Here is a 56,731-nt window from a genome sequence, read left to right on the forward strand (position 1 = left end):
CGCGCCGCCGACCTGTCGAAGCAGACTGCCGACCTGTCCAAGCAGCTGGAGGAGAAGCAGCGCTCCCTCACGGCTCAGACCATTCTGTCGCAGTCGAACCTCGAAGAGATGCGCAAGTCAGACGCCATTGCCGCGGAAGCGTCGAAATGCCGCGAAGCCGCGCGTGCGGTGACCGAGGCTGGGTTGAACGGCGACCAGAACAAGATCTCGGCCGCCCTGCTCAACATGATGTCCAAGTGCTGATCTGACACACGGAAAAGGCCGTGGCTCGGGAGCCGCGGCCTCTGGGCACACCCTTGCAGGCTGGTTACTCGTTCAGGACACAGTCCGGTCGCTGAACAGCGCCCACTGGCTCCAGCCCGCCTTCTCCTTGTAGAACCGGCGGATCAGCTTGCCGTCGTCGGTGCGGGCGAACACCTCGATGTGATGCACGCGAACATGCCGTGCACGTTGGTCGCGACGGGCGCGCTGACGAACGTGGCGCTGTACCTGCAGCGCTACGGAACCTCCGCGGTGCGCGAGATCGTGCTGATGGGCGGGTCGACCGAGCGCGGCAAGACCACGCCGTACGCGGAGTTCGACATCTACGTCGGCCCGGAGGCCGCCGCGATCGTCTTCGCCAGCGGCGCGACAGTGGTGGATCTGCACGGACGGCTGGGCCGGACGCCGAACGCGCGGGTGGCGGTGGATCTGGACGTGGACCGGTTCTTCGACCTGGTCGTGGACGCGGTGGGCCGCCTCACGTAACGGCTTCGACGCTGCGGCGATGACAGATCCAAGGGGCACTTTCTTGGGGGGAACCATGACCAACCCTGTTTTCGACCCGCAGCAGCCCGCGAACACCTCGGCGCAGCCGGAGATCCCGCCGGCCGGGCCGGAGTTCGAGGTCTACACGCCTCCGGTCTTCACGCCTCCGGAGCAGCCCGCAATGGTCGCGCCGGTTCCACCGAAGCCGAAGCGGACCGGCATCATCGTGCTCTCGATCTTCATGGTGCTGCTGTTCGGCACAGCGGCCACGTTCGGTGCGCTCTTCTTCGTGGAGAAGAAGCACACCGCCGACCTGTCCACGCAGATCGAGGGCAAGGACCGGGAGATCACCGATCTCACCCGGAAGGCCAAGGAGAGCAAGGAAGACGCCGTCCGGGCCGCTGACCTGCAGAAGCAGGCCGAGACCGCGCAGAAGAAGGCCGAGGCGGACGCGGCGACGTCGCAGCAGTGCCGTGACGCGGCACGGGCGTTGAGGGCGGCCGCCATCGCGAACGACCAGGGCAAGGGCGAAACCGCGGCGAGGGACGTCTTCACCCACTGCTGATCCCGCGAAACGAAAAGGGGCCGCGGCGTTTGCCACGGCCCCTTTCTCACGATCAGATCAGCTGATCGCCCGGTCGCTGAGCAGCGCCCACTGGCTCCAGCCCGCCTTCTCCTTGTAGAACCGGCGGATCAGCTTGCCGTCGTCCGTGCGGACGAAGACCTCGATCGTCTTGGTCTGCGCGTGGTACATCGCGCTCGGCGCCTCGGCGACCTTGGTGGTGCCGAGCTTGGCCCACGCGGTCCAGCCGCCGTCGGTCGCGCGCGAGTGCTCGACGATGCCGCCCTCACCGAGCTGCAGCACGTCGATCGAGCCGGTCGTCGAGTTGTACACCGCCGACGGTGCGCCGGTGCCCTTGCCGCCCAACGACTTCCACACGCCCGCCGCGTACTGCTCGACGCTGCCGGTCGCGGTGCGGACGAAGACCTGGTCGACGGCGACGCTCGGGTCGCTGACGATCTTGGTGTCGCCCTGGTCCTGCCACTTCTCGCCGTCCCACTTGACGAGCTTGTCGTCGGCGGAACGGGCGTAGAGGTCCTTGTCCGCGACGGCCGGGCTGCCCTGGATCTTGACCTCGCCCAGCGGCGCCCACTTGTCCGTGAAGCGCAGCAGCACGCCGTCCGCGCCCCTGGCCAGCACCTCGACGGCCTTGGACTTGTCGTTCCACTGCAGCACCGGGTCGCCCGCGACGGCCGTGTCGCCGAGCGAGAGCCACTTGCCGTCGACGCGGCGGTAGACCTTGCCGTCCGTGCCGCGCGCGAACACCTCGACGATCTTCGTCTCGGGGTTCATCAGCGCGACCGGGTCGCCGGCGAAGAGCTCGGCGCCGAGCTGCTGCCAGCCGTTCCAACGGCTCGTCTTGTGGAAGTTCGTGATGATCGTGCCGTCCGCGGCGCGCGCGTAGATCTCGAGCTGCTGCTCGCCGGTGTTCGAGATCTGCGGGCCGGCCTCGACGACCGGCTTGTCCGTCACCGGGGTGTCGCTGGAGGTGTTGCCGGACGCGTCGACGATGCCGTTGTAGCGCAGCGGCACGTACTGGCGCGCGGTGGCGGCGGACCACACACGCTGCACGGGCACGGAGCCGTCCGGGCCGGCCTGCTCGCGCACGATCGGCCGCGTCTTGGCCGCGTCGGCCCAGCCGACGAACAGCGCGACGTGGTTCAGGCGGTCGTTGAGCGCGTCACCGGGACGGAGGTCCTCCCAGTCGATGCGGTGCGCGACCTGCTCGAGGATGTGCGTGGTGTACGAGATGCGCAGGCCCCAGGCCATCGAGATGAACCCGGAGCAGTCCGTGCGGTAGGCGCCGTACTTGTTGTTGAAGCAGGCGCTCTGGCTGTACGGCACGCGAGCGCTGATCCACGTGCGGGAGCGCGCCAGGACCTCGCTGCGGGTGATCTTCGAGTTCGCCTCGTACGTCCCGCAGATGCCCCCACCCTCGGCGGCCGCGACCGCGACGTCGGGCATGGCCAGCGTCGAGCCGAACGTGATGGCCGCCGCGGCGACTGCCAACATCCCCCACGATCTCATGCCGAGCACCGTAGCAAGGCGATGTGAAGTTTTGGTCCAGTCGAAGGTCCCATGTTCCTACACATCGCACCGTGTCCTCGTGGCATTACCCGTCCAGGCCGTCAACCGTGAAGAGTTCCCGGTCCGAACCCGCTGAGGCTGTTCACGAGGTCGGCGTCGGTGATCTCGGCGGTGACCCACGCGAGCGGGTAGCGCAGCTGGATCGTGTCCTCTTCCTTGATCAGGCGCACCCCCGGCAGCACCTTGCGCACCAGCGCGAGCATGCCCCGGTTGTCCGGGAGGACGTCGCCGTGCAGTTCGGCAACGCCCAGCCGGGCCGCCACCGCCGTCAGCTCCTCCAGCAACCGGCGCCCGACGCCCCGGCGTTGCCACAGGTCGACCACCGCGACCGCGATCTCCGCGCCGCACTCGCTGGTCTTGATCATGCGGGCGATGCCGACCGGGTCGCCGCCGATCCGGGCGCACACGGCCGCGTGCTGCTCGCCGTCCACGTCGGTCAGGACGCGACGCGCGGACGCCGTCAGCCGTGGCGTCGGCGAGTGGAACCGCAGGTAGCGGCTTCGCGCGGACAGTCCTTCGAACACCGCGTCGACAGCTTCCGGCGCGGTGTCGCGGTTGAGCTCGGTGACGCGCATGAGGATCGACCCCCTGAGTTCGGAATCCGAACTGTAGCTGAGTTCGAAAAACGAACGCAAGGGATATCCTTGAGGCATGTCGTACGCGAGTTTCGCCAGCATGCCGTGCACGCTGAGCCGCCCCGCGGCTCTGCTGGGCGAACGCTGGACGCTGCTGCTGCTCCGGCAGATCTTCCTGGGGACCCGCCGCTTCGAGGACTTCCAGTCCACGATGGAGATCTCGCGGAGCGTTCTGACAGACCGGCTCAACGTGCTGCTGCAGGAGGGCGTGCTCAAGCGCGTGCCCTATCAGGAAGACGGCCGCACACGGCACGAGTACCGCCTCACGGAGAAGGGGCGCGACCTCTACCCGGTGATGATGGCGCTGCGCACGTGGGGTGAGAGGTGGATGGCTCCCGAAGAAGAGGAGTCGTTCCACCTGCACCACCGCAACTGCGGCGGCGGTGTGCGGGCGAAGGTGGAGTGCACCGAGTGCGGCGCCGAACTGACGGCACGGGACGTGCAGGTCACGCCCAAGCAGTGAGCGTCACGCGCGTTTGAGCGTGCGGAGGACCGGAGCGGACTCCAGCTCCCCCACGCCGTCGAGGACTCCGACGCGTTCGGTCAGGTACCGGTAGAGATCACCGCTGCTGCGGCACGTGACGCTGGCGACCAGGTTCGCCGGGCCCGTGGTCGCGGCGGCGAAGTACACCTCGGGATGGCCCGCGAGCGCCGCCCCGGCCTCGGCGAGGTGCCGCGGCCGCACGCGCATCCACAACCTGGCCTGCGTGGCGAAACCGAAGAGCGCGGGGTCGGCGTCGAGCTGAAGCTCCAGGACTCCGGTCCGCCTGAGGTGCTCGACGCGGCGACGGGCGGTCGACTCGGAGGTGCTGGTCTTCGTGGCCAGTTCCGCGAAACCGGCACGGCCGTCCGCTTGCAGGACTTTGAGGAGTGCCTCGTCCAGCGCCGTGAGTTCGGTTGGGGACTCATGGGGGTGTTCTGGCTGTAGGGCAGCCACTTCTTCTTCGGTGAGACACGCGATCCCACGCCACGTGCCTGGTGATGCGAAGCCACGGAGGATGTTGTGCGCGCTCACGTCGACCAGCCGTCGTGGAAGGCGGTCGAGCAGCAGTTCGTCGGGACTTTCCACCTGCTGGAGGCACGAGATCTCGGTGCCGCCGGACATCAGGTGCACCCAGAACGTGTCGGCCCGCTTGGCGAGCGCCTGCGCCAGCACCGGTCCGGCGTCGGGGGTGCAGCGCAGTCTGAGCGTCCACGCGTGGTGGCCGAGCCGGAACCGGTTGAGCGCGCCGCGCACCCTGATGCCGCGCTCCTTGAGCCGCTGACAGCGGCGGGCGGCGGTGTGTTCGGAGATGCCGAGGACGCCGGCGATCTTCGCGAACGGCGCGCGGCCGTCGATCTGGAGTGCGTGGACCAGTCTGAGATCGATGGATTCCACCAGGCTCACGTTAGTTCGTGGCGGATTCCTTCGCATTTTCACTGCCGAACGATGGATCGAGGTCAGTCTCCCCAAGCTGGCCCGTATGGATTTCGAGGGTTTCCACCAGGGCGGGCAGTTGGTCGACGGGATGCCGAACACCGGGGTGCCGTGGGACATCGGGGCACCGCAACCCGTGGTCGTCGCCTGGGACACGGCCGGACGGTTCCGCGGGCACGTGCTCGACGCGGGCTGCGGCACCGGAGACAACGCGCTCTTCCTGGCATCGCGCGGACACCGGGTCACGGCGGTCGACATCGCGCCGACCGCGATCGAGTCGGCTCGTGCCCGCGGTGACGGCGTCGAGTGGGTGGTGGGCGACGCGGCGGCGTTCACCGGAGAGTTCGGCACGGTGCTGGCGAGCGCGTTGTTCCACTGCCTGCCACCGGATCAGCGGCCCGGACTGCTGGTGTCGTTGCGGAAGGCGGCCGTCAACGGCGCGTTCCTGAACCTGACGTCGCTCGCGGTCGAGGGCGGACCGTTCGAGGTCGGCGAGACCGAACTGCGGTCGGCGCTGGAGAACGCCGGGTGGGAGATCACCCGGTTCGAACGCGACGTGATCACCGTGGCCGGCGTCGACGGTCTGCCCGTGCTGCCGGTGTGGGTCGTGGAGGCTACTGCAGCGAGTCGAGGTGCTTGCGCAGCAACGACAACGTGAGCTCCGGCGTCATCCGGTCCGGGTGCAGCACTCCGTCGACGGTGAGGCCGTTGAGCAACGACGCCAGCCGTTCGGTCTCCAGCGCGACGTCGAGCGACGCCGCGACGGTTCCCGAGTCGCGCATCACCGTGAGCACGCGGCGGCAGAGCGCGCGCAGGCCGTCGTAGAGCTGTTCGGCGCGGGGCAGCAGGGAGGGACGGGTTCGCGCGGCGGTGGCGAAGGCCAGCCACAGCACGGCTTCGTCGCGCCGGCGTTCGTCGAGCGGGAGGACCTCGGAGAGCACGCGTTCGCCGGGTCGTCGCAGGTCGCCCTTGCGGTCTCCGAGCGACTGCACGTGGGCGAAGATCCGCTGGTCGATCGAGTGGATCAACGCTTCGGCAGCAAAGATGATCATGTCGTCGTGACTGTCGAAGTAGTGCCGGATCGAGCCGATCGCGAGCCCTGCCTCCTCCGCGACGTTGCGCAGTGAGGCCTGTTCGACGCCGTCCCGCACGACCACCCGGAACACCGCCTCGGCGACGGCTTGGCGACGGGCGACGGGATCGACGACTCGCGGTGACACCTCCCTTTTCTAGCATGACCCTGCTAGTTTAAGTAGCAGGGTCATGCTACTAAGGGGGATGGAATGACGTACGCGCTGATCGCAGCGGGTGTGCTGTACGTGCTCGTGCGCAGGTTCATGGGGGAACCGCTCAACGCCAGGGACCTGCTGGCACCTCCGGCGTTCCTGCTGTTCTTCGGCATCCGGGCCGTGGACGAGTTCCAGCTGATCTACGTGGTGCCGCTCGCCGCCGGGTTCGCGTTCGGCGCGTTGAGGGGCATGACGATCAAGCTGTTCGAGCGCGACGGCCACCTGTGGCAGCGCTACACGCCGTGGACGCTGGTCGTGTGGGTGACGTCGCTGGGTGCGAGCGTCGGGCTGGGGCTGCTGATCGGCGGGCACGCGCCGACCCAGCTGTCGATCGGTGTGAGCATGCTCGGTGAGCTGTGTGCACTCGGCGCCAAGGCGCTGAACACCGGAGTCCCTTTCGCTCCGGACAAAACGCTGCGCAATCCCGTGCAGGAGCGGTTCCATGGGAGGCATGGAGCGTCGTGACTTCCTCGTCGGGGCCGGGCTGCTGGCCGTCGCGCCGACCGCCGCCGCGTCGGCCGCGCAGGGACTGGACTGGGACGCCGTCCGCCGCGAGTTCCGGCTGGATCCGTCACTGACCAACCTCGGGCTGTTCTACCTGGCGTCGAACCCGCGCGAGGTGCGGGACGCGGTCGACGAGTTCAAGCGCAGGCTCGACGCCAACTCGCACGACCTGATCCCCGATCAGGCGCAGGAGGTCGCCGTCGCGCTCGGGCAGTACGTCGGCGGCGGCCCGGACGACATCGCGTTCGTGCCCAACACGACCATCGGGCTGTCGATCGTCTACGGCGGCCTGAAACTGCGCCCGGACCAGGAGCTGCTGCTCAGCGACCAGGACCACGCGTGGCACCAGCAGGCAGCGCGTCTGGCGGCGGAACGCGTGGGCGCGAAGGTCAGGATCGGCACGCTCTTCGAGAGCTCCGCGAAGGTGACCGAGGACGAGGTCGCGACGCGGCTGCGCAACTCGATCACACCGCAGACCCGTGCCGTCGGCATCACGTGGGTGCAGTCGAGCACAGGCGTGAAGATGCCTGTGCGGGCGTGTGCACAGGTTGTCGCCGACGCGAACAAGGGACGCAAACAGGAAGACCGCTGCCTTCTCGTCGTCGACGGCGTGCACGGACTGGCGGCGGTCGACGACGACGCGGCACGACTCGGCGCCGATGTTTTCGTTGCAGGCACGCACAAGTGGCTGTTCGGGCCGCGCGGCACCGGCATGGTCTGGGTGAACCCCCAGGTGAGCAACCAGATCGTGCCGCTGCTGCCGAGCCTCAGCAACCGCAGCGAGACGGCGGCGCTCGGGCCGGGCGGCTTCCACGCGTTCGAGCACTACTACGCGGTGAAGACGGCCGTGCAGTTCCACCAGCGCCTTGGCAGAAGTCGTGTGGCGGCACGGATCACGGAGCTGGCGACGAGGTTCAAGGACGGCCTCGCCGACATCCCCGGCGTCGTGATCCACACACCACGCGACCCCGCGCTGTCCGCGGGCCTGGTGTGCTTCGACGTCACCGGCGTGACAGGTGATCAGGTCGTGGGCTGGCTTGCGGAGAAACACATCCAGATCACCACTGCGGCCTACCGAATCCCGTACGCGCGCGTCGGCACGTCGATCCTCAACACACACGAGGAAGTCGACAGGACGTTGAAGGAGATCCGCGCGCTCACTCGTTGATCCGGGGCAGTTCGGCCGTTCCCGGCGGTTCGAGCTGAACGCTGGTGTTCTCCATCATCACCTGTGGCCGGTTCATCGCCTCGTGCGCGGCCCATCCACCCAAGACGACGACCACGAGCAGTGCCGCCGCAACGAACGGTGTGGTGGGCACGTGCCGTTTCGGCTTCTCTTCTTCTCGTTGCACGGGTATCTCGAGGACCGGCTCTTCTGCCGGTTCGGGTTCCAACTGTCTGGCCTCGATGAGAGCGCCCGTCGCCGCCGCACCGACGGGCGCTCTCATCACCGGAATCCTGAGCCGTTCCGCGATCTCCTTCGCCACCAGGGGAATCCGCGACGACCCGCCGACGAGCAGGACGACGTCGGGCCCCGTGCTGTTCGCCACCCGTTCGAGCGCGTCGACGGCCAGCTCGACCGACGGACGGACGATCGCCTCGAACTCCAGCCTGCTCAGCCGCACCTCGCGTACCTCACCGGCCACGACGTACGGAATCCGCACCTCGGGATAGCTCCCCAGCAGCTCTTTCGCCTCGACGCAGCTGTGCACGAGCTCCCGGCTGTGCACCCCGACCTTCGCGATCACGTGCTCCGCCACCAGGTCGTCGAGGTCGAACCCGCCGATCTCGACCCGCTCGGTCCGCCCCGCCAGCAGGAACACCCCCTGCTTGCGCACCACCGCGACGTCACACCCGGTGGCCCCGAAGTCGAACACCGCGACCGTGCTGTGCTCCGGCATCCGTGCGTCGGCGTCGAACGCGATGGCCGCGGCGTGCGGTGCCGGCACGAACAACACGTCGGCCCGCCCCTCGTCGATGAGGTCGTTGCGGAGCTGTTCGAGGTGCTCGTGCGGCCAGCTCGGGGAACAGGTCATGGCGACGCGGCTCGGCGGCTCACCGTGCCGGTGCGCGAGGTCGTCGAGGACGTGCGCGATCTCCCTCGCCACCGAGGTGGTGCGACGCTGGTTGCTGCTCGTGACACCGCGGTCGGTCGCGACCGTGGTGCCAGCGGCTCCGAGATCGAGCCCAACCTGGTACGGCATAGCGGGTCTCCCTCTTGCGCGGACACCCATGACACGTACGTCTCAGATGGTGCGGTTCAACTCCGTCAGACGCTGCGCGGCCAACCGCGCACCGTCCGTACGCACGAGAGCCGCCACTTTGGCGGCCTGTTCGGCGAGCTGGAGCACGTCGCCGAGAACCTCGGTCGTCACGGCCTGCGCCGACCGTCCGACACCCAGGCGTTCGACCTGCTCACCCCAGTAGTACTGGTCGTACATGTGGGGCAGCACGATCTGCGGCGCACCCGCCGCCGCGGCCGTCGTGGTGGTGCCGGCACCGCCGTGGTGCACGACCGCGGCGACACGGCGGAACAGCGCCTGCTGGTTGACCTCACCGATCGCGATGCAGTCGGGGGCGTCGTCGCTGAGCCGCAGATCGGCCCAACCCCGTTGCAGGACAACGCGTTTGCCGAACGCGCGAGCCGACTCGATCGCGGTCGCCGCCGCGTCCTGGACACCGCGCATGCTGCCCAGCCCGAAGTAGACGGGAGGTTCGCTGTCGTCGAGGAACGCGTCCAGTTCCGGACTGAGCGGCCGTTGGTCGTCGGCCAGCCAGGCACCGGTCTGGACGAGCTCGCCGGGACCTGGCCACGGCCCCAGCACCGGATCCGCGGCGAGCCACGGCGCGTCACCGAAGATGTGGTCGCGAACGTCGTCGATCGGCGCCAGACCGAGCTGCGCACGTTCGGCGTTGAGGGTCTCGCGCGAGTGTGCGAACAAGTGGCGTTGCTGTTCCCACTGCGCGAGGTTTTCCTCAGGCGTTCCGTTCACCGGGACACGGCCCAACATCGCGGGTGGCGCGTGATGCGGCGAGGGCAACGTGTTCGCGCAGAAGCTCGCGTAGACGTAATGAGCGTTCAGACTTTCCGCCACGGAACGCGTAGCGTGCTGCAACGCACCTCCTGCCACCAGGACGTCCGCGCCTTCCGCTGCCTGCTTGACGACCCGGAACTGCTCCCGCACCGACTCCTCGGCCAGCCTGCCCAGGGCCTCCGGCTTCAGCTTGACCGCCGTGACGGTGCGCAAGGTCGGGCCCACCGGCGTGAACTCGACGCCGTTGCTCGTCACGAGGTCCTCGAAGTCCGGCGGCGCGACCACCTTCACCTCGTTGCCGAGATCTTTCAGCTGGACGGCCAGTGCGGTGACCGGCTGCGCCTCTCCCCGTGAACCGATCGTGGACACCAGAAATCGCATCGTGAATTTCCCTCAATCCCCTGGTCAGGCCACGAATTGTGGTGGCGACCCCAGGTCTTGCGGCAAGTCCCCCGGTGCGTTATAAGTTCCAATGGGGGAAAGAATTCACGCTGGTTCTGGCGCCTTCGCGTTGACACACAACAGCCCGCCGTGCGGATCGACGGCGGGCTGTCGCTTGTCGTGCTGGTGGTGTGGCTCGCAACGTTGCCGGGGGAATTCGTGGTCAGACGGGCGCAGCGCGGTGCCACCCCCCACTTCCTCATCCTGCTCGGCTGTGGGAGTGGGGACGGTGCCGCGAGGCGTCCTGCTGAGCGTGGATCACCTCGCCAACGTTGCGTGACACGCCGTCAGTGAGCGGCGTCGTCCCAGGAGCGGCCCACGCCCACCGAGACCTCCAGCGGGACCTGGAGCGGGTAGGCGTTGCCCATCTGGTCGCGCACCAGGGCCTCCACCGCCTCGCGCTCGCCGTCCGCGATCTCCAGGACCAGTTCGTCGTGGACCTGGAGCAGCATGCGCGAGCGCAGGCCGGACGACTCCAGCGCGCGGAACACGCCCAGCATGGCCACCTTGATGATGTCCGCGGCGCTGCCCTGGATCGGGGCGTTGAGCGCCATGCGTTCGGCCATCTCGCGGCGCTGGCGGTTGTCGGAGGTGAGGTCCGGCAGGTAGCGGCGGCGGCCGAGGACCGTTTCGGTGTAGCCGTCCTTGCGGGCCTTCTCCACGATCTCGTTGAGGTAGTCGCGGACGCCGCCGAAGCGCGAGAAGTACGCCTCCATCTGCTCGCGGGCCTCTTCGGTCGGGATGCGGAGCTGCTGCGACAGCCCGAACACCGACAGGCCGTACGCGAGGCCGTACGACATGGCCTTGATGCGGCGGCGCATCTCGCCCGTCACCTCGGAGGTGGGGATCGAGAACGCCTGCGACGCCACGTAGGTGTGCAGGTCCTCGCCGCTGTTGAAGGCCGCGATCAGGCCCTCGTCGCCGGACAGGGTGGCCATGATCCGCATCTCGATCTGACTGTAGTCCGCGGTCATCAGCTCGGTGTAGCCCTCGCCGACGACGAAGGCCTGGCGGATGCGGCGGCCCTCGTCCGTGCGGATCGGGATGTTCTGCAGGTTCGGGTCCGTCGAGGACAGGCGGCCCGTCGCGGCGATGGTCTGGTGGAACGTCGTGTGGATGCGGCCGTCGTCCGCCACCGACTTCAGCAGACCGTCCACAGTGGACTTCAAGCGCGTGACGTCGCGGTGCGACAGCAGGTGCTGCAGGAACGGGTGCTCGGTCTGCTCGAACAGGTTCTGCAGAGCGTCCGCGTCCGTGGTGTACCCGGTCTTGGTCTTCTTCGTCTTCGGCATCTTCAGCTCGTCGAAGAGGACCGTCTGCAGCTGCTTCGGGCTGCCGAGGTTGATCTCCTTGCCGATCACCGAGTACGCGTCCTGCGCCGCCTGCTTCACTCCGGCGGCGAAGTGCGCCTCCAGCTCCGAGAGGTGCTCGACGTCGATCGCGATGCCGACCGCCTCCACCTCGTCGAGCACGTTCCTCAGCGGCAGTTCGAGGTTCGCCAGCAGGTCGGCGCCGCCGATGGTGACGAGCTCGGTGTCCAGGCGGTCGGCGAGCTCGGCCACGGCACGCGCGCGCAGGATCGTGCTGGTCGCGACCTTCTGCGCCTCCTCAGACTCGTCGGCGAGCAGCGACAGCTGGCCGTCGCCGGACTCCTCGGCGCGCAGCTCGCGCTTCAGGTAGCGCAGCGCCAGGTCGTCCAGGGCGAACGACCGCTGGCCGGGACGCACCAGGTACGCGGCCAGGGCCGTGTCCGAGGTCAGGCCGCGCAGCTTCCACCCGCGGGCGCGCACGCGGCGCAACGGCAGCTTCAGGTCGTGGCCCGCCTTGGCCACGCCCTCGTCGGCCAGCCACGCCGCCAGCGCCTGCTCGTCCGCCTCGTTCAGCTCGGAGACGTCGACGTACCCGCCCTCACCGGTGGCGGTGCAGAGCGCGACGCCCTCCAGGTCGTTCGTGATGCGCAGCGCCACGCCCACCCGCGTCTTGCGCGCGTTCGCGTCCAGCCACTGGGCCAGCGTCCCGGCGGGGATCAGGCCGCCGGAGACCTCGAAGCCCTCCTCGGCCTCGGGCTCGGCGGTCGAGAGGGTCTGGAACAGCCGGTCGCGCAGAACGCGGAACTCCAGCTCGTCGAACAGCCGGTGCACGGCGTCGCGGTCCCACGCCTGGGCCTCGAGACCGTCGATCGTGTACGGCAGCTCGACGTCCTTCACCAGCTCCGTGAGCTGGCGGTTCATGATGATGTTCGCCAGGTTGCCGCGCAGGGCCTCGCCGACCTTGCCCGGCACCTCGTCGATGCGGTCGACCAGCTCGTTCAGCCCGCCGAACTGGTTGAGCAGCTTGATGATCGTCTTCGGGCCCACGCCCGGCGTGTTGGGCAGGTTGTCCGACGAGTCGCCGCGCACCGCCGCGTAGTCCGCGTACTGCTCGGGACGCACGCCGTGCTTCTCCTCGACGTACGCCGGGTTGAACCGGCCCATCTCCGAGACGCCCTTGACCGGGTACAGCACCGTGACCTTGTCGTTGACCAGCTGGAACGCGTCACGGTCGCCGGTGACGATCTCCACCTCGAAGCCCTGCTCCACCGCCTGGGTGGTCAGGGTCGCGATGATGTCGTCCGCCTCGTAGTTCTCCTTCTCCATCGTGGCGATCCGGAGCGTGGCGAGCACGTCCTGGATCAGGGAGACCTGGCTGCGGAACTCGTCCGGCGTCTTGGAGCGACCGGCCTTGTACTCGGGGTACTGCTCGGAGCGGAACGTCTTGCGCGACACGTCGAACGCCACCGCCACGTGCGTGGGCTTCTCGTCCCGCAGGATGTTGATGAGCATGGACGTGAACCCGTACACGGCGTTCGTGACCTGGCCCGTCTTCGTCACGAAGTTCTCGGCGGGCAGGGCGTAGAACGCTCGGTAGGCCATCGAGTGACCGTCGATGAGCAGGAGCCGCTTCACGTCTGAGGGAGTCACGGGCCCGAGTCTAGGGTGGGGGTCTGACAGTTTTGCTCGAACCCTTGGAGCCCGCGTGACCCCCGACCTGCCAGTGGACTTCGCCGACGAGCAGTTGCACGTCCGGATGGGCATCGAAATCACCCAATGGGATGTCCAGGAGATGATCGGCACCATGCCGGTCAAGGGCAACCGCCAGCCGTTCGGCCTGCTCCACGGCGGAGCGAACGCCGTTCTCGCCGAACAGCTCGGTTCTCTGGCTTCCGCCATGCACGCGGCGCAGCACGACCTGATCGCGGTTGGACTCGAGCTGTCCTGCACGCATCACCGAGCCGCGCGCGAGGGTGTCGTGACGGGCGTGGCCCGGCCGATCCACCTGGGGCGCAGCACGACTACGCACGAGATCGTCATCACGGACGAGGACGGCAAGCGCACCTGCACCGCTCGCCTCACGTGCATCCTGCGCCCGAAGCCGCCGGGCGCCTGATGTCCGAAGTGGACTAGGGCATGTGTTGACGCAGGCCCTGAGTTCGCGCCAGCGTGCCCGCGATCAACGTGGCGACGACGTCCTCCAGCGTGGCGCGCAGGTCGAGGCGGAGCTGGAGCACCGCGGGATCGGCCTCGTAGGCGGCGAGCGCGCTGGCGGACGGCCGGCAGTACGTCGAGAGCGCGCCCGCCAGGATCAACGTCGTGATCGCCACTGTCCTGGCACCGTCGCCGAGCTCCGGCACGTACCGGCGGAGCAGGTCGGCGGTCGTCTCGATGCCCGCGATGGCGGACCGCTTGTGCTGCAGCACGACCTCGACCGACACGTTGTGCTCCAGCACGCCGGTCTGCGCGTTGATGAGATCGAGCAACGCCGTGCGGCGGGCGAGAGAGGCACCCAGGACCGCGGCGACCTGATCGCCGCGGTCCGGCGAGCGCGGATCCACCCCCGCGGCCAGCTCGTCCGGCAGCTCGGCCAGCCACGTCCCGATGGCCTGCTCCAGCAGTTCGAACAGCACCGCCTCACGTGACTCGAAGTACCTGAGCACGTTCGACTTGGCCAGCCCGACCCGCCGGCTCAGCTCGTTGAGGGTCACGGCGGCCACCGGCATCTCGTCGAGCATCGCCGTCGCGGCGTCCAGGATCGCCTGGCGCCGGATCTCGCGCTGCTCCTCACTTCGGGCCCGCTGGAACGTCATGCGGGAGATGTTACAAACCAGCGGTCTCTTGACAGCAGACCGGCGGTCTCTTACGGTCGGAAATAAGAGACCGACGGTCTACAAGGAGCCGACATGAACTGGACCGAGCGCGACATCCCCGACCAGAGCGGCCGCGTCGCCGTCGTGACCGGTGCGAACACCGGTCTGGGCTACGAAACCGCGCGTGCCCTCGCCGAGCACGGGGCGTCGGTCGTGCTCGCCGTACGCGACGTGGAGAAGGGCGAGCAGGCGGCCGCGCGCATGACCGGCGACGTCACGGTGCGGCAGCTGGACCTGTCGTCGCTGGAGTCGGTCCGCGCCGCTGCCGCCGGTCTGCGCGAGACGCACGCGGGAATCGACCTGCTGATCAACAACGCCGGTGTGATGTACACGCCGCGGCAGACCACCGCCGACGGGTTCGAGCTGCAGTTCGGCACCAACCACCTCGGCCACTTCGCCTTCACCGGCCTGGTGCTCGACCTGCTGCGGCCGGACTCGCGCGTCGTGACGGTCAGCAGCGTCGCCCACCGCATCCGCGCCGCCATCCACTTCGACGACCTGCAGTGGGAGCGGTCCTACAGCCGGGTCGCCGCGTACGGGCAATCGAAGCTGGCGAACCTGATGTTCACGTACGAGCTGCAACGCCGGCTGGCCCAGCACGGCACCACGATCGCCGTGGCGGCACACCCCGGCGTGTCCGACACCGAACTCGTCCGCAACGCACCCGCGGCGGTGCGCGCGCTCAACCCCCTGCTCGCTCCCCTGGTGACGCAGAAGGCGAGCATGGGCGCGCTCCCGACCCTGCGCGCGGCCGTCGACCCCGCGGTTCTCGGCGGTCAGTTCTACGGCCCCGACGGGATGGGCCAGTACCGCGGGCACCCGCAGGTCGTCGCGTCCAGCCCGGACTCCTACGACCTGGCCGTGCAGCAGCGGTTGTGGACCGTGTCCGAGGACCTCACCGGCGTGAAGTTCCCCGTCTGAAACGACGAAGGGAGCTCCCCTCACGTGGAGGAAAGCTCCCTTCGTCACTTGCTCGTGGCTAGTGCGCCTCACCCAGGTACGCGTCGCGCACCCGCTGGTCGGCCAGCAGCTCACGCCCCGGACCGTCCAGAGTGGTCTTGCCGAGGTCGATCACGTAACCGTGGTCGGACAAGGCCAGCGCGGCCAAGGCGTTCTGCTCCACCAGGAGGATGGTGGTGCCGAGCGACTGCAGCTCCTTGATGGTGTCGAAGATCCGCTGCGTCATGATCGGCGAGAGACCCATCGAGGGCTCGTCGAGCATCAGCAGGCGGGGCTTGGACATCATCGCGCGACCGATGGCCAGCATCTGCTGCTCACCACCGGAGAAGAGCCCGGCCTTGTTGTGCCGCCGCTCCCCGAGGACGGGGAACAGCTCGTACACGCGGTCCATGTCGGCCAGCACGCCGTCGTCCTTGCGGACGTACGCACCGAGCTGCAGGTTCTCCTCCACGGTCATCCGCGGGAAGAGCCGGCGGCCCTCGGGGCAGTGGGCGATGCCCTCACCGAGGATCGCGTGCGCCGGGTCGTTGTGGATCGGCTTGCCCTGGAACAGGATCTCGCCCGACGCCGGCCGCAGCAGACCCGAGATGGTGCGCAGGGTCGTGGTCTTGCCCGCACCGTTCGAGCCGATCAGCGACACGATCTGGCCGGCCTCGACGGTGAACGAGATGTCGCGGACGGCCTCGATGGCGCCGTAGGCGACCGAGAGGTTGCGGACTTCGAGCAGCGCGGTCATGCCTGCTCCTCCTCAGCAGAAGCAGCGGCGGCCTCGACGTCGTGCTGGACTTCCTCCGGCGGCTTGCCGAGGTAGGCCTCGACCACCCGCGGGTCCGCCCGCACGACCTCGGGGCTGCCTTCGACGAGCAGCTCGCCCTGCACGAGCACGGAAACCGAGTCGCACAGCCCGAAGATGAACTTGATGTCGTGCTCGATGACGACGACGGACACACCCGTCTCGCGGATGCGGAAGATCAGCTGCTGCGTCGCTTCCGTCTCCTGCGGGTTCATACCCGCCGTGGGCTCGTCCAGCAGCAGCACCGCCGGGTCCGTCGCCAACGCGCGCGCGATCTCCAGACGGCGCTGGTCGCCGTACGGGAGGTTGCGCGAGAGCTCGTCGTCCAGGTTGTTCAGGCCGACGAACGCGAGCAGCTCCCGCGAGCGTTCCCTGGCCGCCTTCTCACCGCGGTGGTAGGCGGGGCCGTGGAACAGCGAGGCCAGCGGGCCCTGCTTCATCCGCACGTGCCGGCCGACCATGACGTTCTCCAGCACGGTCATGCTGGGGAACAGCCGGATGTTCTGGAACGTGCGGGCCACGCCCGCGTCCGTCACCTGGGCCGGGTCGCCGGGCAGGACGTTGCCCTTGAGCAGCACCTGGCCCGTGGTCGGCGTGTACAGACCCGTGAGGCAGTTGAAGAACGTGGTCTTCCCCGCGCCGTTCGGGCCGATCAGGCCGACGATCTTGCCTTCGTCGAGCGTCAGCGTGACGCCCTTCAACGCCTTGAGGCCACCGAAGACCATCGAGACGTCACGCGCCTCCAAAACCGGCGTGCTCATGCCTTCTTCGCCTCCACGTGCGCCTCTTCGGCGTTCTCATCGGCGCGCTCGATCATCTCAGCGCGCCTGTGCGCATCGGGGATCAGGCCGACCGGCCGGAACCGCATGATCAGGATCAGCGCGAGGCCGAAGATCATCAGGCGGTAGTCCTCGAAGTCGCGCAGCTTCTCGGGCAGCACGAACAGCAGTGCCGCACCGAGCACGGCGCCCGGGATCGAGCCCATGCCGCCGAGGATGACCGCGGCGAGCAGCGTGACCGACTCGAGGAACTTGAACGACTCGTACGAGACCGTGCCGTTCTTGTGCGCGAACACCGCGCCCGCGAGGCCCGCGAGCGTGGCACCGATGAGGAACGCGAGGATCTTCATCTTGCCGGTGCGGATGCCCATCGCGCGGGCCGCGTCCTCGTCCTCGCGGATCGCGATCCAAGCGCGGCCGATGCGGCTGAACTTGAGGTTCGCGAACACCGCCATCGTCGCCGCGACGAGCAGCACGATGAGGATGTAGTAGAGGACACCGGCGGGCAGCTTCACCGCGCCGAGGGTGATCGACTTGTTGAACTCGTTGCCGAACAGCGACAGCGGCGGGATGCCCGGGATGGCGTTGGAGCCGTTGGTGATGCCACCGATGTTGTTCTGCGCGGAGCGGGTGAAGATCTCACCGAACGCGAGCGTCACGATCGCCAGGTAGTCACCACGGACCCGCAGCGTCGGCGAACCGACGATGGCGCCGAAGATGCCGGCCACGATCGCTGCGGCGACCGCGGCGACCGGGAACGGCAGGGTGATGCCGAAGTGCGCCGTGGCGGCACCGGAGAAGTTCGCTGCCACGAGGGCACCGATGCCCATGAACGCGACGTATCCGAGGTCGAGCAGACCCGCGAGACCGACGACGATGTTCAGGCCGATCGCGGTGGCGGCGTAGATGCCGATGTTCGCCGCGACCGTCATCCAGTACTCGTTGCCGGCGTCGGTGAACGGCAGCAGCAGCGCGCACGCCGCCAGCACGATCACGCTGAACACGCGGTGCTGCTCGGACAGGGCCGACAGCCAGCGGATGAACCCGACGCCGCTCAGCGCGCCGAGCACACCGGCGGCGAACCCGAGGAACGACAGGAAGATCGCGCCCGAGTACGGGTTCGAGGTACCGACACCACCGGTGGTCAGCATCGCGGCGACGGCGTAGAGCACCGCCGCGAACGACACCAGCAGCACCAGGTACGCGACCGGCGTGGAGACCTTGAACTTCCACTCGCCCACCGGCTCGATGCCGATGCCGTACCCCGCCAGGATCGCCAGCACACCGGCCACGAGACCGACGATGCTGCCGAACGCGGTGACACCGTCGAGGGCCGTGATGGCACCGAGGCCACCGCCCTTGACCGTGATGTACGCGGCGTTCACGAACGACACGAGGGTGAGACCCCAGCCGAGCGCACGGACGACCCTGCCCTTGGACGGAGTCGGCGCGAACGCCGCGACCAGGATGAGGACACCGAGCAGCAGAACGTGCCACCGGAAGCCGGTGACGGCGAACGGCGCGTCGAAGAACTGCAGCGTCGACTTGTCCGGCCAGTTGCCGTCGTTGAGGGTGAACGTGACCCACGGCAGCAGGGCCGCGACGATGCCCAGGACACCACCGGCGGCCGCGAACGGCTTGCCCAGCGGCGCGAGGGCGGAACGCTTCTCCACGGGAGTCGTCGTGTCGGGAGTGGACACAGTGCTCGTGCTCATGCGCGCACCCTTTCCGGCTCACCGAACAGACCCTGCGGGCGGAAGACGAGCACGAGGATCAGCACGACGAAGATCCACACGTAGTCGTACTGGGTGCCGCCCGGCATGTACTGACCGGCCAGGGTCTTGATCAGACCGATGATGAACGCGCCGATGACCGCGCCGCGGATGCTGCCGACGCCGCCCAGGACGGCCGCCGTGAAGGCGAAGATGCCGTTCTGGAAGCCCATGTCGATGTTGATGTTGTTCAGGTACCCGCCGAACATGACGCCCGCGACACCCGCGAGCACGGCACCGAAGATGAACGTCAGCACGATCACGCGGTCGGGGTTGACGCCCATCAGCTTCGCGGTGTCGGGGTCCTGCGCGGTCGCGCGCATCGCCCGTCCCATCCGCGACTTGTTGATGTAGGTCTGCAGGATGACCGAGAGGCCGACCGACAGTCCGACGAGCAACACACCGGTCCACGCGATGTTGACCGAGCCGAGCGACAGGCTGCCCTCCGGGAAGACCTTCGGGTAGGGCAGGTTCGACGTGGCGTTGGGGTACCACACGCGCACGGCTTCCTGCAGGAACACGGACACGCCGAGCGCTGTGATCAGCGGGGCCAGCCGGGGCGCGTTGCGCAGCGGCCGGTAGGCGAACCGTTCCATGATCACGGCGACGAGGACCGCCACCACGATGCCGCCGACGAACATGAGCGGCAGGGCCACGGCAGGCGACTTCTTGAGGTCGTCAGGAAGAAGCGTGAACGTGGCGAGGCCTCCGTACGAGGCCACCATGAAAACCTCGCCGTGGGCGAAGTTGATCAGCTGGATGATGCCGTACACCATGGTGTACCCGAGAGCGATCAGGGCGATCAAAGCGCCCTGGATCACCCCGTTGGCCAGCTGTTGGAGCAGGACTGACACGACTACCTCCGTAAACGACGGGGGCGAGCAAACAACGCCCGCCCCCGCCGTGGCTTCAATCAGATGACCAGGTAGCCGATCAGCCGGTGAACTCGCCGGTCTGAACGTCCTTCCACTTGCCAGAGGTGACCGAGTAGACGGTCAGCACCTTGTTCGTGCTGTCGCCGTACTGGTCGAACTTGACCTCACCGGTGGCGCCCGAACCGCTGTAGGAACCGACGTTGGTCAGCATCGAGTCGCGCTTCGACTCGTCCCACGCGGCACCGTCGATCGTCTTGGCCAGCGCGCCGATGATCGCGTTCGCGGCGTCGTAGGAGAACGCACCGTAGGCGGCGTAGTCCTCCTTGCCGAACTTCTTCTTGTACGCGTCGACGAACGCCTTGGCCGTGGCCAGGGACTCGGTCGGCGCGCCGACGGAGGTGGCGAGGTCGCCCTCCTTGCCGCCGAGCTCGATGAACTTGCCGTCGAAGATGCCGTCGCCGCCCATCAGCGGAACGTTCAGGCCCGCGCTGGCCATCTGCTTGGACAGCGGACCGGCGGCCGGGTACTCACCGCCGTAGTAGACGGCGTCCGGGGCGAGCGCCTTGACCTTGGCGATGACACCGGAGAAGTCGGTGTCCTTCTCGCCGACGGTCTCCTGGCCGACGATCTGGCCGCCCTTCTTGGCAACCTGCTTCGACAGCTCGGCCGCGAGGCCCGCACCGTAGGTCTTGCCGTCGGTGATGATGGCGATCTTCTTCTTGCCGGCCTTCTCGACGAGGTAGTTGGCCGCGTACGGGCCCTGCAGGTCGTCGGTGGCGCAGACGCGGAAGTAGTTGTCGAACTGACGCTTCGGGGCGGTCAGGAAGTCGTTGCCCCTGGTCAGCGTCGGGTTGGTGTTGGCGGGCGACACCTGGGGGATCTTCTTGTCCCGCAGGATCGGCTGCACCGTCTGGGCGACCGACGAGTTCAGCGTGCCGACGACACCGACGACGTTCGGGTCGGTCGACAGCTTGGTGGCCGCCTGGGCACCCTTGGCGGGGTTGGCCTCGTCGTCCTGGGCGGACACGGTCAGCTTGTAGCCCTTGACCGTGCACTTCTGGTTCGCCTCGTCCACGGCGAGCTCGGCGGACTGCTTGATGCCGATGCCGAGAGCGGACAGGTTCCCGGACAACGGGGCGACAACACCGACGGTCAGAGTGCCCTTCGACGTGTCGCAGCTGCCCCCGTTGTTGCCGCCGCCCTCGGTCTTGTTCGAGCCGCAGGCTGCGAGAACGAGCAGCGCTGCGCCGACAATCGCTGCGGACTTCACAGAGTGCTGACGCACGTGATGTCCCTCCTATATCCCTGCTCCCGGCGACGCGAGTTCTCCGCGCACCGCTCCATCACCCTCTCCTGAGGGATGGCCGGAACCTAGGCGATGACTGTGACCCCAGTCATCTGTGCCAATGGGCTCGTGACCATAACGCAACGCGGCGTTATGTTTTACTTAGGGAAAGTTACATAACGTAACCCGCGTTCACTCTTTCGACGCCTGTCATAACCTCGACCTATGACTCCGCGTCGTCGAGTGATCGCAGTGGTGGGTGCGGCCGCCGTGCTCGTCGCGGCGGTGCTGGTGCTCCGACAGGCCGACGACACGCCGAAAAAGCCCAGCTCAGAACCCGTTCGACTGACACAGTACGCCGCGGAATCCGTCACGTTGCCGATTCGACCGGCCGCGCCGGAGTCGCCGTCCTCCGCTTGGAGCAGCGACGGCAGGGTCCAATGGACCCCCGTGGCCGGGGCGGCCGGGTACGAGGTCGACGGCAGGGTCGTCGCATCGCCTGAGGTCTCGGGTTCAGGACGTCCCGACGTGCGTGCCGTGGACGCGTTCGGTCAGCGGTCGTTGCCGGTCAGGGCCGAGGAACGACCCGGCGACGACTCCTGGCGCCGGGCGTACACCGGGTGGCTGGACGACTTCGACAGCACGTTCCTGGAGCGCCGCTACCACCTCAGCGGCCGGCGCGGCTGTGTCAACCCCGGCTCGGGCTCCTCCAGCCGCCTGGTGATCGACATGCCGTGCGGCAACGACACGGCGGTGTTGCGCGCGCGGCCGCTTCTTCGGCTGAACGACGCAAACGAACTGGGCCGAGTGGCTGTCGTGACGGACGCTGCCGGACCGCACGGAAAGCTCGTGCTGGACCTGGTTCCTGGCACGCCGGATCGCGTCGGGCCCATTCCTCCCGCCGATGCTGTGCGCGTGGTGGTGGACGATTCAGTTTCGCCGGGCACACGCGGTGCGGGCGTTCTGCATCGATTCGAAGTAGTACTCACACGCGACGGTGTGCGCGTTCTGCAAGACGGTGCGCAAATCGCCACGTCGGCTGTCGTTCCCCGGTGGCGTGAGGCCAGCGTCCTGATCGGTGTGGCTCCCCCACCGAGCTATCCGGGACGGGTGGTGATCGACGCGATCGGCTTCAGCAGTTCGCTCCCACCGCCGGACGAGGTGACCGAAACGCAGGTCATCGCGGGGACGTTGCGGGTGCTGGAGCCCGACGAGGAGGCACCGGGCATAGGCACAGCGCGCGCACCGTTGCGTGGGGTCCCCTCAGCGCGATTGCGGGCCACGGTCCGCATCGGCGACGGCGGCGACCTGAACGGCCTGGTCGCGCAGCTCGGTTCGGCGCGGCTGCCGATGCGGCCGGTCGTGGACGGCTGGGCGGCGGCGGAGGACGGCGAGCTGACCGTGGCCGGCGACGTGCCGGCCGAGCTGCTCGCGGCGGAGGGACCGGACGCGCTGACGCCGTTCGTGCTGCGGATGCCCGGCGCGTCGCAGGCCCAGGTGCTGGAGAGCTACCTGGAGGTGCCGGGGCCGTCGCCGGTGAAGCTGCCGAACGCCCCGGACGAGCCGGCGCCCGTCCTGCCCGTCATGACGGCTGAGTTCGCCGCTGTGACCCCGAACGAGGCGATGCTGGTGATCACCCTCGACGCCGCCTCCGTGCGATCAGTGGCGCCCGTGGCGGGCTTCGAGGTGTACATCGACAGCGGTCACGTGGCGACCGTGCCGATGCCCGGCGGCGTCGGCGGCAGGCACGAGTTGCTCATCTCCCTCAAGGGCAGCCACAACGTCGAAGTCCGCCTGCGCCCCGAGGATCCGGGGCGGCAGACGGACTCCGTGTGGCTCGAGCTCAGCCGAAGTTCTCGATGACGGCTTCCGCGACGGCCTTCATCGTGGTGCGGCGGTCCATCGCGGTGCGCTGCACCCACCGGAACGCCTCCGGCTCGCTCAGTCCCTGCTTGGTCATGAGAATGCCCTTGGCACGTTCCACGACCTTGCGCGTCTCCAGGCGCTCGGTGAGCCCGGCGACCTCCTGCTCGAGCGCGGCCAGTTCGTTGAACCGGCTGATCGCCAACTCGATCGCGGGCACCAGGTCCCGCTTGGCGAACGGCTTGACCAGGTAGGCCATCGCACCCGCGTCACGGGCGCGTTCGACCAGGTCGCGCTGGCTGAACGCGGTGAGGATGACGACCGGTGCGATGCGGTTGCCCGCGATGTGCTGCGCCGCCTCGATCCCGTCGACCTTGGGCATCTTCACGTCGAGGATCACCAGGTCGGGGTTGAGCTCGGTCGCGAGCTTGATGGCCTCTTCACCATCTGCGGCCTCACCCGCCACGTCGTAGCCCTCTTCGCGCAGCATCTCGACGAGGTCGAGACGGATCAGCGCCTCGTCCTCGGCGACGAGGACGCGCGGGGCCTTGCGCGTGGCTTCGGCTTGGGCCTCGGCAGCCTGCTGGGTCACCGGGGTCCTCCTGACGATCGTTCCTGCGGGCGAAAGCGCAGTCTACCGGCGGTCCGGCCGCTGATCAGGCTCAGCAGCCGTGACGGCAGACACGAACTCCTCGGGCCACGGATAGGTCCGCATGCCCTCCTCGACGTCCTCGGCGGGTGCGTCGATGCGGCGGAACGTGATCTCGCGGGTGGTGCCGAAGTCCCGGTGACCGAGCCGGTCGCGGATCTCCGCCTCGGCAGGACCTCCGGCCCACTCGACGAACCACGTCTCGCCCAGGGGAAGTGCTCGCAGCCAGCTCGCTTCATGCCACAGGTGTACCCGGCGGAGGAGAGCGCTCCCAGTGGCCGCTTCGGCCATCGGCGCATCGTCCCCACCGCCGTCGGTGTACTCGACGCCGCGGAAGTCGTGCATCCAGCGCACGTACCGCAGGCCGAGGTCCCACGCCCGTTCGTCGACCCCGACGAGGACGACGCCGGCATCACCGGTGGTCAGCTCGGCCGACCGCCGGTACTGCCGGTGCGTCAGACCCGCGACGCCCAGGCCGTACCCGGCCTCGGTGCGCGGCAGCAGCTCGAACAGCAGCGGGCCGAGCGCCCTGCCGGTCAGGTGCAGCTTGAGGGTCTCCCCCGGTTCCACGGTCCGGAACGCGTGGGCGGGCCTGATGATGCTCGCGGGCGGCATCAGCTGGAGCACGCCGGCCGCGGTGCACGCCGCGACCAGGACCTTGGCCTCCAGCTGCCGCTGAGCCTCGGTCGTCGCGTCGGGCAGAGGTTCCCCGCCGCGGACGGCCGGGACCGCCTGGGACAGGTTCTCGCCCGTGTAGATGCGCCGCAGATCGGCGAGCTGGTCCGTGGTGGACAGACGTGCCATGACAGCAGTCCTCGTTTCCGCCGCCCGGCTCGGCACGACAAGGACGCATGTGCACGCGTCTACGTGGTCGGTTCGCTTCGGTGAGCAGGAGTTCCTGAACACTGCGGCGGAGAGTGCCGCTCACTGCCGGGGAGCGGCTCCAGCCTCACGTCTGCTCGGACGCCGCTGACCACGTTACCGAACCGCGCACCCGGTTTTAGTCGGCGCCCACGATCAGCTTGTACTTCACGTCGATGTCCTTGCCGTCGGCCGAACCGCGGATGTGCAGCTCGTGCTCGCCGGACGCGGGCGGGTTGATCCACGCGTACAGCCCGCAGCCGACCGAGTTGATCCTGCCGACCTGGTTGCCGAACGGGTTGCCCGCGCGCGCCTCGTAGGTGAACGGCGTGGCCGACACCCTCGTCAGCGCCTGCGTGGAGCCGTCCAGCAGCACCTCGCCCTGGGCGCTCTTCATGAACCTCTCGCAGCCGGCGACGTCGCTCGCGAGGTTCACGACGGGGGCGAGCAGCGGTTTGGAGGCGGGGACCCGGCACTGCCGCTCCACCGGCCCGTCACCGAGGGAACCGGCGAGCAGCCAGACCTCGACGGGCTGGTCCCGCATGCAGAACCGCCCGGAGGTGTCGGAGACGGGGTTGGTGTTCGCGGGTTGGGAAGCCCACGTCCACCAGCGCGCCTGGAACTCACCCGGCGCCAGTTTGTCCGAAGTGGACGTTTGCGGTGCGGTGGGTGGGGCCCCCATCTCGGCGTTGCCGCCGCAGCCGGCGAGCAGAACAACTAAGAACAGCAGGACTATCCTCACTGGTTCTCGCGTCCCTTGCGTCGTTGTTCCTCCGCGCGCTCACGACAGCGGCGCAGGAACTCCTCGTCGTCGTCAGGATTGGTGGCCGCGAACCGCCCCGGCCGGTTGTACTCGGGAAAAGCAGATGCATCACGTTCGAATACACCGAGGCGCGCACGTCCGGTCCCCACCACCGGACGACCCGCCACGAACCACGCGATCGAGCCGACCAACGGGAACAGCAAGACCAGGAGAAGCCACAACAACTTCGGCAGGTTGCGCACGGAACCTTCGTCGGTCGTGATCACGTCCACGACTGCGAAGATCGTCAGGCACAACATCACCACTCCGAACAGCCCACCGAAGTACAGCATCTCCAACCCCCCAGGTCGTGCGGTCGCGCACATCGTGGCACAAGGGGCCGCGCCGTGAACATGGTTCATCCCTCAATCATCTGCAGAGCAATTCACACAGTTGTAAATCCACAGGAAACAAGACTTGTTGATTCGTGTTGAATTCCCTGTTTCCGGCTAGCTTTTCCGCGAGCGGACCGACCACCCGGTCTGCCTGCTGACGTAGTGATACACGACGTGGAATTGACCTAGCCAGAGGGGTGCACCAACCGAAACGTGAACGTTCACATACTCGGCTGAACAGGTACGCCCGTGTGGGCTGACTCGCGCAATCAATTCACCCCAGAGGGTGAAACCGTGCGGAGGCGAGGTCGAATTCGCCGCACGCCGCCGCGGTCCCCCGGATTCCACTTCCTCGATTCCGATCGAACACCCGGCACTTTCCGCCACGTCGTTCCGACCCGAGTACCGGAACGTTCACACGAGCCGTGGCGCACGTGAGGCTCAGCACCAGACCTGCTGGAGGGCCGTTGCCGTCGCCGTAAGCACGCCTTAGCGTCGGCGCATGCCAAGGGGTGCAGAGGGTCTGCTGGAAGTGCTTGCCGCACACGGCGTGGAGGTGGTGTTCGGCCTGCCCGGCGTGCACAACCTCGCCGTCTGGGAGGCCCTGCAGCAGCATCCCGGCATCCGCATGATCGGCGTGCGTCACGAGCAGACGGCGGTCTACGCGGCGGACGGCTACGCACGAGCCACGGGCAAGCTCGGCGTCGCGGTCGTGACGACGGGGCCCGGTGCGGCGAACACGCTCGGTGCCACCGGTGAGGCGTGGGCGTCGGGCAGCCCGGTGCTGGTGATCGCCACGGACGTCCCCAGCACGTTGCGGCAGCCGGGGGTCTACCGGGGCGTGCTGCACGAGACGCGGGACCAGCGCGCGATGTTCGGGCCGGTCACCAAGGCGTCGTTCGACGTGCCCTCCGCGCAGGAGCTGGGCGCGTACGCGGACAAGGCGGTCCAGCAGGCCCTGCAGAGCCCGCACGGGCCCGTCTACCTCGGCGTGCCGACGGACTTCCTCTCCGCCGAGGTTCCGCGCCACATCCCGTCGAAGAACGAACAGGCTCACGTCGTCGGGGACCTCGCGGAAGCGGTCGAGCTGATCACTCGGGCGTCGAGGCCGCTGATCTGGGCCGGCGGCGGCGCGGCGCGGTCAGGAGCCGGTGCCGCCGTTGGCGCGTTGGCGGACAAGTTGAGTGCGCCGATCATCACCACCTACGGCGGGCGCGGATTGACCGACAGCCGTTTCGTCGTGCGGGGGCCGGTGCACGCCCCGCCCGTCGGGAAGCTCTGGGACTCCGCCGACCTCGTGATCGCGATCGGCACGGACTTCGACGGCATGATGACGCAGAACTGGTTGCAGCCCGCGCCACGCGCCCTGCTGGCCGTCAACGTCGACAAGGCCGACGCGAACAAGAACTACCCCGCGGACGTCACGGTAGAAGGCGACGCGGCCGCCGTCACCGCCGCGCTCGTGGCGGTGGTCGGCGAGAAGGACGCCGCCGTCGACGTCGGCGCGGTCAACGCCGAGGTGCGGGCGCTGGCGGAAGCAGACTCCCCCGAGGCCGTGAAGCTGTTGCGGGCACTCGAAGGCACCGACGCCACGATCGTCGCCGACATGTGCATCCCCGGCTACTGGATCGGCGGCTTCCACCACGTCACCAGGGAACGCGGTCTCGCGTACCCGGTCGGCTGGGGCACGCTGGGGTTCGGGTTCCCGGCGGCGATCGGCGCGGCCGTCGAGCACCGGACGATCGCCGTGGTGGGCGACGGCGGTTTCCTGTTCGCGTGCGGAGACCTCGCGACGCTCAGCCAGGAGAACCTGCCGCTCACGATCGTGCTCGTGGACGACGGCGGCTACGGGATGCTGCGCTACGACCAGCAGGTCGCGAACCACACCATCAGCGGAGTGGACCTCACGCGGCCGGACTTCGCCAAGCTCGCCGAGAGCTTCGGCATCCCGGCCGTCACCCTCGAAGGCTTCGACGGACTGCGGGACGCGCTGGACGACGTCGCGGGACCCGCCATGATCGTGGTCAACGCGAGCCTCGAGCCGCCGATCAACACCTCACCCCGCTGGTACCGCAAAAACACCACGCGATCATCGGCCTGATCGGTACCTTCCGCCCATGAGACGTGGGCTGGGGATCGTGCTCGCCGTGCAGGCGGTGGTGCTGACCGCGTTGTCGGGACGGTACGGCTTCCACCGTGACGAGCTGTACTTCATCGCGGCCGGAAAGCACCCCGCGTGGGGTTACGTGGACCAGCCGCCGATCACACCGATCCTCGCCCGGCTGAGCACGTCGCTGTTCGGCGAGACCCCGGTCGGCCTCCGCGTGGTCGCGACCCTCCTGGCGCTGGCCATCACCGTCGTGGTCGCTCTGACCGCCCGGGAACTGGGCGGTGGTGAAGTCCTCGCGGCCGCCGCGTCGGCGACGTCGACCTTCGTGCTCGCCGTGAGCCACATGCTGTCCACCGCCACCGTCGACCTGCTGATCTGGGTCCTCATCGGCTACTTCGCGGTCAGGCTGCTCAAGACGAGGGACGGCCGCTGGTGGCTGGCCCTGGGCGCGACGGTAGGCGTGGGCCTGGCCAACAAGTGGCTGCTGCTGTTGTTGTTGGCGGCCATGGCGATCGCCCTGCTCGCGGTCGGGCCGCGCGACGTCCTGCGCACGTGGTGGCTGCCCGCCGGCGCCGCCCTGAGCCTGGTGATCGCCGCACCGGTGGTGATCTGGCAGGCGACGCACGACTTCCCGTTGCTCACGGTGGCCCGCGGCATCAGCGCGGACGACGGCACCGAGAACCGCATCATGTTCATCCCCATGCAGCTCCTCATGCTCTCGCCGTTGCTGGTGCCGGTGTGGGTGACCGGCTTCCGGAACCTGTGGCGCGACAGGACGTTCCGCGCGCTGGCCCTCGCCTACCCCCTGCTGTGCGCGCTGTGCCTGGCGACGGGCGGCAAGCCCTACTACGCGGTGCCGCTCCTGCTCGTGCTGGTGGCCGCCGGTGCCCGCCAGACCCAGGAATGGCTCGTGCGCCGCAAGGCGATCGGCGGCGTGCTCGTGGCGCTGAGCGTCGTGCCGGCGTTGATCGGCTCGCTGCCGATCCTGCCCGCGAGCGCACTGGCACCGGTCATCGCCATCAATCCCGAGCAAGGGGAACAGGTCGGCTGGCCCGAGCTCGCCGGCACCGTGGAGAAGGCGTGGCAGGAGAACGGCCGCCCGGTCGTGATCACCCGCAACTACGGCCAGGCCGGCGCGATCTCGGCCTACACGCAGATCCCCGTGTACTCCGGCCACATGTCCTTCTACGACTGGGGACCACCACAGACGTCCGACAAGAACGTGTTGCTCGTCGGCTTCGGCACGTTGCCGTTCGACGGGTGCAAGCGCGTTGCACAGCACCACAACGTCATCGAGAACGAAGAAGACGGCACGGAGATATGGTCGTGCACGGCGCCAAGCGGTACATGGGAAGAAATCTGGCCGAGGCTGCGCCACTACTACTAAGAACCACTACTGACCACATAGGACATTGGAAGTCCTCCAACACCGACGCCCCTTCGGCTGAATTTGGCCGAACCTGTTGGAATCACTCGATGTTTGGCTCTAGCTTCATTTCATGCCGAAGAGAGACTCCACGGTACGTGGGCGGGAGTTTGGCGCGGGCGTGCGCGAAGCCCTCCGCAAGGCGGGCCTGACCGGACGTGGCGCCTGCGAGATCCTCGGCTGGGATCCCGCGAAGCTGTCCGACATGCTGAACGGCAAGGGAGGCGTGACCGAGGGCGATGTCCAGCGCCTGCTCGGCCTGTGCCGGACGCCGTTGGACGAGGCCGACCACCTGGTGGCGCTGTTCCACGAAACGACCCGTTCAGGCTGGCTCCAGATACACGGCGAAAGGCAGCCGATCCTTCCCCGCACACTGGGCGAACACGAAGCCGTCGCGACCGAGATCATCTGCTGGAGCATGAACCTCGTTCCCGGACCGCTCCAGTTGCCTGACTACTTCCGCGCGCTGATCGCGAGCAATCCGAACACCCCCCAAGAGGAAGCAGACGATCGCGTCGCAGGTCGGGTTGCACGCCAACAACAACTCATCAAGCGCCGATGCGGCATGACGTTCTACATCCATGAGCAGGCACTGCGCCTCCCGGTTGGTAGCACCGAGGTCATGTCCGATCAGCTGCACCACCTCATAACCATGGGAGCCCGCTCGTACGTCACCTACCGAATCCTGCGCACGTCGACCGGAGCGCATGCAGGTCTGGCAGGGTCGTTCACCCTCATGAAGTTCGACAAGCTGGAACCGGTCGTGTTCATCGACGCGGAGAACCACGCGGTGTTCTTGGACGACAAGAGCTCCGCCAAGGCCTACATGAAGATTCTGAGCTCACTCGACGAGGCCGCGTTGGATGCGGAACAATCCAAGGAGCTGATCGAACGCATCACTTCGTGAGGGGACACGGCAGATGACCGAGTGGCGAAAGAGCACCTATAGCGTCAACGGCACGGACTGCGTGGAGATCGGCCGCGGCGTCGGCGTGCGCGACACCAAGGCACCCGCCTCCCACCTCGCGATCGGAACGACCGCGTGGCTCGCGTTCCTCAACGCCACCAAGGCTGACAAACTCACGCGGTGACCCGAACCTGGCCCACCAAGCTCGCGAAGGACGAAGGCGTACTCGCCTGGGAGTTCCTGGACTTCCTGCGCAAGACCGCCGTGATGAAGGTCGAAGGCCTGACCCGCGACCAGGCCGCGGCCGCCCCGATCGCCACCTCTCCGAAGCTCACCGCGCTCGGCGTGCTCAAGCACCTCGTGGCCGTGGAACGGTACTGGCTGTGCATCGCGGGCGCGGGCCTCGACCTGCCGTCGTTGTGGCAGGGCGACCCGGATCCGTCGTGGGACCTCACCGACGACGACACGCCCGAATCGCTGATCCGGGCCTACCGAACGGAATGGGCGAACGCCGAGGCTCTCGCGCGCCGCGACCCCGACGACACCGCGGCGGACGACACGCGCACCGTGCGGTGGATCCTGGCCCACGTGACGCAGGAAACCGCGCGCCACGTGGGCCATCTGGATCTGCTCCGCGAGCTCGCGGACGGTCAGACCGGCGAATGACGCCTACAGCCGCACCGGGTCCCGCCCGGTGACGGCCCTGGCGGCCGCGACCCACCGTTCCCGTTGAGTTCGAGCCGGACCGGAACGCCGCGGACGCGCCAGACCTCGTGGTCCACGGCGGCCTCCGTGAGCGCCTCGGACTGCGAGCCGTCCACGGGCTTCTGCTCGACAGGGTCCTTGCTCGCGTCAGCGGGTGGCCTCGCCCGGCCACAGCGGGATCAGCGCGACGACCTTGCCTGCCAGCACGTCGTCGACCGCAGCTTCCGCTGTCGGCGAAAGACCGCCCTTCTGTCGCGTGTGGACCAGACGCTCGTGCAACGTCGGCACGGACAAGGCCGAGGCGGCGTTGCGCACCACCGCTTCATCTCCGTGCGACAAACACTGAACGAGTCCATCGCCGACCAGATCCTCTGCCTCGCGAGTCAGAGCTCCGTCCCTGGCCAGCCGGCGGACCGCGGCGGCTGCCGCCACGCGGATCTTCGGATTCCGATCCGTCAGCCTGGTGGCGACGAGTTGCGCCGCCGCGGGATCGGCCGTGTCGCCCAGCCCGGCCACCGCTACACCCCGACGGTGAGACCACAGGTGTTTCACGTCGCGGGACAGGTGTTCGACCGGCTTCAGCTGCCTGAGCCGGGGAATTCCGTAGGCGCACATCACCGAGCTCCGATAGGGATTGCCTCGCATCGCCCAGTCAGCGGAATCCCCTTTGCGTCCCTTGCCGAAGAACTCCAGCACGTACGACGGATCGCGGTCTGGACGGCGCTCCGCAAGGATGCGGCACAGGACCGGCGCCACCGCCATCGATCGGCTGTGTTCCTCGAGCAGAGCCTCGATGCGAGCGTCGACGTCCACGTCGTCAGACTCGATCAGAGCACGGATGCTCTTTCCGCGGTCCGGTGAACTCTGCACCAGTACTTCAGAAAGGGCGGTCTCGATGTTCATCAATGCGCTACTCCACAACAAGCGAAGCGAAGGGGCGGGACGCCTCGCAGCGTCCCGCCCTGAGAGCCTGTTCCTGGCCGATCATCGTGCGAAGAATCCCATCGCACATCCGAAGCCGGACATGGCCGCCCTGATGTAGGGGGAGTTGACTACCCCCAGGGTGTTTTCCTTGATCACTGTCATGTTCGCTTTACATCTCTGCACACGCGGGTGGTGCTTGATGTTGTTGTAGAGCCTCCCCGCCTTACTCGCCTGGAAGCGTTCCTTCGCGCTCTTGAAGATGCCCTTGGCCCGGGTCACGACCTTCGGTGCCGTGGTCCGGATCCAGCTGCCGGCCGCGACGACCTTGCGACCGGTCCACTTCATGCCGCCCCAGATCCGGGGAGCCCACTTGACGCCCCACTTCACGCCCTGCCGGACCGCGAAGCGGGCGAGGATCGGCAGGCCGACGCGAAGCCCTGCCACCGCGAGGAAGAGACACGGTGGGCACTTGCCGTCGAGGTCGTTGGCATTGACCGGATCGCCGTTGACGTAGTCGTAGTCGTTGGCGGAACCGCCCTCGACCGGATCGACGGACAGGAACCGGCCGAGCAGCGGGCTGTACGGACGGGCACCCATCTGCACGAGCGACAAGGCGCCGGCGTGTTCGTACGGACGCTGGTGCTGTCCCAGCCAGCCGTAGTCCAGCTGACCGGGCTGGTTGTTCGGCACGGCATCTGTGTCGATCTTGCCGTCACTGGCGATCGGCTCGCCGAACGGCGTGTAGTGCCGCAACTGGCCGACCTGACCGCCCGCCCCGTCCGTGGTGAGGACGATGTCACCGCGCACCGACGGGTGGTCGTAGGAGCGGGTGTCGCCGCTGATCGTCAGCAGCACGCCACCGGCCAGCGTGATCGAGCGGGCCAACAGCTTCTTGTCCTCACCGAGCACGAGGTCGGCGGTGTCACCGTCCGCGGTGTGGGCGTACAGCACGACCTTCTGGTCGTCGCCCTGTTCCGCGCTCCGGCGCACGATCCGGTCGCCGGCGTCGCGCTGGTACGCGACAGCGGCGGGGTCCGCGCCAACCGAACGAGCGCTGATGTTGCGGCCCGCCGTGTCCCACGAGAGGTGCGTGGTGGAACCGTTGGCCGTGTACTCGGTCGTGTTGCCGCTGTCGTCGTACTTGATGCCGGACACCGCGTTCGCGCCGGTGGTGGCCAGCAGCCGGTCGGCACCGTCGTAGCAGTAGTTCGTGGTCTGCGCACCGGCGGCTGTCTCGTCGATCAGTTTGACCCGGTTGGTGTTCAGACCGGCGTTGCCGACCGAACCGGCAGGACACCCTTGCACCTCGGACGTGAAGTCGTAGGTGTAGACGTGCCCGTTGACCGCGGCCTTGGTGAGCCTTCCGGCCGAGTCGTAGATGTAGTTGTGACCACCGGGTCCGGCGTCGTAGCCGTTGAGCGTCTCGTCGACGATCGTGCCTGCACGGGTGCGCGTCACGGTCGTCGGGATCTCGGCGCCCTGTTTGGTCTTCCAGGTGAGCGACGTGATCTGACCAGGACCGTCCTTGCCGATCGCGGCCAACGAGGCACCGTTGGCGTAGGCCACCGACTTCAGATCACCCGCCGCGTCGTAGGTCGACGTGGCCAGCAGGGAGCCGTCGAGCGACACGGTCAGGAGCCTGTCCGCGTCGTCGTACGTGTTGACGACGGTCTGCGCCGGGTCGAGCGGCGGGTTGACCTTCTGCGACGCCAAGCGTCCCGCACGGTCGTACTTGCTCTCCGTGCGAACGCCGTGGACGTCGGTGTATTCGACCGTGCGACCGATCATGTCGACCTTCGTGGTGACGGTGCCGTTGTGGTCCGTCACGCTCGACACGAGCGGATCGCCGTTCACCGCGTGGTTCGTGGTGACGACACGCTCGCCCGCCGCAGCGTTCGCGGGGTGCTTGACCTGGACAACCCGGTCACGGTCGTCATACGTGGTGCACGTCCACTTGCCCGCGGTGCCCTGGGCCACCACGCGACCCGACGCGTCGAAGATCTGCTCGTCCTCACGCACCGCACCGGTCGACGGGGCGGGGGACCTGGTGAGCTTGGCGAGCCCGCCCTGGTTGATCGCCTCCACCTCAGGGGTGCAGGGGTTGTCCCGCGTCTCCCGGTCGCCGTAGTAGACGAAGGTCGTCTGAGCGCCCGTAGGCGAGGTCTCCGCGATCTTGCGGAGGTAGCCCGTGCCCTCGGCCTCGTACGTGGTCTTGACCGACTGACCCTTCTGAGTCGTGGTGGTGACCAGACCGTAGGCGGCGTCGAGCCCGTTCTCGCCGAACTTGCTGGACGAGACCTGCGGCTGCAGACCGAGCGACTCGCCCTTGGTGGTGGACGTGGTGTGGCCGTACCTCGGCTTCAGGCTCGCCGCGGGCACGACCTGCTGGGTGCCACCGGGGGTGGTCCAGTGCAGCTCGAGCTGTGCCAGGCTGACCAGGTCGTAGTACTCGATCCGGATCTTCTTCGTGGCGCCCGCCGACGGGCTGTTGACCGTCGCCTCACGCCACTTCGCGCCGGTGTCGATCCAGTCGTCGATGACGCTCGCGTCGTCGATCCAGACCCGGACGCCGTCGTCGGCCACGACGCGGAGCTTGTAGTTGCCCGCCTCGGGGAACACGATGTCGCCGGTCGCCCGGAGGGAGAAGTTCTCCGCCGGGATGCCGGTGACCGGCGCGCCTTCGCCCCAGTTGCGGGCGAACGTTCCGTCCGCGGCCAGACCGGTCTGGAACACCTTCGGTGCGCCGACCATGTCCTTGTTGTCGTAGAACGACACCGCGAGGCCGTCGAGGCCCTCGTCGAAGGCGGTCTTCGTGTGCGGAACCGTGGAGGCGCACTCCGCCTTGAGCTGCTGGCCGTTGAAGCACGACGCCGGGCCAGGACCGAAGTTGTCGGTCGGGCGGTCCTGCGCGTCGTACAACGTGGTCGACACGCGGCCGGCGGCGTCCGTCGAGGTCAGCAGCTGATCCTTGACGCTCCACGTCTGCGACGTCGTCTTGCCGGTGGCGTCCGTGCTGGACAACAACCGGAAGGCGTCGTCGTAGACCACCTTGCGCGAGAACCCGATGATCGGGTTGAGCCCCGCGATGTCCACATAGGACGTCTTCGCGCCGGTGTCGTACCGGTACGAGTGGTAGCCCCGTTCCTCGCCGTGCGTCGTGTACGGCTGGTAGATCGTCCGCACCACCGGCTTGGTAGCCGTGTGGTCGTAGTAGTGGACGATGTAATTCGCCGCGTCGGTGTTCCGGTTCGCGTGGTCCTGCGAGACCCAGTCGGCGGCGCGGCTGTCCCGCATGCCGTCGAGCAGGCCGTTGGACGTGAAGCTGAACTGGGTCATCTCACGACCCGGGTCCTCCACTGCCACGAGGTTTCCGCGGTAGTAGAACAGCTTCGTCTGGGTGCCGTCCCAGTACTCGATGCGGCACAACATCTGCGACGGAGGCAGACGTTCCGCGTCCGGCGGAGGCGTGGCGCCCGCGTAGCAGTCGTCGCCCGGCCGGTTGTAGTGCAGCTTGTGCGAACGACCCGAGACCGGGTCCTTGATCTCCTTCAACCGCGACGGCGAACCGTCGTAGACGTACTGCAACGCGGCCGGCTTGCGGGTGTCGACAGCGCTCGACTGCGACTCCAGCTTGCCCGCCGAGTTGAACACGTACACATCGGTGCCGTAGGTCAGCGTGATGCGCCCTGCCGTGTCCAACGCCAAGATGCCCACCTCGCCGTCCGGCGGGGTGTAGCCACCGGTCGACTTCTTCGTCCAGGTGTGCTTGGCACCGGACGCGTCGGTCAGCACAACGTTCTGGTCGGTGACCTTCGCCTCCGTGAACGTCGAGCCCGTGCCGTCGAGGTCGGCGCTCAGCATCCAGCCCTTCGGCAGTGCGGGCAGGTCGGACGAGTGCAGCCAGTCAGCGGGAACGATCTGCGCCGGCACAGTGGTGCCGTCGGTCGTGCGGGTGAACAGGCGCAGGTACGCCGCGCCACTGACCTCGGCCAGTTCGACCTTGATCGGCACGCGCTGACCGGCGGAGAGCTGCACCTCCTTGGCGACACCCCAGTTGACGTCACTGCAGCAGCCCTGGTCGTAGACCGAGTTGCCGTTGATCCACACGCGCAGGCGGTCGTCGTGCACACCGGCGAACTGGTAGGTGCCGGTGGCCGGTGCCTGGAAGTAGCCCTCCCAGCGCGCGACGAACCAGTCCTTCGGCAGTGCGGGCGCGAACGGCGACGTGTCGCCCCAGTCCACGTTCACCTGCGGCTCGGTGCGCACCAGCACCGGCTCCTGCTGCGGGCTGATCTCACCGTTGTGGGACAGGTCCGGGAAGTACGACGCCCGCAGGCCCTTCTGCTCCTGCTGCTGCGAGTTGTAGGTCATCGACAGACCCGCTTCGCCACCGACCGTGTTGAACGTCGGTGACTTGATGGACGTGGTCACGTTGCCGTTGGCCAGGTTCACCGAGATCGGCCCCGTGGTGTCGTCCGGAGCCGGTCCCCTGTTGCCGATGCGCTGATCGACCTTCAGGTGGAACACCGCACTCGGGATCCTCGACGTGGCACCGCTGACAGCCTTCGCCTGCCAGGTGTAGGCGACACCGTCCTGCAGCACGCCGGACGGAACAGTCCACTTCGGAGTGTCGAGGCAGCCGGAGTCCACCACGACACCGGACTTCGCGTCCGCGCCGGTCGCGACGGTGAAGCAGTACCTCACCTGCTCGCCGTCCGGGTCGCTGACGGGGCTGACCTCGAGGGTCGGCGTCGTGTTGGTGATCACGCCGTGGTCGGCAGGACCGACCAGGGTCGGCGCAGGTGGCGCGGAACCCGTGTCGACCGTCAGCGTGGCGGTGGCGTACTTGTAGGTCCACACACCGGGAGCCTCGTGGCCGGTGACCATGAAGGTCGCCATGTGCCTGATGTCGGCGATGTGCTGCAGGAAACTCACCAGGCTGTCGCCGGTCAGCGTGCCCACCTGCCCCACCAGGCCGCTCGCCAGATGCCCACCGAGACCGCTGAAGTCCATGGCCGACGCGTGGTACAGGTTCGCCGGCCAGGTCTTGTCCGGGGCCAACGGCGACCGCTGGTTCTGCAGGTCCAGCTTCGCGCCGACGATCCGCTTGCCGTACAGGTTCTCGTAGTTGAACCGGATCGCGGAACGCCAGTACTTGTCGCCGTTGTCCAGGACGTTGCCGAACTGGACGTTGCAGTTGCTGCACCAGTAGCCGTCGGACTTGTACGACTCCGAGTAGGCAACTCCGTAGGTGAACGTCGGGTCGACACTGACCGGGTAGACGCGCTTGGCGTCCTTCAGCCAGGCCGCGTCCACCGCGACGGTGAGCACCCAGTCCTGTCCGGACTTCTCGACGGTGTACGTACCTCCGGTCGTGGCCGGCGGCTTCGTTTCACCGTCACCGGCCGAGTCCCACGTGACGATCGGCGGCATGACGATCTTCGGGGCACCGCTCGCGTCCCGCAGCTCGACCGTCTGCTGCCCGGTCACCACCGGGGTGAGGTCGCCGGTCTTGAGGGTGAACCGCCACTGGTTGGTGGACGGCGCCTTCTTGAGCTTGATCGTCTCCTTGAGGGAGCCCGGCGTGACCTCGTAGGTGAGGTCGGTGTCCGGCGTGACGTCGGAGTACTCCGCCGTCTTCTCGGTCACCTTGACCTTGCGGTCCTTGGCCGGCTTCTGCTCCGGAGCCAGCGTGACCCTGTGGCCGTCGACCTCGACGGTGACCAGCGACGGGTCGTCCGCCACGCCACCGAGCGTGGGCTTGAGCGGGTGCGACTTCGCCTTCACGCGGCGAGTCGGGGTGTCCGCGACGAGGGTCGTGTCGACCGGGCGCCAGTTGCCGAGCGCGTCCTTGACGTTGCGGGGCTCGGTCGACTGCTTGATCGTCCGTGTGCCGTCCGGGTTCTCGTACTCGTCGACGAACGCCGAGCTGGAGACCACTTTGGACCGCTGCGGGTCGAAGCTGCTCTTGCCGGTGCCCATCAGCGGCGTGAAGTCCGCCTTCGGATCGGCCGGCTGGATCGGCGGTTGCTTGACCTCAGCACCCTTGAGCACCGGGAGAGCGGTCGGATCGACCGCGGTGGACTTCGGCGGAGGCGCCGCGAGCGCGGGTGCCTGCGCCAGTGAGATCGTCAGAGATGCTACGAGGGCAGCAGCGATCCCCCGCGCTCTTCGAGCACGGGAAGATCGCGCCGCATCGCGACGCGTCATCAGGTGTATCCCCCAGGCTTCATGGGGAGAGACGTGAGCTTCCGCCGCCCAGCCGCCCCCCAGCGTTGACGGCCCGAAGCATGCCTAATACGGACATAACAGAGCAATGGGCCGTTTAGGTTAACTAGCTCACAGTGGACGCGAGATCACACTCTGGGTAACACTCTCGACCGGCGCGGGCGTGTCCGCACGCCGTCATGGCGAATTCAGGTAGCCGCCCACAGCATCCTGGCAGACTTCACGAATAGCGGCGACCGCGTCACGCAGCAACGGGTTGGTGTTCGCGGTGCGGTGAACAACGTGCACGTGACGACGCAACGGCTTGTGCCGCAAAGGCATCACATGCGTGCCGGGTAGCGCTTTGTAGCCGAGGGCGGGCACCAGCGCGACACCGACGCCAACCGCCACAAGCGACTGCACGACCTCGTAGTCGTTGCTGCGGAAGGCAATTCTCGGAGTGAAGCCGGATGCCGCACACAATCGCGTGAGGCAGGTGGCCCCAGAAGTGCCGTCGCGGGACGCGATCCAACGTTCGTCCTTGAGATCTTCGAGTTTGACGTTGTTCTTCGCGGCCGGGTGCTCAGCCGGAACCATCACCAGGAGCGACTCGTCCAGCAGCGGCACCACCGTCAGCTCCTCCGGCCAGGCCCGCGGGACGAGGTCGTAGGCGTAGACCAGCGCGAGGTCGAGCTCACCGGTCAGCACGAGCGGCAGCACGTCGTCCGGCTCGGCCTCGTCCAGCAGGATCTCCGCGTCCGGCAGGTCGGCCGACAGCTTCGCCAGCGCCTTCGGCACGACCCGTGAGCTCGCGGTGGGGAACGTGCCGATCCGCAGCCGGCCCCGCAGGCCCTGCACCATCGCCTTCACCTCGTGCTCGAGGCCGTCGAACGCCGCCAGCAGCTCGCCACCGCGGTCGGCGATCAGCAGCGCCGCGCTGGCCGGCCTGATCGAGTGCGCCTCACGTTCGAACAGCGTCACTCCGACGGCGCGTTCGAACGCCGAGATCTGCTGGGACACGGCCGACGAGGTGTAGCCGAGACGCCGCGCGGCCTCGGCGAACGACCCCGTCTTCACGACCTCGACGAGCGTGCGGAGATGAACCGGATTCAGCACCAGGACAGCTTATGCTCGACGTCGCGAGGTTTCATTCTGCATCCCCTGGCGGAACCACTGGGTAACGACAAAGGTGGGATGCATGCCCTACGTCTCCACGAACCCGTCGAACACCTCCGACGTGGTCACCGAGATCGAGCTCGGGACCAGCCGCACCTTCGTCGACGCAGCACAGCGGGCGAAGACGGCACAGCGCGCGTGGGCTCGCGTGCCCGCGCCAGTGCGCGGACAGGTCATCGGCAACATCGGCAGGCTCGTCGAGGCGAACTTCGAGCCCCTGGCCCAGCTGGTGACCCGTGAGATCGGCAAGCCGATCGCGGAGGCACGCGGCGAGGTGCAGGAGATCGTGGACACCTGCAACTTCTTCGTCGGCGAGGGCAGGCGCCTGTACGGGCAGACGGTGCCGTCCGAGATGCCCGACAAGCAGCTCTTCACGTTCCGCAACCCGGTCGGCGTCGCGGCGATCATCACCGCCGGCAACTTCCCGGTCGCCGTGCCGTCCTGGTACATCATCCCGGCGCTGCTGTGCGGCAACTCGGTCGTGTGGAAGCCCGCCGAGTACTCCGCCGCGTCGGCCCAGGCGTTCTACGACGTGTTCCAGGCGGCCGGAATCCCGTCCGGCGTGTTCGAGATCGTCTTCGCCGAGGGCTCGGAGACGTTCAACGGCCTGGAGCAGGCCCTGCAGCAGGGCCTCGTCGACAAGGTGGGCTTCACCGGGTCCAGCGAGGTCGGCGTGCGGATCGGCGAACTGTGCGGACGCCACCTCCAGACACCGTGCCTGGAGCTGGGCGGCAAGAACCCGATGGTCGTCACCGAGGACGCGGACCTCGACCTGGCCGTGCAGGGCGCACTGTTCGCCGGCTTCGGCTCCGCGGGCCAGCGGTGCACCTCGCTCGGCACGGCGATCGTGCACGAGTCGGTGTACGACGAGTTCCTGTCCCGGTTCGTCGAGGCCGTCGCCGGCGCCACCGTGGGCGACCCGACGGGCGATGTCCTCTATGGACCGTTGCTGGACGAGAAGTTCGCACTGGCGTACGAGAAGTACCTCGGCTGGATCGGCGAGCACCACACGGTGCACGGCCCGACCGGCCGCATCACGGCTGCCAGCCCCCGCAACGGTTTCGCTGGTGAGAACGGCTTCTTCTACCACCCCGCAATCGTTTCCGGTGTGCGTGCCGACGACGAACTGTTCCTCCAGGAGACGTTCGGCCCGATTGTCGGCGTCATGAAGTACTCGGACCTGGACGAGGCGATCGAGCTGGGCAACAAGCCGGGCTACGGCCTGTCGTGCTCGATCTACACCACGGACCCGAACAAGGCCTTCCGGTTCCGCGCCGGCATCTCCGCCGGCATGGTGAGCGTCAACAACTCGACGTCCGGGGCCGAGGCGCACCTGCCGTTCGGCGGGAACGGCAAGAGCGGCAACGGCTCCCGGCAGTCGGGCGTGTGGGTGCTCGACCAGTTCACCCGCTGGCAGTCCATGAACTGGGACTACTCCGGGAAGCTGCAGAAGGCGCAGATGGACACGCTCGCGATCGAGGCCGACCTTGACTTCCGCCTCCCCTGAGCTGCCCAGCCAGGCAGAGGTCGTCGTCATCGGCGGCGGGGTGATCGGCACATCCGTTGCCTTTCACCTCGCCGAGGCAGGCGTCCGGGATGTCGTGGTCGTGGAGAAGGATGAGCTGGGTTCCGGCTCCACCTGCAAAGCAGCGGGTGGAGTGCGCGCCCAGTTCTCCGACGAGCTGAACATCAGGCTCGGCGCCCGATCACTCGAAGCGTTCCAGCGCTTTCCGCAGCGGCCCGGGCAGGAGATCGATCTGCACCAGGTCGGCTATCTGTTCCTCCTTTCTTCCCGGGAACACGTCACGGCGTTCGAGCGCAACGTCGACCTCCAGAACTCCCTCGGCGTGCGCAGTCGCATGCTGACTGTCGAGGAAGCGCGACGGATGTCGCCGTTGATCGAAACGGACGGTCTGCTCGCGGCGACCTTCTCCCCGGACGACGGACACTGCACGCCTGAGTCCGTAGTCCTCGGTTACGCCACCGCGGCCCGCCGATCCGGGGTCCGTTTCCACACCAGAACCACCGTGAGATCGATCGTAGGGACGGGGTCCGACACTTTTCGCGTCCAGACCGACCGCGGCACCGTTTCGACGGGAAATGTCGTCTGCGCGGCCGGGGCCTGGTCGCGGTCGATCGGCGAGATGGTGGGCGTTGACCTGCCGGTTTCTCCCCTGCGACGGCAGGTCATGTTCACCGGAGCCATGCCGGAGCTACACGATCGGGTGACTCCGTTCACCATCGACTTCGGCAGCACCTTCTACTTCCACCGCGAGGGCCCCGGCCTGCTGTTCGGCATGTCCGACCCGGAGGAGACACCGGGCTTCAAGCTGGACGTCTCCGACGCGTGGTTGCCGCGGCTCACCGAGGCGATCGGAAGACGCGCGCCGAAGCTGCTCGACGTGGGCGTGCGCAACGGCTGGGCCGGGCTCTACGAGATGACGCCGGACCACAACGCGCTGATCGGTTCGGCCGGCCGGTTCTTCTACGCCACGGGTTTCTCCGGCCACGGCTTCCTGCAGGGACCGGCGGTCGGCGAGGTCGTGCGCGACCTCGTGCTGGACCGCGAGCCCTTCGTCGACGTGTCCAGTTTGGACGCCTCCCGCTTCGCCGCCGACCGTGCGCGGCCGGAGCTCAACTGCGTGTGAGGGAATGCTGATGGACGTTCTCGAGCTCATGGACGAGTGGGGACCGGAGAAGGTCGTCTGCGTGTCCGACCGGCGCACCGGGATGAGAGGTGTGCTCGTCATCGACAACACCGCGCGCGGCATGGGCAAGGGCGGCACGCGGATGAGCCCGAACGTGACCGTCGCCGAGATCGCGCGTCTCGCGCGCGTGATGACGTGGAAGTGGGCGGGAGTCGACCTGTTCTTCGGCGGTGCCAAGGCGGGAATCGCGTTCGATCCTTCCTCTCCCGGCAAGGAAGCGGCGCTGCGGGCGTTCGCGCGCAAGCTCTCCAACGAGGTGCCGCGCGAATACGTGCTCGGCCTCGACATGGGCCTCACCGAACGGGACGCCGCGGTCGTCCAGGACGAACTGTCGGACCGCGGCGCTATGATGGGCGCACCGGCTCAACTCGGCGGTCTTCCGTACGACGAGCTGGGCGTCACCGGGTTCGGCGTGGCCGAGGTGGCGGACGAACTGATGGCCCTGCGCGGCAAACGCGTGGCCGTGCAAGGGTTCGGTGCGGTCGGTGCCGCGGCGGCGAAGCGGTTCGCCGAACTGGGCGCCGTGGTCGTCGCCGTGTCGTCGGTGCACGGGGCGTTGGTGGATGCCGACGGCCTGGACGTCGCACGACTGCTGAAACTGCGAGAAGAATTCGGTGATCTCGCGGTCGAGGAGTACGGCGGTGTCCGCTCGGAGCTCGGTGCCGAACTCAGAGCGCCGTGCGACGTGCTGGTACCGGCGGCGCTGCAGGACGTGATCGACGCGGATCTCGCGGGCGAGCTCGACACCACCCTGGTGGTGGAGGGCGCGAACCTGCCGACCTCCGCCGCGGCGCAGGAGGTTCTCGCGGCACGCGGGATCACGGTCGTACCGGACTTCATCGCGAACGCCGGCGGCGTGGTCGCGGCGGCGTTCGGGATGGACGCGCGGTACTCACCGTTCCCGGTGAACCCCGCCACGGTGCTGGACGCCGTGTCCTCGAAGCTGAGGGCGAACGCGGCGCACGTCATCGCCGAGGCCAGAAACCGCGGCACGACAACACATGTGGCCGCACGTGCGCTGGCACAGGAACGCGTGCTGGCCGCGATGAAGCTCAAGGGGCGAGTCGCATGAGCTCGCTCGAAAGGATGGTGATCGCAGACTTCAGCCGGATTCCGGCGACCGTGCACGTCGTCGCCGAGGCCGAAAACCACTGCACAGCAACACACGCAGCCGCACGCGCCTCAGCCGAGCCGCTCCCGGTGAACCCCGCCACGGCGTTGGCGAGGGTGAAGCCGACCACGGCGAGCATCGTCACCGAGGCCGAAAACCACTGCACAGCAACACACGCAGCTGCGCGCGCCTCAACCGAGCCGCACTCGGCGAACCCCGCCACGGCGTCGGCAAGGCAGAAGCCGATCACGGCGAACATCGTCACCGAGGCCGAAAACCACTGCACAGCAACACACGCAGCTGCGCACGTCTTGGCCGAGCCGCTCCCAGCGGAACCCGCCGCGGTGCCGACCACCGCATCGGGGAAGCTGAGGACGAACGTGGCCCGCGCCGTCGCCAAGGCCACAACCTCGGACACCACGGCAAAGGAGCGAGCCGCATGAGCTCACTCCAAGGTGTGGTGATCGCGGACTTCAGCCGAGTGCTGGCCGCGCCGTACGCGACCATGATGCTCGGCGACCTCGGTGCCGAGGTCGTCAAGGTCGAGCAGCCCGGCCGGGGCGACGAGACCCGTTCGTGGGGTCCGCCGCACTACGAGGACGAGGCGACGTACTTCCTGTCCGTCAACAGGAACAAGACGTCCGTGCAGATCGACCTGTCCACCGAGGCGGGCCGGGAGCAGGCGCGCGAGCTGATCGCGCGGGCGGACGTCGTGGTCGAGAACTTCAAACCGGGCACGATGAAGAAGTTCGGGCTGGACTACGAGTCGTTGGGGCGTGACGACCTCGTGTACTGCTCGATCTCCGGGTTCGGCTCCGGCAAGGGCGCCGATCTGGCCGGCTACGACCTGCTCGTACAGGCCGTGGGCGGGTTGATGAGCGTGACCGGGCCGGGTCCGGACGAGCCGGTGAAGACCGGTGTGGCGCTGGTCGACGTGCTGACCGGGTTGCACGCCTGCGTGGGCATCCTCGCGGCGTTGCGGCACCGGGACGCGACTGGGCAGGGGCAGCTCGTCGAGCTGGACCTGCTGACGGTGTTGTTGTCCAGCATGGTGAACCAGAGCGCCGGCTTCACGCTGGCGGGTTCGGTGCCGGAGCCGATGGGCAACCGGCATCCGTCGATCGCGCCGTACGAGGTGTTCCCGACGGTCGACCAGCCGATCGTGCTCGCCGTGGGCAACGACAGGCAGTTCCGGCGGCTGTGCTCGGTGCTGGACGTGCCCGAGCTGGCGACGGATCCGCGGTTCGTCACGAACTCGGACCGGGTCGAGAACGTCGACGAGCTGTTCGAGCTGCTCTCGGCGCGGTTGCGCCCGCGTCCGGCACGGCACTGGTTCGAGACCCTGACACCCCTCGGTGTTCCGTGCGGTCCGGTGAACGACATCGCGCACGCGTTCGCGCTGGCCGAGTCGCTGGACCTCAACCCGACCGCGACGATCGGCGACATGACGCTCGTCGCGAACCCCATCCGCCTGTCGCGCACGCCGGTCAGCTACCGGCTGCGCCCGCCGAAGCTGGAGCAGTGAAGTGCAGGACCCGTTGCAGTTGCTGGACATCCCGTCGTTGCTGAGCGACGAGGAGCGCGACATCCAGGCCACCGTCGCGGCGTTCCTGACCGACAACGTGCGGCCGCGCGTCGGGCGGTGGTTCGAGGAGGGAACCCTGCCGCGTGAGCTCGCCCAGGAGCTGGGCAAGCTCGGCGTGCTCGGCATGCACCTCGAGGGTTACGGGTGCGCCGGCACGTCGGCGTTGGCGTACGGGCTCGCGTGCCTGGAGCTCGAGGCGGTGGACAGCGGGATCCGCAGCTTCGTCTCGGTGCAGGGTTCGCTGTCGATGTACTCGATCTGGAAGTACGGCTCGGAGGAGCAGAAGCAGGAGTGGCTGCCGCGGCTCGCCGCCGGTGAGGCGATCGGGTGCTTCGGGCTGACCGAGCCGGACTTCGGCTCCAACCCGTCGGGCATGCGCACGCGCGCGGTGCGGGACGGTTCGGACTGGGTGCTCGACGGCACCAAGATGTGGATCACCAACGGCGGCCTGGCGGACGTGGCGACGGTGTGGGCGCGGACCGAGGAGGGAATTCGAGGATTCCTCGTTCCTCGGGGCACGCCGGGATTCTCGACGCGGAACATCGAGCACAAGTTGTCGATGCGAGCGTCCGTCACGTCCGAGTTGGTGCTGGAGGCGGTGCGGCTGCCGGAAAGCGCGCAGCTGCCACTCGCGACTTCACTTCGCGCTCCCCTTTCCTGCCTCAACGAGGCCCGGTTCGGCATCGTGTTCGGCGCCGTCGGTGCCGCGCGGGACTCGTTGCAGGCGGCACTGGACTACTCCGGCACCCGCATCCAGTTCGACAAGCCGATCGCCGCTTTCCAGCTGACGCAACGAAAGCTCGCGAGCATGGCCGTGCAGGTCAACAACGCGATGTTGCTGGCGTTGCACCTCGCAAAGCTCAAGGAGGCGGGCACGCTGAAGCCGGAGCAGATCAGCGCCGGCAAGTACAACAACGTCGAGGCCGCCATCGCGATCGCGCGGGAAAGCCGGACGATCCTCGGCGCCAACGGCATCTCGCTGGAGTACTCGCCTCTGCGTCACGCGAACAATCTGGAATCGGTGCTGACCTACGAAGGCACGTCCGACATCCACTTGCTATCCATCGGCCACGCCTTGACCGGAATCGCCTCGTTCCGATGATCGTTCGCCCTATCCTGCACTCGCAGCGGAGTCGTGGGGGGAGGGCGTTCTGCCGGAGGAGACGAACGGCCGCAGTGACGCGCGCCGCAACCGCAAACGATTGCTGGATGCCGCGACGCACGTCCTGCGCGCTGAACCAGCTACGGCGACGATGCAGTCGATCGCGCGCGAGGCCGCACTTTCGCAAGCGACGGCTTATCGCCATTTTCCGTCCGTGGACGCGCTTGTGGCGGCCTATCACGAGGACGTCATAGCGTCCTTGGCCGACCACGGCGAACGGTCCCGCAAGACCGGCAAGGAACTGTTCGAGCACCAGGTAACGCGCTGGGTGAAGATGCAGAACGTGCACGGCCCGGTCATCGTGCGGTACTGGTCCCAGCGCGGCTACCTGGAGCGCCTGCACGCCGCAGACGTCCTGACGACGCTGTCGTGCACGGCATGGGACCGGGCGTTGCGCGGGGTGCTGATCGACCTGAGCCTGCCGGACTCTTTGCTGCCCATGGCACGGTTTCTGCACAACGCGTTGTTCGACCCGCGCGCGATCATCGATCTGACGAAGACCGCCGGACTACGTGACGAGCAGGTGATCCGGCGGCTCTCCGACGCGTACTACGGAGCGTTGACGGGCTGGGCCTCGTACTAGACGCCGAGCGGGAGCACCCACTTCAGCTCCGACTTGATGTTCGGACGGCCGTCCAACGGGTTCTCCCCCGCGATGCCACCGGCCGCGATCTTGTCGAGGGTCTTCAGGCCTTCGGGCAGGATCTGGCCGAACACCGTGTAGTTCGGGCGCAGGATCGAGTCCGACTGCACCAGGAAGAACTGCGAGCCGTTCGTGTCCGGGCCGGCGTTGGCCATCGCGAGCGTGCCGCGCGGGTAGATGCGGCGCAGGCCGGTCGGGTCGTTCGGCGCGGGCTTGAGGTCGGTCGGCAGCTCGTCCTTGTACTTGTAGCCGGGGCCGCCCTCACCCGTGTTCGACGGGTCGCCGCACTGCAGCACCTTCAGCGTCGGGTACGCGGTGAGGCGGTGGCACTCGGTCTGGTTGTAGAAGCCGCGGTGCGCCAGGTGGATGAAGCTGTGCGTGGTGCAGGGCGCCTTGGTGCGGTCGAGCACGAGCGGGATGTCGCCCTGGTTGGTCTTCACCTTCACAAGGACCTTGCCCTTGGTGAACCACGGGTCGTGAGGAATGGACACCGGACGAGCGGGAGGTTCGTCCGGCGTAGCCGTGTAACCGCAGTCAGGACGTGATTCCGCTTGCGCGGAAGCGGTTCCGGTCGTGATGAGTCCAACGGCCAGTGCCGCCACTGCCAGACCAGCTGCGATTCGCCTCATGCGCGTTTCCTAGTGGAGGCGAAGGTGCGCCGCAAGGTTTAACGGATCACTCACCTGATCTCGCACTCGCACGTCGCTTGCTTGCCCGCGTTCGAGATCTACTTTTCCTTCTCGACGCGGAGCTTGCACGTGGCCTCGCCGCTCTGCGGCTTCACGGTCAGCGTGATCCTGCTGAGTGCGTTGGGGAGCATCGCGCGGTTCTTGACCGGAAGATCAACTTTCTGGACTGCGATGCGCCACCGGGGACGTGGAGAGTCATCTCGGTCTGGCCACACGCGGAGAGCGCCAGCACGGGAATCAGCAGGAGGAGTTCCTTCACAGCTCGAATTCTGGTTTTGTGCGGGAAACGGGACTTCCGTCCTCAGACCGGTTGTGTGTCCTGCTTTTGGCCGACCAGCCTGGCTTCCCACGCCCAGGCAACGATCTCGACGCGGTTGCGTGCGTCCATTTTGGTCTGAACTCTCGCGAGGTGCGTCTTCACTGTTCCGATGGAGATGAACAGTTCCAGTGCGATTTCGGCGTTCACCCTGCCGTGGCCGCCAGCTTCACGACGTCGAGCTCGCACGCGGAGAGGTTGCGCGGCCGTTGCGGTGTGGGTGTGTTCATGCGTTGAGCAGGTCTCCCGTGACGCCGCACGCGCCGTTCTTCAACGCTGTGTGTGCGTACTCGTCGTGGTCGAACGTCGTGCACACCAACACGTGGACGTCGTTCGCGATCTGTTTGAGAGCTCCGTTCGGCGCCTCCGATGAGGCCGAAACCGTTGCCCCGTCTCGCAGGTCTGCCGTCGTCGAAGATCCCGACGGTGAACCAGGCCGGCGTGGCCCGGATCTGGATGTCCACTTTGGCCGATGTGGAGGGTGAGCCGATCGACGCACTCGCCAACGGTGCGAAGGATCTCGTTCTGGCGGGGTACGAAGTCAAGTCGCTCACCGACCGTCGCCTGGCGCAGGAGAACTGGTTCACCACTTTGGTGGCAATCGCGGTCTGACTGCTGTTCCTCACCATGTTGATCGCGATCGTGGGGGTAGGCTCGACCACGGCGTTGTCGGTGCTCGAACGAACCCGTGAATCCGGGCTGCTCCGCGCGATCGGGTTATCCCGCAAGGAACTTGGCCGTCTGGCCACGGTCGAGGCCGGCCTGTGCGGGACCATCGGCGCGGTGCTCGGGCTCGCCATCGGCGTACCCTACGCGTGGCTCGCGATCATCTCGCTCGGCGTCGAATGGGCCGTTGCAGGTGCCGGCCTTCTCCGTCGGCGCGGTGGCGCTCGTCCTGGCCGCACTCACGGCAGGTGCAGGGCTGCTGCCTGCCCGTCGCGCGGCGCGAGTGAGCCCGGTGGCGGCGCTTCACTCGATCCAGTGAGGTGTGCCGGGTACCAGACCGGGTACCCGAACTGCATCGGGAGGTGATGCAGTCATGGGCTTCGATGAACTGAAGGACAAGGCCAAGGACCTGATCGGCCAGCACGGCGACAAGGTCGACCAGGGTGTCGAGCGCGCTGGGCAGTTCGCCGACGAGAAGACCGGCGGCAAGCACAGCGAGCACATCGACAAGGGCGAGGACAAGCTCAAGGAAGGCCTCCGGAATTTCGGCGGTCAGCAGCAGTGATCGCACGAAACCGGTACCGCGGGAAGTGATGCCTCCTCACCGTTGACACACCTGCCACCATCATCCGTGGGAGCGCTCTCACGCGCTCGTTCGGAGGGTTGGCAATGAGGCTCACTCGACAACGAACATCCATCGCACTGGCAGCGGCCGGCGTGCTCACCGCAAGCGCGCTGGTCGCTGTCGCCCAGCAGACCAACGCCGCGCTTCCACCTCCCCCTGCCGGGTGGACGCAGGTGTTCGGCGACGACTTCACCGGACCGGCGAACTCGTTGCCCAACAACGGGAACTGGCGTTTCTCGCTCGGGCACGGCTATCCAGGCGGTCCCGCGAACTGGGGCACCGGTGAGATCGCCGCGCACACGAACAACCCCGCGAACGTCTCGCTCGACGGCGGCGGAAACCTGCGCATCACGCCACGCCGTGACGGAGCGGGCAACTGGACGTCGGCGCGCATCGAGACGAACGCGCAGAACTTCAAGGCGCCGGGCGGCGGTGTCCTGCGGATGGAAGCGCGGATCCAGATGCCGAACGTCTCCGGCGCGGCGGCGCTGGGGTACTGGCCCGCGTTCTGGGCGCTGGGTTCGCCGTACCGCGGGAACTGGTGGAACTGGCCCGGTGTCGGCGAGTTCGACATCATGGAGAACGTCAACGGCGTCAACCGCGTGTGGGGCGTGCTGCACTGCGGTGTCTCGCCTGGCGGGCCGTGCAACGAGAAGAACGGCATCGCGAACAACCGTCCGTGTCCCGGCGCCTCCTGCCAGGCCGGCTTCCACACGTACCGCTTCGAGTGGGACGCCTCGGTCTCACCGCAGCAGTTGCGGTGGTACGTGGACGGCGAGTTGTTCCACCAGGTGAACCAGAACCAGCTGCCCGCGGACACGTGGAACCAGATGACCGGTCACGCCGGGTACTTCATCATCCTGAACGTCGCGATCGGCGGCGAGTTCCCCGACAACTACTCCGGCACGCGCACGCCGGGTCCCGGGATCGTGCCGGGCGTGCCGATGGTCGTCGACTACGTGGGTGTGTGGACTCGGGGGTCCGGTGGTGGTGGGCCCACGACCACCACGACTCCTCCGCCCACGTGCGGGCCGCTGCTCTCGCGGAACCGGCCGACGTCGGCGTCCAGTGTGGAGAGCGGGAACCAGGCGGCGGCGTTCGCGGTGGACGGCTCGGGGGCGACGCGCTGGTCGTCGGCGCACAGCGAACCGCACTGGTGGCAGGTCGACCTAGGTTCCTCGCGCGCCCTGTCGCGGGTGCGGATCACCTGGGAGGCCGCGTACGGGCGGGCGTACTCGATCCAGCTGTCCGACAACGGCAGTTCGTGGCGTGAGGCCTATTCCACGCTGACCGGCTCGGGCGGGGTGGAGGACATCGGTGTTTCCGGTTCCGCGCGCTACGTGAGGTTCAACGGCACGCAGCGAGCTACCGTGTACGGATTCTCGTTCTGGGAGTTCGAGGTGTTCGGAGCCTGCGGAACCACCACAACGACTGAACCTCCAGGCGGCGGGACCTACCCAGCGTGGGCGCCTGGGACTGCTTATGCGGTTGGTTCGCGTGTGAGTTACGCCGGAGTGGGCTACCAGTGCCTGCAGGCGCACACGTCGATCGCGACCTGGGAGCCACCGAACGCGGCTTCCCTCTGGCAGCGCCTCTGAGTCACTTCCGCGATCCCGGCGACCCGGTTACCGTCGTTCGCCGGGATCGCGGAGGTGAAGGTGGATCCGAGCGGGGTGACAAGAGCTGCGCGGCTGACCGCACTGGCCGCGTTGTGCCTGGTCACCGTCGTTTTACTGCTCCCAGCCGCCATCAGCGTGAGCACCGGCGGGGCCGTGCCGGAGTTCTTCGGGACGTTCGGCAGGTGGCTCTGGCCCGCGGTCGGGGTGATGGTGCTCGTCGCCGCGGGGCTCGCGATCTGGGAACGTGTCCGAGGCCACGAGACCAGCAACCGGACCGCCGCTCTCGGGCGGGTCGAGTCGCAGGTGAAGGCGTTGCTCTCCGCGTCGCTGGCCGCGCAGACGCAGATCAAGCTCGGCGTCCTGCGGCAGCCGCGGCTGTCCGTGCGGGCGGAGGGTGAGGCGATGTCCTCCACGGACCTGGAGGCCGTCTACGACCGGCTCGGCCACACCATGGTGCTGGTCGGCCCTGTGGGCAGCGGACGTTCGACGTTGCTGCGAGAGCTTTGCCTCGTGTTGGTCGAGCGCGCGCGCAACGACCCGGAGGCGCCCATCCCCGTTGTCGTGGACTTGGCGACGTGGCGGGCGTACGGCACGCGCAAGCCCACTGAGTTCACGGCGTGGCTGTTGCGCGAGATGAACCACCGCTACGGCATCAGCCGCTCGGCGGGCACGATCTGGCTGCGACGCGAGCGGGTGGTCGTGCTCATCGACGGCCTGGACGAGGTGCCGCGCGTCGACCGCGCCCACTGCGAGTCCGAACTGGCGCCGTTCGCCTCGGTCGTCTGCTCGACGGCCTCGATCGAGAACCTGCCGTCGGTGTTCGTCGAGCCGTTGTCACGCGGTCAGGTGCTGGAGTACATCGCGTCGGTCAGCCCTCGTCTCGACAGCCTGGAAGCAGCCCTGACCCCGGAGATCTGGGAACGGCTGGACTCACCGCTGGCACTGAACCTGCTGGCGCTGACGCACCTGGACAAGCAGGTCGACACGATCGGCACCGACTTCGTGGGTTCCTTCGTCGTAGAACGGCTTTCCGGTCAACGCGCTGCGGGCCCCACGATCCGCGCGTTGAAGTTCCTCGCGCGGTTGGGCCGGCCGGACCTCGGTGCGCCCGTGCACATGCCTCACCGCCGTGCGTGGCTACCACTGTTGCCCACGCGTCCGTTGTGGTTGCTGTTCGTGCGCGCGGTGCCCGCCGCATACGCCGGTGGAGTGTGCGCGGTGGCGTTCCTGACAGGGCTGCGACTCGGTCTTTGGCCGGCGTTGGCGTTCGTGGTGGCGGCTTCGTCGTTGCTGGTTCTCGTGAACAAACTTCCGCACGTCTTCCACCCGCCTGGACGCGCGCACGGCATCATCACCGCCGCGCTCGCATTCCTGGCGGGTGTGCTGGCCGGATTCATGGTCGGGCTCGCCGGTTTGTGGTTGGGCGGTATTGGAACGCCGTGGCCGTACTTCGTCGCGTACGTGTTCGTGGTGGTGGCGTCATTCTTTTTGGCGTTGGGCTTCGTACCGGGTGATGCGCCCGCGCCGTGGGCGGTGATGATCGCCGCCGTGCCAGGCGTCTCAATGATTTGGACCGGCCCGTACGTCGTGGTGGCCGGCATGGGAATGGGTTTCTCGGCAGGCGTGGCGGGCGGTGTGTTCGCCGCCGCCGTGGGACGTGTGTGGCGCACGGTGCGAACGGCGCAACAACAGCGCATGCGGATCGGACGCGCGTGGTGGATCCAACCCGCCGTACCGGTTCTCGGATTGGTCGGTGCTCTGAGCGGGCTCGGCGCGACCGGATCCTGGGGCACCGCCCTGGGCGTGGCGCTGGGCCTTCTGGTGACGCCGACCGCAGCCCGCGACTACGTCTGGCCGTTCGACGCACTCGCCGAGGTCGCCGCCGAGGGCGTCACCCGTCCGCTGTCGCTGGGCGAGTTGTCGTTCCGCCGCAAGGCTTTGCTGCACCTCGCCCAGGACCGGCTGCTGCTCACCCGAGTCGACGGCGAGTACCGCTTCGCACACGTGGCCCTGCGCGATCACCTGGCGTCGTGTGACCCAACCGCGCTGGTTCGAGCCACGCGTCGTTGAACCGTCCACATCTGCGGGCCGTACGGCCTGACAGAAAGGTCGGGTGTTGCGCATGCGCTGGTCGAAGGGCTGGATCGCGGCCGCCGGGGTGGTCTCGGTCGCCGCTGCCGTCGGGGGTACGGCCTTCGCCCTTGCCGGATCCGGTTCCCCTGCAACGCAGACGGGGGTCACGGGCAAGGAGGTGTGCTCGGGGCAGCCGCTGAGTTCGATCAGTTCCACCGGGCCCGCCGGTGTGTTCTCGGACCAGTTCCCTGCCGGAACCCACTTGCGGATCACGAATCTCGCCAACGGACGAGCGATCACCGCTGTGGTGAACGGAGTTTCCCCCGGCTGCGCTGTGCTGAACACCGCCGCTTTCGATTCGCTGCAGTCGACGAATTCGGGACGGGCAGTGGCGGAAAACGTTCTCCGGCGCGTCCGCGTGGAGATCGTGGGAAATGCGCCGGCACCCTCGCCAGCCCGATCCTCGACGTCCCGAGCCCGGGCCACAGGTGTGGTCGGTCAGGTCGTGTGCGACGGCGCGACGGTCGGGCTGTCGGCGGTGGGCGGAGCGGCCGGCGCGTTCTCGTCGCAGCTTCCGGTCGGGACCTCCGTGCGGGTGACCAACCTCGACAACGGACGGCAGACCACCGTGCGGATCATCGGGGTCGGGTCGGGCTGCGTGGTGCTGAACAGCGCGGCGTTCGAGCTGGTCGGTGAGTCGGGGAAGAACGTGATCAAGCGAGCGCAGATCGAGAAGGTGACCTGAGGCGACGTCGTCCGGGCGGCGGCCTGGTTCGTGAGTCCGAGTGGGCGGCGCTCGCCGGATTCCGGGGTTCTGAGGTGGCCGGGTGCGGGTTTGGTCGAGGCTCGGCAGCACGACGTGTGCCCGTGGCGTTGGTGAGCGGCTGGGATGGGTGGAGGGGTCCGAGTTCCGGCGCGATGCAGAACCGGGATTGGCGGCTGTGACCAGTCCGGCGGCCCGACTGGCTCGTTCAGTTCCGGTCAGTCGTCTCGCGCGTCGCCGCTCGACCCCCGTTCCAAGCCGGTCGAGCCGGAGTTGGACAGTCCCCTGGCACCGTACCCGGCGGGCAGAGGTCCGCCGCCGTCACCAGTCCGGCGGCTCGTCCGGCTCCCCCGGTTTCCATCTCGCCGAGCGGCTCACACCGCACCGACCGAGGCTGGCAGGGGCACTCCTGTGGCCACGTCTGGCGATTCGACGCCGTCACCAGTCCGTCGGCTCCGCCGGTTGCCACCGTGCTCGTGCCTGACCTGCGCGGATAGGGCGCCACCCGCGCCGAACGAGGCCGGGTCGGACGAGGCCAGGTCGGGGTGCTCCCGTGGCTGCGGCCGGCGATCCGTCGGCGTCACCAGTCCAGCGGCTCGTCCGGCTCCTCCGGTTCCGGCCACTCGTCTGCCGCGTCGCTGCTCGACCCCCACGCCGCGCCGCCCGTGGTCGTGGTCTTCGGCTTGGGCTTGGGTGCGGTCGGTGGCGGTACGGCGCCGGCTGATGGGGCTGAGGTGGGGGCGCTGCCGGACACCACTTCCAGGATCTGGTCGCCGTACTTGGTCAGTTTGGCCTGGCCCACGCCGCTCACGGCGCCCAGTTCGGTCAGCGAGGTGGGGCGGGAGGCGGCGATGGCTTTCAGGGTGGCGTCGTGGAAGATCACGTAGGCCGGGACGCTCTGCTCGCGGGCCTGCTGGGCTCGCCATTCGCGCAGGACCTCGAACAGCGGGGCGGCTTCGGCCGGGAGGTCCACCTTCGGCTTGGCGGCGGAGGCGGTGGCCGTGCGCGTGGTCGAGCGGGTGGGGGTCGGGTCCTTGCGCAGCTTCACTTCGCGCTTGCGGGCCAGGACGTCCGCGCTGCTCTCGGTGAGGACCAGGGTCGAGTACTCGCCCTCCACGGCCAGGAAGCCCTGGGCCAGGAGTTGGCGGACCACGCCGCGCCACTCGCTCTCGTTCAGGTCTTCGCCGATGCCGAACGTGCTGAGCTGGTCGTGGTCGAACTGGATGACCTTGGCGGTCTTGCGGCCGAGCAGGATGTCGATCGCCTGGCCCGCGCCGAACTTCTGGTTGCGTTCCTTGCGCAGGCGCCAGACCGTGGACAGGATCTTCTGGGCGGCGACCGTGCCGTCCCACGACTCGGGCGGCGTCAGGCAGGTGTCGCAGTTGTTGCAGGGCACGCCGGTCTGGCCGAAGTAGTCGAGCAGCATGGTGCGGCGGCACGAGATCGTCTCGCAGAGGGCGAGCATCGCGTCGAGGTGCGCCTGCGAGCGGCGTCGGAAGGCCAGGTCGCCTTCCGACGACTCGATCATCTTGCGCTGCTGCACCACGTCGGACAGGCCGTACGCGAGCCAGGCGGTGGACGGGAGGCCGTCGCGGCCCGCCCGGCCCGTCTCCTGGTAGTAGCCCTCGACGGACTTCGGCAGGTCGAGGTGGGCGACGAAGCGGACGTCCGGCTTGTCGATGCCCATGCCGAACGCGATCGTGGCGACCATGACCAGGCCGTCCTCGCGCAGGAACCGGGCCTGGTTGCGCTGGCGCACCGACGCGTCCAGCCCCGCGTGGTACGGCAGCGCCTCGATGCCGTTGGCCACCAGGAACTCGGCGGTCTTCTCCACGGACGCGCGGGACAGGCAGTACACGATGCCGGCGTCGCCCTGGTGCTCGCCGCGCAGCAGGTCGAGGAGCTGCTTCTTGGGTTCCTTCTTGGGAACGATGCGGTACTGGATGTTCGGGCGGTCGAAGCTCGAGACGAACTGGCGGCCGTCGGAGAGGTCGAGCCGCGTCAGGATCTCCTGGCGCGTCGCCTCCGTCGCGGTGGCCGTCAAGGCGATGCGCGGAACCTTCGGCCAGCGCTCGTGCAGCTGCGTCAGCGAGAGGTAGTCGGGCCGGAAGTCGTGGCCCCACTGGGAGACGCAGTGCGCCTCGTCGATCGCGAACAGGGCGATCTCACCCTGGTCCAGCAGGCGCAGGGTCGCCTCGGACGTCAGGCGCTCCGGCGCCAGGTAGAGCAGGTCGAGCTCGCCGTTGACGAACTCCGCCTCGACCATCCGGCGTTCGTCCCAGGACAGCGACGAGTTCAGGAAGCCCGCGCGCACACCGAGAGCGCGCAACGCGTCCACCTGGTCCTGCATCAGCGCGATGAGCGGTGAGACCACCACACCGGTGCCGGACCGGACCAGGGCGGGGACCTGGTAGCACAGGGACTTGCCACCACCGGTCGGCATCAGCACGAGCGCGTCGCCACCCGCGACCACGTGCTCCACGATGGCGGCCTGGTCGCCGCGGAACTCGGGATACCCGAAGACGCGCTGCAGGACTTGCAGCGCGTCTCCGAGAACGGCACCGTCGGTTGAACCCATGGCGCCGATGCTAGCGAGCAGCACCGACAGTCTGGACCGCTAGCCCAACTCGCCCTTCGTACCAGCGGAAACGCTGTTGGCGACCAGCGGAGCGGCCGACGCGGACGGCACCGAGCCGCGCAACGGGATCCGCACCGACGTGTCCGCCAGGTCGACGGTCAGCCTCGGCAGCTGGCTCGGCCGCACGATCGCGCTCGAGTCAGTGCCGCCGATCAGCAGGCCCAGCCGGTGCCCCGCCGGGATCACGTGGTCCGTTGTGGACAGTCGGAACGTCATGCGGTACTTGGTTCCTGGCGTGATCGTGCGCGTGACCGAGACCGACTCGTAGTTCGCGAGGTCCGCCCAGCCGCGCGCGATGACCTGCGCGTCGACGTTGCCCGCCGTCGCTTCGGTGTTGCGGTAACAGGCGTCATCGCCTGTGCGGCTCTCACCCCAGCACGACTCCGTGGTCAGCGTCCGGATGCCCTCACCGGTCCGCACGCGAGCAGGGCCGTAGTCGACGAGGTACGCCGTGAGGTGCGCGGTCGGCGTGGACGACGACACTCCGACCGTGATCGACGACGTGCCCGCGACGCGCAGTTCCGACGTCAGCGGTGCCGTCGAGTAGATCACCCGGCCGGTGTTCGAGCCGGACAGCCAGGTGGATGGCGTCGCACTGCCGTTGTCGGTGAATGCGGCCGTGCCCGTGCCGGGTGCCGTACCCAGTCCCGAAGAAGAAGGACGCAACACGGTGCTGACGGTGCCCGCCGGTGGCCACGTCGCGTCGTCCGCCCACTGATCCGGCTCGCGCTCCGAGGACACCTGCGCCTCGTTCTCGATGCCGTTCGGCACGTCCAGCAGCCAGCGGTCGAACCAGCGGTGCAGCGTGGAGACCCACTCGGCACGCCGGAAGTCGAACGGGTCGACGTGCGCGGTCTGCGAGAACCACAGCTTCTTCGGCACCGTCGCGGGCACGGCGTCCCAGAACTGGCCGAACTGCAACGTCTTCACGTTGAGGTCGTTCTGGCCGTGGATCGCGAAGATCGACGCCTTCACGCGCGAGGCGTTGCGCACGAAGTCACGTGCCTGCCACATCGCCGTGTAGTCACCATTGGCAGGGGAACCGTTCGTCATCTGCGTGCGCACCGCACCACATCGCGAGCGCGCGTTGGAGTTCTCGAACTGCGAACCCAGGCCGGTCGGCGAGCTGTAGCTGGGGTAGGCGACGCCGTCCGAGCGGAACCAGTCGTACCAACGGCTGATGCCCGCGATCGGCACGATCGTCTTGAGGCCGTCGATGCCGGTGGAGGCCACGCCGTTCGCGATCGAGCCGTCCCACGACTTGCCGATCATGCCGACGGCTCCGGTCGACCACGACGCCGACT

At 68.0% G+C, this 56,731-nt stretch carries 52 protein-coding genes (2 of these 52 running past the window's edge); 27 read left to right on the forward strand and 25 right to left on the reverse strand.

Annotation, left to right across the window (positions count from 1 at the left end; genetic code table 11):
- The 3 genes from AOM45_RS30875 to AOM45_RS30885 form a co-directional block, all read left to right on the forward strand.
- Positions 1-243 carry the 3' portion of a hypothetical protein gene (locus AOM45_RS30875; protein ID WP_030466585.1) on the forward strand. Its footprint begins 177 nt before the window's first position, so only the last 243 of its 420 coding nucleotides appear in the window; its start codon lies beyond the left edge, outside the window; the stop codon is at positions 241-243.
- A gap of 183 nt (positions 244-426) precedes the next feature.
- On the forward strand, positions 427-747 hold the full coding sequence (locus AOM45_RS30880; RefSeq protein WP_030466586.1) for a nucleoside hydrolase: 321 nt from the start codon (positions 427-429) through the stop codon (positions 745-747).
- Between the two features lie 55 nt (positions 748-802).
- Positions 803-1,312 (forward strand): hypothetical protein, encoded by a 510-nt coding sequence (locus AOM45_RS30885; protein ID WP_030466587.1) that lies wholly within the window; start codon positions 803-805, stop codon positions 1,310-1,312.
- Between the two features lie 57 nt (positions 1,313-1,369).
- Here AOM45_RS30885 and AOM45_RS30890 read toward each other — a convergent pair whose 3' ends face one another.
- Both AOM45_RS30890 and AOM45_RS30895 read right to left on the reverse strand, forming a co-directional pair.
- Positions 1,370-2,836 carry a DUF8189 domain-containing protein gene (locus AOM45_RS30890; protein WP_156093701.1) on the reverse strand — a complete coding sequence of 489 codons (1,467 nt, stop codon included), beginning with the start codon at positions 2,834-2,836 and terminating at the stop codon, positions 1,370-1,372.
- Positions 2,837-2,937: 101 nt separating this feature from the next.
- Positions 2,938-3,471: a GNAT family N-acetyltransferase gene (locus tag AOM45_RS30895; RefSeq protein ID WP_162185627.1), complete on the reverse strand. Its 534-nt coding sequence runs from the start codon at positions 3,469-3,471 to the stop codon at positions 2,938-2,940.
- Between the two features lie 76 nt (positions 3,472-3,547).
- On the opposite strand from AOM45_RS30895, the gene AOM45_RS30900 reads away from it, so the two are divergent.
- Positions 3,548-3,994 (forward strand): winged helix-turn-helix transcriptional regulator, encoded by a 447-nt coding sequence (locus AOM45_RS30900; protein WP_030466590.1) that lies wholly within the window; start codon positions 3,548-3,550, stop codon positions 3,992-3,994.
- Between the two features lie 3 nt (positions 3,995-3,997).
- On the opposite strand, the gene AOM45_RS30905 is transcribed toward AOM45_RS30900, so the two are convergent.
- Entirely contained in the window at positions 3,998-4,909 is a 912-nt protein-coding gene (locus AOM45_RS30905; RefSeq protein ID WP_236703891.1) for an Lrp/AsnC family transcriptional regulator, read from the reverse strand.
- A gap of 85 nt (positions 4,910-4,994) precedes the next feature.
- Here AOM45_RS30905 and AOM45_RS30910 point away from each other — a divergent pair, with 85 nt between their 5' ends.
- On the forward strand, positions 4,995-5,606 hold the full coding sequence (locus AOM45_RS30910) for a class I SAM-dependent methyltransferase (protein ID WP_051783006.1): 612 nt from the start codon (positions 4,995-4,997) through the stop codon (positions 5,604-5,606).
- On the opposite strand, the gene AOM45_RS30915 is transcribed toward AOM45_RS30910, so the two are convergent.
- On the reverse strand, positions 5,563-6,168 hold the full coding sequence (locus AOM45_RS30915; protein ID WP_030466593.1) for a TetR/AcrR family transcriptional regulator: 606 nt from the start codon (positions 6,166-6,168) through the stop codon (positions 5,563-5,565). The two genes, AOM45_RS30910 and AOM45_RS30915, sit on opposite strands and share 44 nt — an antisense overlap.
- A gap of 63 nt (positions 6,169-6,231) precedes the next feature.
- Between AOM45_RS30915 and AOM45_RS30920 the strand changes: the two genes are divergently transcribed.
- Positions 6,232-6,702: a hypothetical protein gene (locus tag AOM45_RS30920; RefSeq protein ID WP_051783007.1), complete on the forward strand. Its 471-nt coding sequence runs from the start codon at positions 6,232-6,234 to the stop codon at positions 6,700-6,702.
- Positions 6,689-7,909 carry an aminotransferase class V-fold PLP-dependent enzyme gene (locus AOM45_RS30925; protein ID WP_030466595.1) on the forward strand — a complete coding sequence of 407 codons (1,221 nt, stop codon included), beginning with the start codon at positions 6,689-6,691 and terminating at the stop codon, positions 7,907-7,909. The genes AOM45_RS30920 and AOM45_RS30925 overlap by 14 nt, the downstream gene beginning before the upstream one ends.
- On the opposite strand, the gene AOM45_RS30930 is transcribed toward AOM45_RS30925, so the two are convergent.
- From AOM45_RS30930 to polA, 3 genes are all read right to left on the reverse strand, one after another.
- On the reverse strand, positions 7,899-8,945 hold the full coding sequence (locus AOM45_RS30930) for an Hsp70 family protein (RefSeq protein WP_030466596.1): 1,047 nt from the start codon (positions 8,943-8,945) through the stop codon (positions 7,899-7,901). The genes AOM45_RS30925 and AOM45_RS30930 overlap by 11 nt on opposite strands.
- A gap of 42 nt (positions 8,946-8,987) precedes the next feature.
- Positions 8,988-10,157 carry a glycosyltransferase gene (locus AOM45_RS30935; protein WP_035909644.1) on the reverse strand — a complete coding sequence of 390 codons (1,170 nt, stop codon included), beginning with the start codon at positions 10,155-10,157 and terminating at the stop codon, positions 8,988-8,990.
- Positions 10,158-10,504: 347 nt separating this feature from the next.
- Complete coding sequence (gene polA / locus AOM45_RS30940) at positions 10,505-13,129, reverse strand: DNA polymerase I (RefSeq protein WP_236703902.1); 2,625 nt, start codon at positions 13,127-13,129, stop codon at positions 10,505-10,507.
- Between the two features lie 154 nt (positions 13,130-13,283).
- On the opposite strand from polA, the gene AOM45_RS30945 reads away from it, so the two are divergent.
- Positions 13,284-13,643, forward strand: coding sequence for a PaaI family thioesterase (locus AOM45_RS30945; RefSeq protein WP_081901967.1), 360 nt, complete (start codon positions 13,284-13,286; stop codon positions 13,641-13,643).
- 13 nt (positions 13,644-13,656) lie between these two features.
- Here AOM45_RS30945 and AOM45_RS30950 read toward each other — a convergent pair whose 3' ends face one another.
- Positions 13,657-14,340, reverse strand: coding sequence for a TetR/AcrR family transcriptional regulator (locus tag AOM45_RS30950; RefSeq protein WP_030466600.1), 684 nt, complete (start codon positions 14,338-14,340; stop codon positions 13,657-13,659).
- A gap of 93 nt (positions 14,341-14,433) precedes the next feature.
- On the opposite strand from AOM45_RS30950, the gene AOM45_RS30955 reads away from it, so the two are divergent.
- Complete coding sequence (locus AOM45_RS30955; RefSeq protein WP_030466601.1) at positions 14,434-15,321, forward strand: SDR family NAD(P)-dependent oxidoreductase; 888 nt, start codon at positions 14,434-14,436, stop codon at positions 15,319-15,321.
- Positions 15,322-15,379: 58 nt separating this feature from the next.
- Here the strand turns inward: AOM45_RS30955 and AOM45_RS30960 are convergent, their stop codons facing one another.
- The 5 genes from AOM45_RS30960 to AOM45_RS30980 form a co-directional block, all read right to left on the reverse strand.
- Complete coding sequence (locus AOM45_RS30960; protein WP_030466602.1) at positions 15,380-16,096, reverse strand: ABC transporter ATP-binding protein; 717 nt, start codon at positions 16,094-16,096, stop codon at positions 15,380-15,382.
- Positions 16,093-16,914 (reverse strand): ABC transporter ATP-binding protein, encoded by an 822-nt coding sequence (locus AOM45_RS30965; protein ID WP_030466603.1) that lies wholly within the window; start codon positions 16,912-16,914, stop codon positions 16,093-16,095. The genes AOM45_RS30960 and AOM45_RS30965 overlap by 4 nt, the downstream gene beginning before the upstream one ends.
- Positions 16,911-18,647 carry a branched-chain amino acid ABC transporter permease gene (locus AOM45_RS30970; protein WP_081901968.1) on the reverse strand — a complete coding sequence of 579 codons (1,737 nt, stop codon included), beginning with the start codon at positions 18,645-18,647 and terminating at the stop codon, positions 16,911-16,913. The genes AOM45_RS30965 and AOM45_RS30970 overlap by 4 nt, the downstream gene beginning before the upstream one ends.
- A complete protein-coding gene (locus tag AOM45_RS30975; RefSeq protein ID WP_030466605.1) occupies positions 18,644-19,558 on the reverse strand; it encodes a branched-chain amino acid ABC transporter permease in 915 nt (304 codons plus the stop codon). Before AOM45_RS30975 ends, AOM45_RS30970 begins: the two co-directional genes overlap by 4 nt.
- Before the next feature lie 79 nt (positions 19,559-19,637).
- Positions 19,638-20,864, reverse strand: a complete 1,227-nt coding sequence (locus AOM45_RS30980; RefSeq protein ID WP_030466606.1) for a branched-chain amino acid ABC transporter substrate-binding protein — start codon at positions 20,862-20,864, stop codon at positions 19,638-19,640.
- Between the two features lie 225 nt (positions 20,865-21,089).
- Between AOM45_RS30980 and AOM45_RS30985 the strand changes: the two genes are divergently transcribed.
- On the forward strand, positions 21,090-22,727 hold the full coding sequence (locus tag AOM45_RS30985; protein ID WP_156093703.1) for a hypothetical protein: 1,638 nt from the start codon (positions 21,090-21,092) through the stop codon (positions 22,725-22,727).
- Here AOM45_RS30985 and AOM45_RS30990 read toward each other — a convergent pair.
- The 4 genes from AOM45_RS30990 to AOM45_RS31005 form a co-directional block, all read right to left on the reverse strand.
- Entirely contained in the window at positions 22,708-23,319 is a 612-nt protein-coding gene (locus tag AOM45_RS30990; protein ID WP_030466608.1) for an ANTAR domain-containing response regulator, read from the reverse strand. The two genes, AOM45_RS30985 and AOM45_RS30990, sit on opposite strands and share 20 nt — an antisense overlap.
- A gap of 42 nt (positions 23,320-23,361) precedes the next feature.
- Complete coding sequence (locus AOM45_RS30995; protein ID WP_051783010.1) at positions 23,362-24,180, reverse strand: hypothetical protein; 819 nt, start codon at positions 24,178-24,180, stop codon at positions 23,362-23,364.
- Between the two features lie 196 nt (positions 24,181-24,376).
- Complete coding sequence (locus tag AOM45_RS31000; RefSeq protein WP_051783011.1) at positions 24,377-24,979, reverse strand: hypothetical protein; 603 nt, start codon at positions 24,977-24,979, stop codon at positions 24,377-24,379.
- On the reverse strand, positions 24,976-25,332 hold the full coding sequence (locus AOM45_RS31005; protein WP_030466611.1) for a PLDc N-terminal domain-containing protein: 357 nt from the start codon (positions 25,330-25,332) through the stop codon (positions 24,976-24,978). Before AOM45_RS31005 ends, AOM45_RS31000 begins: the two co-directional genes overlap by 4 nt.
- 544 nt (positions 25,333-25,876) lie before the next feature.
- Between AOM45_RS31005 and AOM45_RS31010 the strand changes: the two genes are divergently transcribed.
- From AOM45_RS31010 to AOM45_RS31025, 5 genes are all read left to right on the forward strand, one after another.
- Entirely contained in the window at positions 25,877-27,475 is a 1,599-nt protein-coding gene (locus AOM45_RS31010; protein WP_030466612.1) for a thiamine pyrophosphate-binding protein, read from the forward strand.
- A gap of 16 nt (positions 27,476-27,491) precedes the next feature.
- Positions 27,492-28,871, forward strand: coding sequence for a glycosyltransferase family 39 protein (locus AOM45_RS31015; protein WP_030466613.1), 1,380 nt, complete (start codon positions 27,492-27,494; stop codon positions 28,869-28,871).
- 112 nt (positions 28,872-28,983) lie between these two features.
- Positions 28,984-29,817 carry a helix-turn-helix domain-containing protein gene (locus AOM45_RS31020; RefSeq protein ID WP_081901969.1) on the forward strand — a complete coding sequence of 278 codons (834 nt, stop codon included), beginning with the start codon at positions 28,984-28,986 and terminating at the stop codon, positions 29,815-29,817.
- A 13-nt stretch (positions 29,818-29,830) separates the two neighbouring features.
- On the forward strand, positions 29,831-30,001 hold the full coding sequence (locus AOM45_RS49980; protein ID WP_081901970.1) for a DUF397 domain-containing protein: 171 nt from the start codon (positions 29,831-29,833) through the stop codon (positions 29,999-30,001).
- Positions 29,998-30,483 (forward strand): mycothiol transferase, encoded by a 486-nt coding sequence (locus AOM45_RS31025; protein WP_030466615.1) that lies wholly within the window; start codon positions 29,998-30,000, stop codon positions 30,481-30,483. The genes AOM45_RS49980 and AOM45_RS31025 overlap by 4 nt, the downstream gene beginning before the upstream one ends.
- A 186-nt stretch (positions 30,484-30,669) precedes the next feature.
- On the opposite strand, the gene AOM45_RS31030 is transcribed toward AOM45_RS31025, so the two are convergent.
- The 3 genes from AOM45_RS31030 to AOM45_RS31040 all read right to left on the reverse strand — a co-directional run bounded on the left by AOM45_RS31030 (position 30,670) and on the right by AOM45_RS31040 (position 38,769).
- Positions 30,670-31,425, reverse strand: a complete 756-nt coding sequence (locus tag AOM45_RS31030) for a hypothetical protein (RefSeq protein WP_030466616.1) — start codon at positions 31,423-31,425, stop codon at positions 30,670-30,672.
- Positions 31,426-31,506: 81 nt separating this feature from the next.
- Complete coding sequence (locus AOM45_RS31035; RefSeq protein WP_201780094.1) at positions 31,507-37,656, reverse strand: PA14 domain-containing protein; 6,150 nt, start codon at positions 37,654-37,656, stop codon at positions 31,507-31,509.
- A gap of 195 nt (positions 37,657-37,851) precedes the next feature.
- Complete coding sequence (locus AOM45_RS31040; RefSeq protein WP_030466618.1) at positions 37,852-38,769, reverse strand: LysR family transcriptional regulator; 918 nt, start codon at positions 38,767-38,769, stop codon at positions 37,852-37,854.
- 82 nt (positions 38,770-38,851) lie between these two features.
- Between AOM45_RS31040 and AOM45_RS31045 the strand changes: the two genes are divergently transcribed.
- From AOM45_RS31045 to AOM45_RS31055, 3 genes are read left to right on the forward strand one after another with little or no spacing between them, the layout of a single operon-like run.
- On the forward strand, positions 38,852-40,336 hold the full coding sequence (locus AOM45_RS31045) for an aldehyde dehydrogenase family protein (protein ID WP_030466619.1): 1,485 nt from the start codon (positions 38,852-38,854) through the stop codon (positions 40,334-40,336).
- On the forward strand, positions 40,317-41,477 hold the full coding sequence (locus tag AOM45_RS31050; protein ID WP_201780095.1) for an NAD(P)/FAD-dependent oxidoreductase: 1,161 nt from the start codon (positions 40,317-40,319) through the stop codon (positions 41,475-41,477). Before AOM45_RS31045 ends, AOM45_RS31050 begins: the two co-directional genes overlap by 20 nt.
- Positions 41,478-41,487: 10 nt before the next feature.
- A complete protein-coding gene (locus AOM45_RS31055) occupies positions 41,488-42,609 on the forward strand; it encodes a Glu/Leu/Phe/Val family dehydrogenase (protein WP_236703892.1) in 1,122 nt (373 codons plus the stop codon).
- Here the strand turns inward: AOM45_RS31055 and AOM45_RS31060 are convergent.
- Positions 42,590-42,913: a hypothetical protein gene (locus AOM45_RS31060; RefSeq protein WP_169792646.1), complete on the reverse strand. Its 324-nt coding sequence runs from the start codon at positions 42,911-42,913 to the stop codon at positions 42,590-42,592. The genes AOM45_RS31055 and AOM45_RS31060 overlap by 20 nt on opposite strands.
- A 174-nt stretch (positions 42,914-43,087) precedes the next feature.
- Between AOM45_RS31060 and AOM45_RS31065 the strand changes: the two genes are divergently transcribed.
- The 3 genes from AOM45_RS31065 to AOM45_RS31075 all read left to right on the forward strand — a co-directional run bounded on the left by AOM45_RS31065 (position 43,088) and on the right by AOM45_RS31075 (position 45,978).
- Positions 43,088-44,173: a CaiB/BaiF CoA transferase family protein gene (locus AOM45_RS31065; RefSeq protein ID WP_030466623.1), complete on the forward strand. Its 1,086-nt coding sequence runs from the start codon at positions 43,088-43,090 to the stop codon at positions 44,171-44,173.
- Between the two features lies 1 nt (position 44,174).
- On the forward strand, positions 44,175-45,335 hold the full coding sequence (locus tag AOM45_RS31070) for an acyl-CoA dehydrogenase family protein (RefSeq protein WP_030466624.1): 1,161 nt from the start codon (positions 44,175-44,177) through the stop codon (positions 45,333-45,335).
- Positions 45,336-45,435: 100 nt separating this feature from the next.
- Positions 45,436-45,978, forward strand: coding sequence for a TetR/AcrR family transcriptional regulator (locus AOM45_RS31075; RefSeq protein WP_162185628.1), 543 nt, complete (start codon positions 45,436-45,438; stop codon positions 45,976-45,978).
- Here AOM45_RS31075 and AOM45_RS31080 read toward each other — a convergent pair.
- Both AOM45_RS31080 and AOM45_RS52490 read right to left on the reverse strand, forming a co-directional pair.
- Complete coding sequence (locus AOM45_RS31080) at positions 45,975-46,667, reverse strand: peptidylprolyl isomerase (RefSeq protein ID WP_030466626.1); 693 nt, start codon at positions 46,665-46,667, stop codon at positions 45,975-45,977. The genes AOM45_RS31075 and AOM45_RS31080 overlap by 4 nt on opposite strands.
- A 361-nt stretch (positions 46,668-47,028) precedes the next feature.
- Positions 47,029-47,232: a response regulator transcription factor gene (locus AOM45_RS52490; RefSeq protein WP_201780097.1), complete on the reverse strand. Its 204-nt coding sequence runs from the start codon at positions 47,230-47,232 to the stop codon at positions 47,029-47,031.
- 195 nt (positions 47,233-47,427) lie between these two features.
- On the opposite strand from AOM45_RS52490, the gene AOM45_RS52495 reads away from it, so the two are divergent.
- The 6 genes from AOM45_RS52495 (at position 47,428) to AOM45_RS51930 (ending at position 52,771) form a co-directional block, all read left to right on the forward strand.
- On the forward strand, positions 47,428-47,655 hold the full coding sequence (locus AOM45_RS52495) for a hypothetical protein (RefSeq protein WP_211262993.1): 228 nt from the start codon (positions 47,428-47,430) through the stop codon (positions 47,653-47,655).
- A gap of 15 nt (positions 47,656-47,670) precedes the next feature.
- Positions 47,671-48,075, forward strand: a complete 405-nt coding sequence (locus tag AOM45_RS51210; RefSeq protein WP_201780098.1) for an FtsX-like permease family protein — start codon at positions 47,671-47,673, stop codon at positions 48,073-48,075.
- A 7-nt stretch (positions 48,076-48,082) separates the two neighbouring features.
- A complete protein-coding gene (locus AOM45_RS31090; protein ID WP_030466628.1) occupies positions 48,083-48,274 on the forward strand; it encodes an antitoxin in 192 nt (63 codons plus the stop codon).
- Positions 48,275-48,378: 104 nt separating this feature from the next.
- Positions 48,379-49,932, forward strand: a complete 1,554-nt coding sequence (locus tag AOM45_RS49995) for a discoidin domain-containing protein (protein ID WP_081901971.1) — start codon at positions 48,379-48,381, stop codon at positions 49,930-49,932.
- Positions 49,933-50,007: 75 nt separating this feature from the next.
- Positions 50,008-52,023, forward strand: coding sequence for an NACHT domain-containing protein (locus AOM45_RS31100; protein ID WP_156093705.1), 2,016 nt, complete (start codon positions 50,008-50,010; stop codon positions 52,021-52,023).
- Between the two features lie 88 nt (positions 52,024-52,111).
- Positions 52,112-52,771 (forward strand): RlpA-like double-psi beta-barrel domain-containing protein, encoded by a 660-nt coding sequence (locus AOM45_RS51930; protein WP_169792647.1) that lies wholly within the window; start codon positions 52,112-52,114, stop codon positions 52,769-52,771.
- 598 nt (positions 52,772-53,369) lie between these two features.
- Here the strand turns inward: AOM45_RS51930 and recQ are convergent.
- Together recQ and AOM45_RS31115 are read right to left on the reverse strand one after the other, a co-directional pair.
- The gene (recQ, locus tag AOM45_RS31110; protein WP_030466632.1) at positions 53,370-55,367 is read right to left on the reverse strand and encodes a DNA helicase RecQ; all 1,998 of its coding nucleotides are present in this window, start codon (positions 55,365-55,367) and stop codon (positions 53,370-53,372) included.
- Positions 55,368-55,406: 39 nt separating this feature from the next.
- A protein-coding gene (locus AOM45_RS31115) for a Xaa-Pro dipeptidyl-peptidase (protein ID WP_030466633.1) crosses the window boundary here: on the reverse strand, positions 55,407-56,731 show its 3' portion. 526 nt of this gene lie beyond the right edge of the window; 1,325 of the gene's 1,851 nt are visible here — the last part of the coding sequence; its start codon lies off the right edge, out of view; its stop codon occupies positions 55,407-55,409.

This window comes from Lentzea aerocolonigenes (genome assembly GCF_000974445.1).
GTDB lineage: Bacteria > Actinomycetota > Actinomycetes > Mycobacteriales > Pseudonocardiaceae > Lentzea > Lentzea aerocolonigenes.

What these genes read in the sequence shown, in the direction of transcription:
- AOM45_RS30965 (WP_030466603.1), bottom strand. Translation starts at nt 16,914, where the DNA reads ATGAGCACGCCGGTTTTGGAGGCGCGTGACGTCTCGATGGTCTTCGGT.
- AOM45_RS31065 (WP_030466623.1), top strand. Translation starts at nt 43,088, where the DNA reads ATGAGCTCACTCCAAGGTGTGGTGATCGCGGACTTCAGCCGAGTGCTG.
- polA (WP_236703902.1), bottom strand. Translation starts at nt 13,129, where the DNA reads ATGGCCTACCGAGCGTTCTACGCCCTGCCCGCCGAGAACTTCGTGACG.
- AOM45_RS31080 (WP_030466626.1), bottom strand. Translation starts at nt 46,667, where the DNA reads ATGAGGCGAATCGCAGCTGGTCTGGCAGTGGCGGCACTGGCCGTTGGA.
- AOM45_RS30880 (WP_030466586.1), top strand. Translation starts at nt 427, where the DNA reads ATGCACGCGAACATGCCGTGCACGTTGGTCGCGACGGGCGCGCTGACG.
- AOM45_RS30945 (WP_081901967.1), top strand. Translation starts at nt 13,284, where the DNA reads ATGGGCATCGAAATCACCCAATGGGATGTCCAGGAGATGATCGGCACC.
- AOM45_RS30955 (WP_030466601.1), top strand. Translation starts at nt 14,434, where the DNA reads ATGAACTGGACCGAGCGCGACATCCCCGACCAGAGCGGCCGCGTCGCC.
- AOM45_RS30890 (WP_156093701.1), bottom strand. Translation starts at nt 2,836, where the DNA reads ATGAGATCGTGGGGGATGTTGGCAGTCGCCGCGGCGGCCATCACGTTC.
- AOM45_RS30995 (WP_051783010.1), bottom strand. Translation starts at nt 24,180, where the DNA reads ATGGCACGTCTGTCCACCACGGACCAGCTCGCCGATCTGCGGCGCATC.
- AOM45_RS31010 (WP_030466612.1), top strand. Translation starts at nt 25,877, where the DNA reads ATGCCAAGGGGTGCAGAGGGTCTGCTGGAAGTGCTTGCCGCACACGGC.
- AOM45_RS31020 (WP_081901969.1), top strand. Translation starts at nt 28,984, where the DNA reads ATGCCGAAGAGAGACTCCACGGTACGTGGGCGGGAGTTTGGCGCGGGC.
- AOM45_RS31090 (WP_030466628.1), top strand. Translation starts at nt 48,083, where the DNA reads ATGGGCTTCGATGAACTGAAGGACAAGGCCAAGGACCTGATCGGCCAG.
- AOM45_RS31035 (WP_201780094.1), bottom strand. Translation starts at nt 37,656, where the DNA reads ATGACGCGTCGCGATGCGGCGCGATCTTCCCGTGCTCGAAGAGCGCGG.
- AOM45_RS30925 (WP_030466595.1), top strand. Translation starts at nt 6,689, where the DNA reads ATGGAGCGTCGTGACTTCCTCGTCGGGGCCGGGCTGCTGGCCGTCGCG.
- AOM45_RS31005 (WP_030466611.1), bottom strand. Translation starts at nt 25,332, where the DNA reads ATGCTGTACTTCGGTGGGCTGTTCGGAGTGGTGATGTTGTGCCTGACG.
- AOM45_RS30970 (WP_081901968.1), bottom strand. Translation starts at nt 18,647, where the DNA reads ATGAGCACGAGCACTGTGTCCACTCCCGACACGACGACTCCCGTGGAG.
- AOM45_RS49995 (WP_081901971.1), top strand. Translation starts at nt 48,379, where the DNA reads ATGAGGCTCACTCGACAACGAACATCCATCGCACTGGCAGCGGCCGGC.
- recQ (WP_030466632.1), bottom strand. Translation starts at nt 55,367, where the DNA reads ATGGGTTCAACCGACGGTGCCGTTCTCGGAGACGCGCTGCAAGTCCTG.
- AOM45_RS30960 (WP_030466602.1), bottom strand. Translation starts at nt 16,096, where the DNA reads ATGACCGCGCTGCTCGAAGTCCGCAACCTCTCGGTCGCCTACGGCGCC.
- AOM45_RS30935 (WP_035909644.1), bottom strand. Translation starts at nt 10,157, where the DNA reads ATGCGATTTCTGGTGTCCACGATCGGTTCACGGGGAGAGGCGCAGCCG.
- AOM45_RS30930 (WP_030466596.1), bottom strand. Translation starts at nt 8,945, where the DNA reads ATGCCGTACCAGGTTGGGCTCGATCTCGGAGCCGCTGGCACCACGGTC.
- AOM45_RS30885 (WP_030466587.1), top strand. Translation starts at nt 803, where the DNA reads ATGACCAACCCTGTTTTCGACCCGCAGCAGCCCGCGAACACCTCGGCG.
- AOM45_RS49980 (WP_081901970.1), top strand. Translation starts at nt 29,831, where the DNA reads ATGACCGAGTGGCGAAAGAGCACCTATAGCGTCAACGGCACGGACTGC.
- AOM45_RS30895 (WP_162185627.1), bottom strand. Translation starts at nt 3,471, where the DNA reads ATGCGCGTCACCGAGCTCAACCGCGACACCGCGCCGGAAGCTGTCGAC.
- AOM45_RS51210 (WP_201780098.1), top strand. Translation starts at nt 47,671, where the DNA reads ATGTTGATCGCGATCGTGGGGGTAGGCTCGACCACGGCGTTGTCGGTG.
- AOM45_RS30900 (WP_030466590.1), top strand. Translation starts at nt 3,548, where the DNA reads ATGTCGTACGCGAGTTTCGCCAGCATGCCGTGCACGCTGAGCCGCCCC.
- AOM45_RS31015 (WP_030466613.1), top strand. Translation starts at nt 27,492, where the DNA reads ATGAGACGTGGGCTGGGGATCGTGCTCGCCGTGCAGGCGGTGGTGCTG.
- AOM45_RS31045 (WP_030466619.1), top strand. Translation starts at nt 38,852, where the DNA reads ATGCCCTACGTCTCCACGAACCCGTCGAACACCTCCGACGTGGTCACC.
- AOM45_RS31030 (WP_030466616.1), bottom strand. Translation starts at nt 31,425, where the DNA reads ATGAACATCGAGACCGCCCTTTCTGAAGTACTGGTGCAGAGTTCACCG.
- AOM45_RS30950 (WP_030466600.1), bottom strand. Translation starts at nt 14,340, where the DNA reads ATGACGTTCCAGCGGGCCCGAAGTGAGGAGCAGCGCGAGATCCGGCGC.
- AOM45_RS30985 (WP_156093703.1), top strand. Translation starts at nt 21,090, where the DNA reads ATGACTCCGCGTCGTCGAGTGATCGCAGTGGTGGGTGCGGCCGCCGTG.
- AOM45_RS30910 (WP_051783006.1), top strand. Translation starts at nt 4,995, where the DNA reads ATGGATTTCGAGGGTTTCCACCAGGGCGGGCAGTTGGTCGACGGGATG.
- AOM45_RS30920 (WP_051783007.1), top strand. Translation starts at nt 6,232, where the DNA reads ATGACGTACGCGCTGATCGCAGCGGGTGTGCTGTACGTGCTCGTGCGC.
- AOM45_RS31055 (WP_236703892.1), top strand. Translation starts at nt 41,488, where the DNA reads ATGGACGTTCTCGAGCTCATGGACGAGTGGGGACCGGAGAAGGTCGTC.